This window comes from Methylovulum sp., from assembly GCF_028687615.1.
Classification (GTDB): domain Bacteria; phylum Pseudomonadota; class Gammaproteobacteria; order Methylococcales; family Methylomonadaceae; genus Methylovulum.
On record NZ_JAQTZU010000024.1, the window covers coordinates 1 to 44,195 of the forward strand.

31 protein-coding genes are annotated in these 44,195 nt (G+C 47.2%); 11 read left to right on the forward strand and 20 right to left on the reverse strand.

Translation table 11 applies throughout. The features are described 5' to 3' along the window. Positions 1-211: 211 nt before the first annotated feature. Positions 212-574, reverse strand: a complete 363-nt coding sequence (locus tag PHH59_RS13470) for a coiled-coil domain-containing protein (RefSeq protein ID WP_300017081.1) — start codon at positions 572-574, stop codon at positions 212-214. A 54-nt stretch (positions 575-628) separates the two neighbouring features. Next, complete coding sequence (locus tag PHH59_RS13475; RefSeq protein WP_300017084.1) at positions 629-1,192, reverse strand: Uma2 family endonuclease; 564 nt, start codon at positions 1,190-1,192, stop codon at positions 629-631. 69 nt (positions 1,193-1,261) lie between these two features. Between PHH59_RS13475 and msbA the strand changes: the two genes are divergently transcribed. The 6 genes from msbA to PHH59_RS13505 all read left to right on the forward strand — a co-directional run bounded on the left by msbA (position 1,262) and on the right by PHH59_RS13505 (position 8,070). After that, positions 1,262-3,022 (forward strand): lipid A export permease/ATP-binding protein MsbA, encoded by a 1,761-nt coding sequence (gene msbA / locus PHH59_RS13480; RefSeq protein ID WP_300017087.1) that lies wholly within the window; start codon positions 1,262-1,264, stop codon positions 3,020-3,022. 97 nt (positions 3,023-3,119) lie between these two features. Continuing rightward, positions 3,120-3,722 carry a Uma2 family endonuclease gene (locus tag PHH59_RS13485; RefSeq protein WP_300017090.1) on the forward strand — a complete coding sequence of 201 codons (603 nt, stop codon included), beginning with the start codon at positions 3,120-3,122 and terminating at the stop codon, positions 3,720-3,722. A 12-nt stretch (positions 3,723-3,734) separates the two neighbouring features. Then, positions 3,735-4,301 carry an SIS domain-containing protein gene (locus PHH59_RS13490; RefSeq protein WP_300017093.1) on the forward strand — a complete coding sequence of 189 codons (567 nt, stop codon included), beginning with the start codon at positions 3,735-3,737 and terminating at the stop codon, positions 4,299-4,301. A 63-nt stretch (positions 4,302-4,364) separates the two neighbouring features. Continuing rightward, the gene (gene hldE, locus PHH59_RS13495; RefSeq protein ID WP_300017096.1) at positions 4,365-5,792 is read left to right on the forward strand and encodes a bifunctional D-glycero-beta-D-manno-heptose-7-phosphate kinase/D-glycero-beta-D-manno-heptose 1-phosphate adenylyltransferase HldE; all 1,428 of its coding nucleotides are present in this window, start codon (positions 4,365-4,367) and stop codon (positions 5,790-5,792) included. Next, on the forward strand, positions 5,789-6,736 hold the full coding sequence (gene rfaD, locus PHH59_RS13500) for an ADP-glyceromanno-heptose 6-epimerase (RefSeq protein WP_300017099.1): 948 nt from the start codon (positions 5,789-5,791) through the stop codon (positions 6,734-6,736). Before hldE ends, rfaD begins: the two co-directional genes overlap by 4 nt. 665 nt (positions 6,737-7,401) lie before the next feature. Further along, complete coding sequence (locus PHH59_RS13505; protein WP_300017102.1) at positions 7,402-8,070, forward strand: hypothetical protein; 669 nt, start codon at positions 7,402-7,404, stop codon at positions 8,068-8,070. 85 nt (positions 8,071-8,155) lie between these two features. Here PHH59_RS13505 and PHH59_RS13510 read toward each other — a convergent pair whose 3' ends face one another. Next, entirely contained in the window at positions 8,156-8,851 is a 696-nt protein-coding gene (locus PHH59_RS13510) for a YggS family pyridoxal phosphate-dependent enzyme (protein WP_300017105.1), read from the reverse strand. A 115-nt stretch (positions 8,852-8,966) separates the two neighbouring features. Between PHH59_RS13510 and PHH59_RS13515 the strand changes: the two genes are divergently transcribed. The 4 genes from PHH59_RS13515 to PHH59_RS13530 all read left to right on the forward strand — a co-directional run bounded on the left by PHH59_RS13515 (position 8,967) and on the right by PHH59_RS13530 (position 13,764). Beyond that, a complete protein-coding gene (locus PHH59_RS13515; RefSeq protein ID WP_300017108.1) occupies positions 8,967-10,004 on the forward strand; it encodes a type IV pilus twitching motility protein PilT in 1,038 nt (345 codons plus the stop codon). Positions 10,005-10,012: 8 nt separating this feature from the next. Beyond that, entirely contained in the window at positions 10,013-11,152 is a 1,140-nt protein-coding gene (locus PHH59_RS13520) for a PilT/PilU family type 4a pilus ATPase (RefSeq protein ID WP_300017111.1), read from the forward strand. A 59-nt stretch (positions 11,153-11,211) separates the two neighbouring features. Next, the gene (locus PHH59_RS13525) at positions 11,212-12,105 is read left to right on the forward strand and encodes a phosphoribosylaminoimidazolesuccinocarboxamide synthase (protein ID WP_300017114.1); all 894 of its coding nucleotides are present in this window, start codon (positions 11,212-11,214) and stop codon (positions 12,103-12,105) included. Positions 12,106-12,525: 420 nt separating this feature from the next. After that, positions 12,526-13,764 carry a dicarboxylate/amino acid:cation symporter gene (locus PHH59_RS13530; protein WP_300017117.1) on the forward strand — a complete coding sequence of 413 codons (1,239 nt, stop codon included), beginning with the start codon at positions 12,526-12,528 and terminating at the stop codon, positions 13,762-13,764. A gap of 531 nt (positions 13,765-14,295) precedes the next feature. Here the strand turns inward: PHH59_RS13530 and PHH59_RS13535 are convergent. Together PHH59_RS13535 and PHH59_RS13540 are read right to left on the reverse strand one after the other, a co-directional pair. Beyond that, positions 14,296-14,424 (reverse strand): hypothetical protein, encoded by a 129-nt coding sequence (locus PHH59_RS13535; RefSeq protein ID WP_300017120.1) that lies wholly within the window; start codon positions 14,422-14,424, stop codon positions 14,296-14,298. A gap of 58 nt (positions 14,425-14,482) precedes the next feature. Continuing rightward, positions 14,483-15,748: a glycosyltransferase family 2 protein gene (locus tag PHH59_RS13540; protein WP_300017123.1), complete on the reverse strand. Its 1,266-nt coding sequence runs from the start codon at positions 15,746-15,748 to the stop codon at positions 14,483-14,485. 579 nt (positions 15,749-16,327) lie between these two features. On the opposite strand from PHH59_RS13540, the gene PHH59_RS13545 reads away from it, so the two are divergent. Beyond that, positions 16,328-17,488, forward strand: coding sequence for a glycosyltransferase family 2 protein (locus PHH59_RS13545; protein ID WP_300017126.1), 1,161 nt, complete (start codon positions 16,328-16,330; stop codon positions 17,486-17,488). A gap of 160 nt (positions 17,489-17,648) precedes the next feature. Here PHH59_RS13545 and PHH59_RS13550 read toward each other — a convergent pair whose 3' ends face one another. From PHH59_RS13550 to PHH59_RS13620, 15 genes are all read right to left on the reverse strand, one after another. Then, on the reverse strand, positions 17,649-20,306 hold the full coding sequence (locus PHH59_RS13550; RefSeq protein WP_300017128.1) for a hypothetical protein: 2,658 nt from the start codon (positions 20,304-20,306) through the stop codon (positions 17,649-17,651). A 107-nt stretch (positions 20,307-20,413) separates the two neighbouring features. Then, on the reverse strand, positions 20,414-21,100 hold the full coding sequence (locus PHH59_RS13555) for a hypothetical protein (protein WP_300017131.1): 687 nt from the start codon (positions 21,098-21,100) through the stop codon (positions 20,414-20,416). 1 nt (position 21,101) lies between these two features. Further along, positions 21,102-21,860, reverse strand: coding sequence for an aldolase/citrate lyase family protein (locus tag PHH59_RS13560; RefSeq protein ID WP_300017134.1), 759 nt, complete (start codon positions 21,858-21,860; stop codon positions 21,102-21,104). 14 nt (positions 21,861-21,874) lie between these two features. Beyond that, a complete protein-coding gene (locus tag PHH59_RS13565) occupies positions 21,875-23,476 on the reverse strand; it encodes an aldolase catalytic domain-containing protein (protein WP_300017137.1) in 1,602 nt (533 codons plus the stop codon). Between the two features lie 40 nt (positions 23,477-23,516). Then, positions 23,517-24,368 (reverse strand): class I SAM-dependent methyltransferase, encoded by an 852-nt coding sequence (locus tag PHH59_RS13570; RefSeq protein WP_300017140.1) that lies wholly within the window; start codon positions 24,366-24,368, stop codon positions 23,517-23,519. Between the two features lie 520 nt (positions 24,369-24,888). After that, positions 24,889-25,170, reverse strand: a complete 282-nt coding sequence (locus tag PHH59_RS13575) for a hypothetical protein (RefSeq protein ID WP_300017143.1) — start codon at positions 25,168-25,170, stop codon at positions 24,889-24,891. A gap of 75 nt (positions 25,171-25,245) precedes the next feature. After that, positions 25,246-25,614, reverse strand: coding sequence for a hypothetical protein (locus tag PHH59_RS13580; RefSeq protein ID WP_300017146.1), 369 nt, complete (start codon positions 25,612-25,614; stop codon positions 25,246-25,248). A 213-nt stretch (positions 25,615-25,827) separates the two neighbouring features. Beyond that, positions 25,828-26,937, reverse strand: coding sequence for a glycosyltransferase 61 family protein (locus tag PHH59_RS13585; RefSeq protein ID WP_300017149.1), 1,110 nt, complete (start codon positions 26,935-26,937; stop codon positions 25,828-25,830). Positions 26,938-27,347: 410 nt separating this feature from the next. After that, positions 27,348-28,442, reverse strand: a complete 1,095-nt coding sequence (locus tag PHH59_RS13590; protein ID WP_300017152.1) for a glycosyltransferase 61 family protein — start codon at positions 28,440-28,442, stop codon at positions 27,348-27,350. Positions 28,443-28,642: 200 nt separating this feature from the next. Next, positions 28,643-29,371: a class I SAM-dependent methyltransferase gene (locus tag PHH59_RS13595; protein ID WP_300017155.1), complete on the reverse strand. Its 729-nt coding sequence runs from the start codon at positions 29,369-29,371 to the stop codon at positions 28,643-28,645. A 70-nt stretch (positions 29,372-29,441) separates the two neighbouring features. Then, positions 29,442-30,563: a hypothetical protein gene (locus PHH59_RS13600; protein WP_300017158.1), complete on the reverse strand. Its 1,122-nt coding sequence runs from the start codon at positions 30,561-30,563 to the stop codon at positions 29,442-29,444. A 188-nt stretch (positions 30,564-30,751) separates the two neighbouring features. Continuing rightward, positions 30,752-31,624 carry a sulfotransferase domain-containing protein gene (locus PHH59_RS13605; RefSeq protein ID WP_300017161.1) on the reverse strand — a complete coding sequence of 291 codons (873 nt, stop codon included), beginning with the start codon at positions 31,622-31,624 and terminating at the stop codon, positions 30,752-30,754. Between the two features lie 207 nt (positions 31,625-31,831). After that, positions 31,832-32,596 (reverse strand): sulfotransferase, encoded by a 765-nt coding sequence (locus tag PHH59_RS13610; protein WP_300017164.1) that lies wholly within the window; start codon positions 32,594-32,596, stop codon positions 31,832-31,834. A gap of 375 nt (positions 32,597-32,971) precedes the next feature. Beyond that, complete coding sequence (locus tag PHH59_RS13615) at positions 32,972-41,098, reverse strand: glycosyltransferase (RefSeq protein ID WP_300017167.1); 8,127 nt, start codon at positions 41,096-41,098, stop codon at positions 32,972-32,974. A gap of 135 nt (positions 41,099-41,233) precedes the next feature. Further along, positions 41,234-43,873: a glycosyltransferase gene (locus PHH59_RS13620; protein ID WP_300017170.1), complete on the reverse strand. Its 2,640-nt coding sequence runs from the start codon at positions 43,871-43,873 to the stop codon at positions 41,234-41,236. Positions 43,874-44,195: the final 322 nt, after the last annotated feature.

Consider the following 44,195-nt stretch of genomic DNA (forward strand, 5'->3'; position numbering starts at 1 on the left):
GCCTTGAACATGATCAGGCAAACCCCAAAGAAACGCATGAGTGTCAAACGTATGCGTAAGGCCGCTGGCTGGGATGACTTGCTTTTAACTGAGATTTTGGCTCAGGTATTTTAATGAGGTGGCCCTGTGGTCATGGTTCTGCCTGCTTGCGTTAAGTTACGGTCATTTTAGGGGTTTGGATGGTTTTTGTGGTTAAGTCAATCTCATCACTTTAAAAAGTGCCTGCCAATTTCAACACTAAAGCCGTGATCAACACCGTTTGCAAAACGCCTACGCCGACCACCCAACGCACCAGTTCGGCTTTGGTTTCGGCAATATCCCGTTTCAATTCTGACCGCACCAGTTCTATTTTTAACTCCGTTTCCTTAATCCGTGTTTCAAGTTTGACTTCCAATTCTTTTAAATCGCGTTTGGTGCTCAAGTCATCCAGTTGATAATCATGCTTCGCTTGCTCCAACGCGCTATCAATGGCTTGGGTGATGGTTTCCACCTGGGCGGCGGCTTGCTGTTCGGGAACGCCGGCCTCTTTTAATTTGGTCACTAATGCGTAAGTGTCAATGGCTAGGGTGGTCATGGCTATACCTGTTGATGTGGGGTTTGGGCCATTATATTCCGTGTAAAGTGTGATTCAAGCCAACACCCCCGAATAAATATCCCTAACGCTGATTTCACAATCCACACAAACAAAAGGCACGCGGTCTTCTTTACCGTAATGGTCTAAGAACCATCCTTGCGAGTTTTGATGGCGGGTATATTTTTCCACACGGTATTTGTCTTGAGCGACTAGGCAGTATTCTTGTACACTGGAAATATTTTGATAAGCAATGAGTTTTTCGCGTTTATCAATGAGAGCTGTTGCGGGCGAGAGGACTTCAATAATCAGGCACGGCTCGGTCACGGCGTAAGCATCGGTTTCATTTTGGCTACACCCTAGCATCACATCGGGGTAATAATAGGTTTTTTTGTGGGCTATTTTTAATTTGACATCGCTCATGTACACGCGGCAACGGGTATCTTTAACTTGGGTGTGCAGGAAACTCACCAAATTAATGCCAATTTGATTATGCGCCCGGCTTGCCCCGGTCATGGCAAAAATTGCCCCATCGACATATTCATGGCGTTCTTGGCTGGTCATTTCCATAGCCAAATAATCTGCTTCGCTAAGATAGGATATTAACGTATGGGCTAGCATGCAACCTCCAATAAAAATGCTTTAAATACCATCAAAAGGCGCGACTGCCATCATATTACCTTAAAAAATATGCATAAAACATCCAAAACCAATGGCGAAATTTATAAACGCCTGCTCACTTATGTCAAACCTCACCGTAAGCTGTTCATCATCAGCATTTTCGGCTTTCTGATTTATTCCAGTACCCAGCCTTTATTTGCCACGTTGATTCAACAAATTATCGATACCTTGCAAGCCAAATCGCGCGAGCAGATGTACTATTTGCCTTTATATTTTAGTGGCTTGGTGGTGGTGCGTGGAATTGGCAACTATTTGGGCAACTATTTTCTCGCCAAGGTATCCTTGAATGTGATCCATGCCTTGCGCTGCGAACTATTTGATAAGTATACACAATTACCGACTGTGTATTTTGATGACAACAACAGCGGCTACATGATTTCCCGTATCACCCACAATGTCGGGCAAGTCGCGCAGGCGACCACCGATGCGGTGCGTAAGGTCGTGCAGGAAGGTTTGACGGCATTGGGCCTGCTCGTTTATCTGTTTTACACCAATTGGCAATTGTCCCTGGTGTTTTTGGTGGTCGCGCCGGTGATTGCGTTGCTGGTCAACTATGTCAGCAAACGCCTACGGATGCTCAGCAAACGCATCCAGGATTCGATTGGTGACATGACCCATATCACCTCGGAATTGGTCAACGGGCATCGCATCGTCCGCAGTTACGGCGGCGAAGCGTATGAGAAACGCCGCTTTGTGGAAAGCAGCCTGTACAACCGCCGTCAATCCCTGAAAGCGACCACCACCAGCGGCATACATAATCAATCCATGCAGTTGGTGATTGCCATCGCACTGGCATTTTTAATGTATATGGCTTTGTTTTTTATGGAACAAGCCAGTGTCGGCGTGTTTGTCGGCTATTTGACGGCGGCGTTTTTGCTGCCGCGTCCGTTCCGGCAATTGAGCGATGCCAATAGCGACATCCAGCGCGGCATCGTCGCAGCGGAATCTTTATTCGAGGTGCTGGATACGGAAAGCGAACCGGACAACGGAACTTGCCGGCTTGATTCTTGCCAAGGCGCGTTGGAATTTAGGAATCTGACGTTCCAATATGGTAGTGCCAATGAGCCGGCGTTGATCGATATTAGTTTCAAAGCCGAACCTGGGCAAACCATTGCTTTGGTTGGCGCATCGGGTGGCGGCAAAAGTACGCTGGTCAATTTGGTGTCACGTTTTTATCCGCACAGCCAAGGACAAATCTTGTTGGATGGGGTGGAGATCAACGGCTATCAACTGGCAAACCTGCGCCGGCATATCGCGCTAGTCAACCAACAAGTGATTTTGTTCAATGACACCATTGCCAATAACATCGCTTACGGGGCATTGGCGGGCGCCAGCCGCGCCGCTATCGAACAGGCGGCGACCGATGCTTATGCGATGGAATTTGTCAGCAAACTGGAGCACGGTCTGGATACGGAAATTGGTGAAAACGGCGTAAAATTATCGGGAGGTCAGCGGCAACGCCTGGCCTTGGCAAGGGCGTTGCTCAAAGACGCACCGATTTTAATTTTGGATGAAGCCACCTCCGCCCTGGATACCGAATCCGAGCGGTATATCCAAGCGGCTTTGCAAAAAGTCTTATGCAACCGTACCACGCTGGTCATCGCGCACCGCTTATCGACGATAGAAAATGCCGATGTCATTTTGGTCATGGAGCAGGGGCGCATTGTCGAGCGTGGTTCGCATCAGCAATTGCTGGCGAAAGGTGGGGTCTATGCGCGGTTACATGCGATGCAATTTAAAGAAGACAAGAATACGCTCGATGCCGTTTAAGGCATGGTCATGAAATAGTTTCGACAATTACCAGACAGACCTTTCAGGTTTTAAAAACCTGAAAGCAACTGAAACTAAAAATGTGGAGAATTTCGATATGGTAGCGAATCTTAAACAAGAACCGGCATGGATGAGTGAAGAAGAGTATTTACGCACGGAAGTGGAGCGCGAAATCAAGCATGAATATATTGATGGTTATATTTATGCGATGGCGGGCGTTAAGAAAAATCATCAGCGCATTACGGTCAATCTTTCCAGCGCGTTCAGGATTTTTTTACATGGTAAGCCTTGTGAACCCTTTGCCTCTGATGTAAAGGTCAAAGTCGGCAGCAAATTTTTCTACCCCGATGTCATGGTGGTCTGCGAAGACAACAACCAAGACTACTACACCGAAACGCCAGTGATCATCGTCGAAGTGCTGTCCAAATCGACCCGGCGCCTAGATGAAACCATTAAAAAATTGGCTTACCAAAATATACCGTCACTGCAAGAATATGTGCTGATCGAGCAAGATTTTGTCGATGTCGAAGTCTGTCGGCGCAGCCAAGCTTGGGTGTCCAGCCATTATTTCTTGGGCGATAGCGTCCTCTTTGAAGCCATCGGCCTGGAGATGACTGTGGCGGACATTTATGAACGGGTCGAAAATGAAGACATGCAGACGTTTTTAGCCCAAGCCGAAACCGAAACTATCATCCCGTAACCAGGAGTTTTTTTGAAAACCTTTATTTCCGTACTGGAAGACCACCGCGAGATGGTCAATAACTTGGCGAGCTGTAACGGCGAAATCGAAGCGGCGGGCGAGTTGCTGGTCAGCACCTTAAACCACGGCGGCAAAATTCTGCTGTGCGGCAACGGTGGCAGTGCCGCCGATTGCCAACATATCGCCGCCGAATTGGTCGTGCGTTATGAAAAAAACCGTGCCGCGATGCCCGCTTTGGCTTTGACCACCGACTCGTCCATCCTGACCGCGCACAGTAACGATGTGGGATTTGAGAGCGTGTTTTCCCGTCAAGTCGAAGCGTTCGGCCAGCCGGGCGATTGCCTGGTCGCCATTTCCACATCCGGCAAAAGCCCGAACATCATCAAAGCCGCGCAAGTGGCCCGGCAAAAAGGCTTATCAGTGATTGCGATGACCGGCGGTGACGGCGGGCAGTTGCTGCCTCATGCCAGCATTGCGATTGTCGTTCCGTCCAGCGTGACCGCCCGCATCCAGGAAGCGCATATCCTGATCGGGCATTGGTGGTGCGGCTGGATTGAAGGGCATTGCTCAACATCATAGTGACTAAAAACCTGTTGGCCTTCCAAACGCTGGCACGTTTATGCAAATTATTAAGGAACACCCATGTTAGCCACCCTACCTGATTTTACCCAGGCCAAAATTATCGTCATCGGCGATGTCATGCTGGATCGCTACTGGTCCGGGCAAGCCTCGCGGATTTCCCCCGAAGCCCCTGTGCCCGTGGTGCGGGTCAACAACCACGAAGACCGCGTTGGCGGGGCGGCGAATGTCGCGCTCAACATCGCCCGCTTGGGGGGGCGCGTCACGTTGTTGGGCGTGGTCGGCGACGATGCCGAAGGTGATATTTTAAAACACATGCTGGAAGCCGAAGGTGTGCATTGCGCGTTTGTTTTCCAACCGTCAATACGGACGATATGTAAGTTACGCATCATGGCGCAGCATCAGCAATTGATCCGTGTGGATTTTGAACAGGTGCCATTGCAATTTGACTTTGCCGCTTTGCAAAGCCTGTTGCAGGAACAATTGCTTGACCACGATGTCTTGGTGCTCTCGGATTACGGCAAAGGCACTTTGACGGATGTCGCAGCCTGCATCCGAAGCGCGAAACAAGTCGGCCTTAACGTGCTGGTCGACCCCAAAGGCACAGATTTCCACCGTTATGCCAATGCCGATGTCATTACGCCGAATTTAGCTGAATTGCAGGCGGTGGTCGGAGCTTGTGCCGATGAACTGGCCTTGCAGGCGAAAGGCCGTAAGCTGATTGCCGACCAGCAAATTGCCGCCTTATTGTTGACCCGTGGCGAAGCGGGCATGACGCTGGTTTTGCCAGAGTCCAGCCATTCTCTGCCGGCCCGGGCCAAAGACGTGTTTGATGTGACGGGTGCGGGCGACACGGTCATTGCCGTCATGTCTTTAGGCATGGCGGTCAAATTACCGTTGCAGGAAGCGATGTATCTGGCAAATCTGGCGGGCGGGATTGTCGTGGGCAAACTGGGTACGTCCACCGTGTCACATGAAGAATTAACCCGCGCCTTGCATGGTGACCGTGATGCGGCTGTTTACGGCATCGTCTCCGAAGATGAACTGGCCTGCCTGATCAGCCATGCCCAAGCAGGTGGCGAACGCGTGATTATGACCAACGGCTGTTTCGATTTGCTGCATGCAGGCCATGTCACTTATCTGCAACAGGCCAGGGCCTTGGGTGACCGCTTGATAGTCGCGGTCAATTCCGATGCGTCCGTGAAAATCCTCAAGGGCGAAACCCGCCCGATCAACGGCTTGCAGCAACGCATGACCGTATTGGCGGCTTTGGCCTGTGTTGATTGGGTGGTGGCGTTTGAGGAAGAAACGCCGGAACGTTTGTACTGCAAGCTGTTGCCCGATGTCATCGTCAAAGGCGGCGACTATACGCAGGGCCAAGTCGCAGGGGGTGATTGCGTCATCAAAGCGGGCGGTGAGGTGAAAATTTTGTCCTTTGTCGAAGGACAATCGACAACCCACATGATCAACAAAGCTCGGGGTGAAGAATGATTATTGTCACAGGCGGCGCGGGATTTATCGGCAGCAACTTGATCCGCGCCCTGAACGAAAGGGGCGAGCGCAATATTTTATTGGTTGATAATCTGAGCAATGGTCATAAGATGCTCAATATCGCCGATTTGGACATTGCCGATTATTGCGATAAAAACGACTTGTTTGCCAAACTTGCCGTGCCGGAAACCTTGCAAAAAATCCGCGCCGTTTTCCATCAAGGCGCCTGTTCGTCGACCACCGAATGGGACGGGCGGTATGTCATGAAGAATAACTATGAGTATTCCAAACAACTGCTGCATATTTGCCGGGTTGACAGGATTCCGTTCATCTATGCTTCATCAGCGTCGGTTTACGGCAACGGGCAGAATGGTTTTAGCGTTGACCGGGCCTGCGAACAGCCGATCAACATGTACGCCTATTCCAAGTTCCTGTTCGACCAGCACGTCCGCCATATCCTGCCGACCACCAGCAGCCAGGTCGTTGGCTTCCGCTATTTCAACGTCTATGGCCCCCGCGAACAGCACAAGGGTTCAATGAGCAGCACCGCCTTCCATTTCAACCAACAAATCATCAACGATCAAGTCGCCCGCTTATTTGCAGGTTGCGACGGTTACGGTGACGGGCAGCAGCAACGTGATTTTGTTTATGTCGGCGATGTCGTGGATGTCAACCTCTGGTTTCTCGACCACGCGCTATCGGGTATTTTCAATGTGGGTACAGGCAAAGCCGCAACGTTCAACGCCGTTGCCGAAGCGGTGGTCGATTGGCATGGAAAAGGCCGCATCGAATACATCCCGTTTCCTGAGCATCTGAAAGGCGCGTACCAAAGCTACACCCAAGCGGATATTTCCGGCTTAAGGCAAGCGGGCTACAGTAAAGAGTTTTTGACGGTCAAAGAAGGCGTGGCTTGCTATCTGGACTGGTTGAATAAGAAGGGCTAAATTTTATTGCGGCACGGCGTAGCATCGGGCCACGAGGTAAACGCATCATTCATCATTCATTGGTTACGGAATGATGCGTATCTGGAATCGCGCTATTTTCAGGGCCGATGCAATTTCGAGGTTATTGCCAGATGCTTGGCTGTCGGTCGAGCACGGTCAACTGATTTTTATAGTTAGACTGTTGGGCTTTTTTAACATCCTAGTAAACCCCGCCTTTAAGGATTTGGCCATTAATAACTTCCCGATATTAAGACCTGACAGGTTTTTGAAACCTGTCAGGTCTAGGGTTTCAAGAATGGTTCAGGGAAGTTATTTTTAGCCAAATCCTAAATTACCTCATTGCACCGTCAAAATTAAGACCCGCCGTGTGATATGACTCAGGCAACTGCGTGATATGACTTATAGAATATAGTAAAAATCAGGTTTTGATACGCCGAAGGCCCTGATTTACCTAGACACCATCAATCAAACCAATAATATTAGGCGAATTTCGTGCCAAAATCAGCGTCATTTTGTCGCGCGGCAATATGCCACATTTTCAATTGTTTATCTGATCTTTAAACTCCGCCCTGACTGTTGGTGAATCTCGGCAGTCAGTATCCTTCCTCTCGACAATGCGGACAGTGGTTTAGTCCGCATTTTTTTTCACACAGGGGTGTATCTCAATGAATCGTAGCTATCTCGCCAAACAGTCTTTTAGATCAACGGATATGAAAGAGCTCGGCATGAAAACCGCCATCCATGAAGCGGGTCATGCTGCGGCGATTTATTTTGGTAATAAGCAAAAGCAACTGCCGCCAGTCTGTTTTCAAATCGCCATCACCGGCTTATGCCAGAATACGGCATCAGGAATTGTATGGCTTGCCAAAGTGGACGGCGGGCGTTTAATCCACACCCTGCCTTCGTCTGTACCCGAAGCGACACGGGAATTTTCCGCAGTGCAAAAGCAGGCCTATATCAATGCGTTTGAAGCGGACATCATCAATTTATTGGTCGGCCCTCTCGCCGAGGCCAATTATATCGCCTTGCGTGACGATGAAATTTTTAATTCCCGCCTGGTGAATATCAGCTCCCTGCATCACTACGGCGGCGCGACTGATTTGCAACTGGTCAACGATTATCTTGATTGCTTTAATTTTGATCCTATGGCACGCGAGCAAAAAATAGCTGAATTATTCGCCGTAGCGTTTACTTTTATTCATGACAGGGACAATTGGCGGGCGATTATAGGCTTGGCGAATTTTATCCTGGCGAACAGCCAACAAGTCATAGAATGCGAAGAAATTATTGCCGTGCTTGATGCACACAGCGGGGCAAGAAGAAAAGCCGCTTGAATAACGCCCAAGACCGGATAATTATGAGTTTTATCGGGCATACTGGACACTGCAAGCTTTCCAGCAGGGCGGATGTTTAAACATTTTAAACATTGGCCTTATTGCCATGCCTACCCCGCGCCCCAAACAACGCCGTCCCAATCCTGACCATTGTCGAGCCTTCGGCAATCGCCGCCACCCAATCGCCGCTCATCCCGAACGAAAACGTATCCAAACCCGCCTCATCCAGTCCGGCAACCACTTGCATCAGTGTTTTGTAGGGCACGCGTTGCTTGGCAAAATCTTCTTCAGGAGCCGGAACCGCCATAACACCGCGCACTATTAAATTAGGCAATGTAGAAATTTGGCTATAAATATCTGGCAACTCATACAAAGCTATCCCGGATTTGCTTTCTTCACCGCTGATATTGACTTGCAGGCAAATATTCAGCGGCGGCAAATGGTGCGGACGCTGCCCGCTTAGCCGATGGGCAATTTTGACGCTATCGACACTATGCACCCAGGCAAAATGCCGGGCGATGAGCTTGGTCTTGTTGGATTGGATAGGGCCAATGAAATGCCAGCTTATATCAAAAGCACCGAGCAACTGCTGTTTGTTGATGGCTTCCTGCACATAGTTTTCGCCAAAATGCCGCTGTCCGGCTTGATAAGCGGCGGCAATATCCTGGGCGGGTTTGGTTTTGCTGACCGCCAACAATGACACGGCGCCTGCTTTACGGGCGTAGGCTTGTTCGGCATGGCGGATTTGGTCTTGAATCTCTTTAAGTCGGTTGGCTATCATGAATTTTTACAAACGTGGAAGAATAAGGTATTAAACTATGCCGCTTGAAAAAAGCAAAGCGCTAAACTATGGTATAAAGCAACGGTATTTTTACTTTTCATAACAAGAGGAAATTATGGATATTAGCGAATTACTTGCGTTTTCGGTTAAAAACAAAGCATCGGATTTACATTTGTCAGCAGGTTTGCCACCGATGATCAGGGTCGATGGTGATATTCGGCGCATCAATATCCCCTCATTAGATCATAAAGAAGTCCATGCTTTGATTTATGACATCATGAACGATAAGCAACGTCGTGATTATGAAGAGTTTTTGGAAACCGACTTTTCTTTTGAATTACCCGGGATCGCCCGCTTCCGGGTCAACGCCTTCAACCAAAACCGCGGGGCGGGCGGCGTGTTCAGGACGATTCCATCCAAAGTGTTAAGCCTTGAAGACTTGAATGCGCCGAAATTTTTTGAAGAGTTATGTAAAAAACCGCGCGGCTTGGTTTTGGTGACCGGGCCTACCGGTTCCGGCAAATCAACAACGCTGGCGGCGATGATTAATTTCATCAACCAGAACGATTACGCGCATATCCTGACCGTTGAAGACCCTATCGAATTTGTCCACGAAAGCCAGAAATGCCTGATCAACCAGCGCGAAGTCCACCGCGACACCCACGGTTTTAATGAAGCCTTGCGCTCGGCCCTGCGGGAAGATCCCGACATTATTATGGTTGGCGAGATGCGGGATTTGGAAACCATCCGTTTGGCCTTGACCGCCGCCGAAACGGGCCATTTGGTGTTCGGCACCCTGCATACGACCTCGGCGGCGAAAACCATAGACCGTATCATCGACGTGTTCCCATCCGCAGAAAAGGACATGATCCGCGCCATGTTGTCGGAATCTTTGCAGGCTGTCATTTCGCAAACCTTGATGAAAAAAATTGGCGGAGGCCGGATTGCCGCGCATGAAATCATGGTCGGCACGTCGGCGATCAGGAACTTGATCCGTGAAGCGAAAGTCGCGCAAATGTACTCGGCGATACAAACGGGGCGCAAGGACGGTATGCAGACGCTAGATCAAAACCTGCGTGAACTGGTGGATAGAGGGTTGGTGAATGCCAAAATTGCGATGGTGAAAGCCGTCAACAAAGACATGTTCCTGTGAGGTGATGTATGGATTTTAACGCGCTACTTGCGCTAATGGTGCAAAAAAAAGCGTCGGATTTGTTTATTACCGCTGGTTGCGCACCGACAATAAAAGTCGATGGCCAACTCATTGAGGTGTCCAAAACAAAACTGACCCACGAGCAATCGTTGGCTATCGTGCTGAGTGTCATGGGGCAACGGCAAAAAGACGAGTTTTTACAAACGATGGAATGCCAGTTCGCCATTAGCTTTCCGGGGCTTGGACGGTTCCGGGTCAGTGCGTTTACCCAGCGCACGTCCGCGGGCATGGTGTTGCGGCGCATTGAGCATAATATCCCTGATGCCGAGGCCCTGCATTTACCGCCCGTTTTAAAGGACTTGATCATGGAAAAACGCGGCTTGTTGATTTTTGTCGGGGCCACCGGCACCGGCAAGTCCACATCTTTAGCCTCCTTGATCAAATACCGCAATGAAAACAGCAGCGGCCATATCATCACGATTGAAGACCCGATAGAATTCCAGCATCAGCATTTGGGCTGTATCGTCACCCAACGGGAAATCGGCATTGATACGGAATCTTATGAAGTGGCGTTAAAAAACACCTTGCGGCAAGCCCCCGATGTGATCCTGATTGGCGAGGTCAGGACCCGCGAAACCATGCAAAACGCCATTACTTTTGCCGAAACTGGACATTTATGCCTGACCACGCTACACGCCAACAATGCCAACCAGGCCTTAGACCGGATCTTGCATTTTTTCCCCGAAGAAATGCACGACCAAGTGTTGATGGATTTATCCCTGAATTTACGCGGTATTGTCGCGCAACAATTGATCCGGCGTTCTGATGACAAAGGCCGCTATCCTGCCGTTGAAGTGTTGATCAACACCCCCTTGGCCAAAGATTACATCCGCAAGGGTGAAATCCATAAGCTCAAGGAATTGATGAAAGATTCCCGCGAGCAAGGTATGCAGACTTTTGACCAGGCCCTGTATGATTTGTATGCCGACGGCAAAATCAGCTACGAAGACGCCTTGAATTATGCCGATTCCAGAAACGAAGTGCGCCTGATGATTAAGCTGGGTACGGAAAATAGCGGCACTATCATCAATGCCGGCATGGCCTTGACAGATTCCGACGAAGATAACGGTGTATTCAAAACCTTTTAACTGTCCATGACCGCCTGCAAAATAACAAAAACCAGCACCGCAACAACACAAGAGACACTATGACAGCCCCACACGCTTTACACCAATCCACACTGGCTACACTCAAACTGCTGGCGCGTGGCAAAGTGCGCGATATTTATGATATTGACGACCACACGATGCTGATTGTCACTACCGACCGCCTATCGGCCTTCGATGTCATATTGCCAGACCCGATTCCAGGCAAGGGCCGCGTGTTGACCCAGGTGTCCAATTTCTGGTTTAACAAACTGCAAGCCATTATCCCCAACCATCTGACCGACATACCACTGGAACAGGTTGTGCCAGACCCAACAGAACGGGAGCAAATCGAAGGCCGCGCCATCGTCGTAAAAAAATTGCGCCCATTGCCTGTAGAAGCCATCGTGCGTGGTTATTTGATCGGTTCAGGCTGGAAAGATTATCAAAAAACCGGCGCAGTGTGCGGCATCAGCTTGCCGGAAGGCCTGCAACAAGCCCAACAACTGCCTGAGCCGATTTACACGCCATCCACCAAAGCGGGCGTAGATCAACACGATGAAAATGTCACGTTTGCCCACACCGTTGAATTAATCGGGCGAAATTTGGCTGGGCAAGTCCGTGATGCCAGCCTGTTGCTGTACAAAACCGCCGCCGATTATGCCAAAGGGCGAGGCATCATCATCGCCGACACCAAATTTGAATTCGGCGTGGATGATAAAGGCACGCTGTATTGGATCGATGAAGCCCTAACCCCTGACTCCTCCCGCTTCTGGCCCGCCGACCAATACCAGGTCGGCATCAGCCCACCGAGTTTCGATAAACAATATGTGCGCGATTATCTGGAAACCTTGGCTTGGGACAAAACCTACCCCGCCCCGGCCTTGCCAGCCGAAGTCGCCGAATTTTGCGCCGCGAAATACCGTGAGGCGGAAGTCAGGTTGACGCAAGCTTAAGTGGTTTGGGAGATTGGGCGAGTGGGTTTGTAAGGCGCGGATGGACGGATGTTGTAGGCAGGGATGAAGCGATAGCGTAATCCCAGCAATAGGCCATAAGATGCTGGGAGTTCTTTAGTCATTCCGGGCTTGAAAGAAGAGCCAATTTCCCATTAACAAAATTGATGCTCCATTCCTTTGAATTTTTCATTGACCTGGATTGGTCAGGCTATCTACAAACGGAAAGCTTGATTGATATAGACGGCAGTTGTTTTTTTGCTGGATGAACAAAAAGAACGTCTGTAGCGACCATGACGCAGTGACGCCTACTGTTGGCACAAACCCATTCCGGCTTTTATTATTGTGAAAAATGTTAAAAGAATTATGGGGACCAGCCTATATACTTGCTTTTTGCAATTAATCACTTAAGAGCGGGTTGTTATGCGATTGCCTTTAAATACACAGATTTTTCTCGGCGTGTTCATCGGGGTGTCGATTGGTTTGCTTTTTGCCGTACTCGGCACGGATTCCGCGCTGACCAGGCAAGGGCTTTATCTCAGCGGCTTAATCGGTAACCTGTTTATTGATTTGCTGAAAATGGTCTTGGTGCCTCTGGTGTTTACCTCTATCGCGGTAGGTGTCGCCAATTTGCGCCAGCACCAACAAATGCACCGGGTCTGGATTTCCACCGTGGGCTTTTTTATGTTGTCGATGACGGTGGCAATTATCCTAGGCTTGACCGCCAGCAATGTGTTTGAACCCGGCAAAGACTTAAGCCTGGATTTGTTCCATAACGCCATGAACCACTTCGAAGCCAAGCAAATGACCTTGGCTGATTTTATCGTCAAGTTTTTCCACGGCCTGTTTATTAATCCCTTCGCCGCGCTGGCGCAAGGCAATGTCCTGGCGATAGTCATTTTCGCGCTGTTCCTCGGTATCGCGCTGGTGATGGGCGGCGAGCGTTACCGCAATATTTTGGTGTTGTTGCAGGAAGGGCTGGAAATCATCTTGCGCATGGTCGGCTGGATTATGCGCTTGGCCCCATTCGGCATTATGGCCTTGCTGGCGCAATTGGTCGCCACGCAAAATGTAGAATTGCTGGCGAGCCTCGCCAAGTTTGTCGCGGTGGTGTTTGGAACGACGCTGCTGCACGCCGTAGTGGTATTGCCGCTGATGCTCTACATAGTCACCCAGATCAAACCGCTGCACTTTTTTCGCGGGGCGAGGGAAGCCCTGATCACCGCCTTCGCCACCAGTTCCAGCTCCGCCACCCTGCCCGTCACCTTGCGCTGTACCGAACAACACCTGCACGTCAAGCCGGAAATCGCCAGATTTGTCGTACCGCTAGGCGCGACGGTCAATATGGACGGAACGGCGTTATACGAAGCGGCCGCCGCACTGTTCATCGCGAATCTTGCAGGGGTCGAATTAAATTTTGTCCAACAGCTTATCGTATTTTTCACCGCGATGATCGCGGCTATCGGTGCGCCGAGCATTCCTAGCGCAGGTATGGTGACGATGGTTATGGTGTTGCAATCGGTGGGCTTACCCGCCGAAGCCATCGCCATTTTATTGCCGATAGACCGTTTTCTGGACACCTTCCGTACTGCCGTGAATGTGCAGGGGGACATGGTTGGGAGTTTGATCGTGCAGAAGTTGGTTAAAGGAGACAGGCAATAAGCTCTCTTGGTTTTTTAAGGCTATGTAACCGTTAATTGTTGAAAAAATTTTATTTTCTGCGAAAAGCCTTATTTCATGCGGATTGTAGTTTTCTCTCAAAGCCGCGTCGTTTAAGGATTCCATAATTAACGGTGACATAGCCTTTTCAATAGGGATAAGCGGTTTGAGGTCTGGATAACCGGCAACGGCAAAGCGGCTGCCGCGCCCTGCCATAGGGATTACGATATTTAGCATATTAGTTTCCGTCAACGAGGTATTTGTCATTCGCCACGCAAGGCAGTTTAACCACCGTGGTCACGGTGTCTTCCAAGGCTTCAAAAATGCCTGCAAGGCTTACGAATCAAACGTTTAATGTTACACCATACCCAAGAGCATAAAGGGAAAGCGGCGTCTAATTGGCATCCTTGGCTTATATTCATAAGCCGCACACGGCTCTATAATGGTGCAAAATGCAAGCCACTAAAATTAGATATTATTTTTTAAAATAACATCTAGCATCCTAGGCTAGGTTGACGTTTCATCAAAATAAAATCAACGGGTTATCGTCATGCCGCCAAGGAATGGCAGCATCCAGACGGCATGGAAGCCGTTCCTGGATTCGCTATCGCGGTCTAGCGACTCTGATAGTCCATGTCGGAATGACGTGATAAAAACAAACATAAATATTTAACTGAATGAAAAATAAAAGATTAATTTTCAGACAAAATGTCAACAGAACCTAATCTTTACCAATCAGAAAACTTATTTTTTTGCTAGCATCCATCTTTTCTATGACCTTATCCAAGGGTAGCGGATCGTATATAGATGTCTGGCGGCTACTGTTATTAATACAATTTTGTAAGTGCCTGCGAAGACCGACATCTCCTTCTTTTAAGTATAAATTATATACCGCTTCCCAATGCTCGCCTCCAACTTGCATAAAACCCTGTTGTTTTGCCGCCGCAATGGCTACCCCACCGTTCATCACTTTTTTCTTATGATGTGGATAAGAACGCATACGAAATTCCCGATAAGTTAAATCCAAGCTAGACGTGTAATTGCTTATTTCTTTGCCATCCTGGGCAAAAATATGATGATTGCCTTGGCTAACATTAAATTGCAAATTTGCCCGCATGATGACTTTACTGGAAGTGTGTGTTACTGGCGTGCGATGGCCAATACGACGAAAAAACAAGTCGTCCTCTTCAACGGAATCACCGTCAACTAGATTATAAAAGCTTTTGGACGCCACTATGGCATCTATGGTTTTAGGAATACCGTCAAATATTTTATGAAGCGGTTGCTTCGGGCATAAAAACTCGTCGGCATCCGTTAAAACCAACCATTCGAGGTTATCCCATAATGACATCGCAAACCGACAAGCGCCGGTTACTTTTTTACCTTGATAATGGGCAACGACCGGATCATGCAATATAAAGACTTGCGAGTCCTCAAAAAGCCTTTCGAACAGCTTAATATATTCAAGAGTTCGGTCCGTAGACAGGTTATCAATAAGAAAAAACTTACGCAGACCTAATGCGTAATGCCAAAGCAAATTATAAAAAATAATATCTTCCTCATCCTTGACCATCGATATAAACGCCACATTGTCTAAAACTTGGTGTCCTTCCAGGCAGATTGGGTCTTCACTACTTAGGTTTCCATCCAAAAAACCTTTAGCAATGACATAGCTAGCGGCATCGTATTTTTGGGCATGGGGAAGCTCGGCAACTCGTTTATAGTTCAACGTATCCATCAAAAACCAGATAAGCACACGGATAACACTATCGTGCTCGACGTTAAGATTTACTTCTTCAAGAAGGGCAATAGCTTCTTCTATTTTGTTGTTTCTTTTTAACTCATGTGCCCGATTAAGCGTTTCAGGGATATTAAAAATAGTTTTGGTCATAAAAGAGATGCTTTTGGCGATAAATAGTTGGCTGGCATTCCGCACGCCCTTTAAAATTTTTTGATATTTTATCAATCCGTTGCTGAAATTTTGCATCTTTAAAAAGTATTTAAAAACAATAAGTTAAATTCTACTATATCGTTTGCAAAGATAATATCAATAGGATGAGGCCAGACATTTTAAATGCGGTAAGAAAACGTTTTCAAGCCCAATTCGATCTTTGGTCAAGCTTAAGCGGGAATTGGTGGATGTAACTGGCAAAGGTATAAAAGGTAAATCCCATAATCTGCTTAAAATATAAGTAGATTTCAAAAATTTTGAATTAGTTACCATAGGTTTTGATTATATCATTTCGTCGTTAGCTTATTTTTTTAGTTGTCTTTAAAATTTACAGAGGACTCTAGGCCAACCACGCATAAATATTAATTGTTTCATAAGCGCTAGCCTTAATTGATCACCTAGAAAACGCCCAATATCTTCCAGTCAATAGTTAAAATATGAAAATCTAGCAGCAATGCAGAGACCAAAGATTATTGCTGGAACTGCCTCGAAAGTAACCCGTCCGCATATCATTGGTTTTCACGATGATGAAGACATGGTTTTTAAAAAGAAAACAATAATTTCATATTTTTAACAATGCTATACTTAGGAATTTAAACTCAAAATCATCTTTTTATGGACGTTAATATTTCAGAAATACTTAATCAAGCCCACGATTTGAAAAAAAATCATAGAATTGAAGAAGCCATTGAGTTGCTCGAAAAAACCAATAACGAAGTGGAGCATATTGATGTTGTGCGTGTGCTTGCGTGGTTTTTAATGGATACGTTGAACTACAAAAAAATTGTTGAGCTTCAGCACATTCAAAAATACGATCCCAGAAATTATGTTATTGCCAAAAATTTTCTGGATGGAAATATTTATGGCACTGACCCTATCTGCTTGGAAGGACAACAAGTTTTAGAAAATGTGGCGTATATATCGATGATCAAGGACGAGGAAGATATTATTTTTTATAATTTGCTTTGGCATTATGAACTAGGTCTACGCAAGTTTTTTCTTATCGATAACTTGTCTACGGACAAGACCTTACAACGTATCAAACTATTTGAAAAATTATTTGATGATGCAGAAATATTTATACTGCATGATCCGGTAATTGCTCATTATCAAGGCAAAAAGATAACAGGGGCCTGTCGTTTCGCAATGACGCTATGGGATAACCTTGAATGGTTTCTTTTAATCGATGCCGATGAATTTTTATGTCCTCTAAAGCCACTTCATAACCTCCTTGATTCCACACCCAAATCAATAGACGCCATTGTAGCCCCCAAAAGTTTTTATAATCTTGTGCCTGGAGAATCTACTGAGGACAATGAGTTATTCTTTCGCCGCATAGTACATCGCACACCCATAACCAGTATATCCAGTAAGGTTATCATACGAGCTGATTTGCAGTTTACCGTAAGCCAAGGCAACCACCTTATCATTGACCAAAGTGGTAGCGAAATAAAGAACTATGGATGTAGCTTAGATTTAACGTACCGGGAATTTCGTATGCGTTCTTATACCCACCATAAGAAAAAAGTGCTCAACGGCGGCATAGCAATTGCCGCAGCAAAACAGCAAGGTTTCACGCAAGTCGGTGGCGGGCATTGGGAGGCTGTTTACAATCTCTATTTGAAGGAAGGTGATATAGGGCTTCGCAGACATTTAAATGATTGCATCAATATTTATGGCCCTCAGACATCATTATTGGATCCACTACCTTTAGAAAAAGCCCTTGAAAAAATGAATGCCAACAAATCAATCAGCGATCTAATCAGTAAAATTTAAAATCTTGGTCGAATAACAATATCATGAGCCGCAGAAATGCGGCGAGTCGAGTGGTTATGGAAACCTAAAAACATTACACATCTTAGTAGCATGGATTCCGGCAACTCCGACAGGTCAGTTTAGACGTGATTCAAGAAATACACGCATAAGATCATTAGGATCACATAAATTTAAGTTTCCCGTGTTTGTCATCAAAAATTGCCATAGCCGCTTGGTATAAGCGTACGTCATAGCCAATCATTGCCTTAGCCACCATCTGAACCTCGTCAGACAATCTATCTTGATCTATTATTGTAAAGCTGTTAGTTATCTCATTGGGAAACAGGTCTCTACCCCAATCCATGGTAGAGCATAACAAATCAAAAGATTCGCTTTGCCTTTCATCAAAACCTATAAAAATAAATTCATTTTCTAAATTGGCAATGGCTTTTTCCAGCATCGTTTCGGAGCATTTACCAAAAGCCGCATCATCATCCGAAACCATGCGGGTAAGATAATTATCGAGCGTTTTATGGCCTTTGTTTAAAACATCAAGCAAACCTTCAGAAGGCTCTTTGTTATTTTCTGCAAGTTTTGCCAAATGGTCTGCAAATTGGATTGCATGGCAATAAAGCCGCTGTAAAGGATCCCGTAACCAGATCATATAACGTGCTGAATCAATAATTTTCTTATGGTATCCATAAGTAAAGGTGTCATAAATAATATTCTTTTTAAGATACGCCTCGCTATAATTCGATAGGTCTTCAATTTTATTCGGTGTTTTTTTACCTGGAAAAACTGGGATTATATTACCGTGGGTTGCCATTTTTAAATACTGCCGTAGCGCAATATTAACGCTATGCGGTGGTTCAATAAAAATCTTTACACTGGAAATATCGTTTTTAGCCAGCACATTTTCCAACTTTAACTCAATAAACCTATAAAAATCGTTTTTATCAATCGAATAGCTTACCCAATCGTGGCCAATATCCTTATCTTCATCGATTACATATCTGCTTGGCAATAGATAGACTTTATTATTGGGATGAATGTGCATAGCAATACGCAATGCAATTTCAGAAAACCGTTTGCTTAAATGCCCAAACCCTGGTTTGCCCAATATGCGGGAAATATGCATCGATCCCGTGGCAAAATTACTAATAAAAAAATCGGTTACGTTGCCAACGGCAAGTTTTGTCAGGCTAGTTTCACCAACAACTGAAGCAAATTTTATTTCGGGATTTATTTTCTTGACTATTTTGTCTACGACTTGTTTATCTTTTTCGGCTTCCTTCACGGAGCCTGGCGATGGTGTGACAGGTAGCGTCCAACCATCAAAGACGACTCCAAGTGCCGGGTATTTTTCATGTAATTGATTTAAGATGTAAGCATAGCCATCGCTTTGCTCTAACCAACAACGTTTTTGCCCTTCCACGCCAATCCACACTATCGGATAGCAAGCTTCCAGGTGCTCAATTTTTTCCAATGCAATTTGACCAGGTGAATTAATGGCACTATCCACTAACGCATGGTCTACCCGTTCATAAAGGAAACGGTTGCGTAGCGAGTAAAGCGTACCGACGTGGATAAACCATTTGTTTTCATGCAAAGACAAGGCATTAATGCCTTCCGGGTCGAGAACGAGACATTTGCTTCTGCCCAACAGCGATTCAGTATGATTAAAATCGCGGTCAATACGCATGACCACATTAGGCAAGTTGGCGACAACTTCAGGTTTTTCACTTAATTCAAAGAGTACCGGCCAAATGTCATAATAAAAATGATAAGGTCGGTTGTGGGAGGCTAAAATTCCAAAAAAACCATTATCCGCTTTGGCATAACTGATAATATTGGCAAAGTCGGCCAAAAGTTTTTTCTTCAAATTTTGTACATGAGTTTCGTTGACGACGGCAAAGGAAATAAATACGTTCTCGCCAGGAAAATAAAGCCCATCTGCTGACGTTAGCCCCTGCATAAGAAAAAAACAGTGCCGATCATCAGTAAAACGTAAACAATTAAAATCACCATCCACTTCATAGCTTTCCTGACAGGAAGCTCGATCTGTTGAAAAAGGGCTAGCCAAGTTTAAATTATTGGCGACCCCCCCTTCAACTAAACTGACTGCGAAGTTCTCGCTTTTACATTCTTCAATCAATTGGACAATATTGCCTTCAAAGATCGCCCCATTAATAGCCTCCAGATAGCTTATTTTTTTTGCTTCACTCCAAATCGTAACGACTTCTGAAACAAGTCGATTGACCGCATCCACATGCTTAGATGAGATTTCTTTGTATTGATTGCTAAAAAAATAAAAAAGTGCTTCTGTAGCTAATGAAATAGAATCATTTAACTGGTTTTGCCTAGCCTTAATTTCGTTGATGAGCCACGTTTGGGATAACAAAAAATTGCTATTTTTAAATTGTTGCAAAGCCAATTCCGTTTGTTGATCAGCTTCCGCCGCTACCGGTGTTGTTATGATTTTTACTTTTTTCCACGGAATCAAAGAATGATCCACTTCAAGGTATAAATCAAAATCTTCAGTCGCTTCCAGTTTGAAAGAAAATCCACAACGCTCATTAATTGTTGTGCCTAATTTTTCACTCATGCGTAAAGCAGCAGCATTTTGTATGACATTTAATTCATGAAAAACTTTGATTCCTTGGGCCACAACGACGATATTTACTGGCCGTTGTTTTTTATCAATAACCCAGCCAAATAATTTGAAGCAACATTGTCCGGTATTCTTCCGGGATTTTGTTATCTTGATCGAGTGCCGTAACCTTTCTTTAATGACTGGATTATCCTTTTCGTTAAAGTTGATGATTTCAAATTCAGTCATTACAAAAATCCAAGTGCTGTTTTCTGCGTATTTTATTAGTCAATGGCGTGTGCATCAGAATGCGACGGAGAGAGTTGTATGAGGGAAACCACTATTGGCTTAGGATATTAATCGACATAAAATTGCTTTAACGCCAACGCCATTTGGTAATCTTCATTTTCATCAATATCAACACCTGCTATTTTTCCGACTATGTGGCGATAAGGATTTTTACCTAAAAAATAGCCTTCATCTAGCGTGGCTTGTTTGCTTCGCATGTACAAGCCGTTGGTCACCCGATAAATATTGGGCAACTCTTGGCTAATGGTGTGGTTTTTATCGGCTTGGTAGTTTATTGGGCCGTTATCATCCCAAAAATATTCTTTCAAGAGATTGACCGACACCAAGCTGTCGTGATTGGTGTTGTTGACGACATTTTCAATATAAAGCTCAAATCCTCTTTTATAATCACTAGGGGCCATCAACGGGACAACCACGGTGACCCAGGCAAAATGATCGGTTGGCAACTCAGACACCACTCCGGTAATGACTTCGCTAAAAGATGCCTGATGCCCTACACTTAAATATTCATTACGCGGCAGAAACTCAACACCCATTGCCTGGGCTATTTGCGCAACTTTATTTGAATTTGAACTTAAAAAAATCCTGTCTGCTGTCTGTACTTTTTTGATTTGGTCAATTTTCCATTCAAGCAAGGTCAATTGTTCATGGAAGGGCAAGAATATTTTGTCTTTTATACGACTGCTGCCCTCGCGTACTGGAATAACGATTGAAATGTCGGAAAAGTTCTGCATATTAAAAATCCCTTATGGCGGCACAGGCTGTGGCAAAAATGGCAATATCGACAGAATAGGCTATATAAGAAAAACCTTCGTTACATAAGCTTACATTTCTTGCCGGACTGTCGGAAAAAGCACCTAACAGGACTCCTTTAGCCTTGGCTTTGTCGGCAATTTCGCGCATTAGTGCGATGACTTCGGGCGCATCGACTTGTCCTGTTTTACCGACAGACTGGGACAAATCATAAGGGCCTATAAACAGGACATCAAAACCCTTGACATCCAAAATGGCGTCCAAATTACGAATGCCTTCCAATCCTTCTATCTGGAGAATAAGCAATTTTTCATTTGCCGTTTTAAAATAGCTACTTTTTTCTTGTTCGCCAAATTGTGCGGCGCGAACAAAACGGCAAACACCACGATTTCCATCTGGATGGAAGCGGGCGGCCTTAACAGCTAAACCGGCTTCTTCGGCGGTACTGATATTAGGCACCTGGACACCGGCCGCCCCTGTGTCAAACGCACTGCCGATGCTGTGTGCATCCACGCCTTTGACACGGATAATTGGCACCATTGTGGTCAGACTGGCGGCACGGACATGATGATGCAATGTTTCCCAGCTTGCCGGTCCATGTTCGCTATCTAAAATGATAAAATCCAGCCCTGCAATACCGGCGGCTTCGACAAAAGCACTGTCGGTTGTTTTGCTAAACAGGCCGGTACAGGTGCTGTGGCGTAACTTATCTTTAAAATTGGCAAGATGTATGTCAGTCATCACAAATCTCTACTTTATATAAGCGCGTAAACACTGCTTTCAGGAATTTGATAGCGTGTCGGGGTGATGCTGGCAATCGCGATGCTTTTTGGTTGATCCATATAGCATTTGAAAAGCCTGTTCATTTCGTGATTGCGAGGATCATCCTCGCCGTAGCCATCAAAGCCCGCAAGGTAAATGCAGCGGGCCTTGCCACTGGTGGCAATGGCTAAAGCGTAGGCAATGACCAGCGAGTTTGGCAATATGGCATAGTGCTCATGAAATTCGAAAGTGTCAGTCCGTACAGTGAGGCCAAAATCCAATAACGGTTTATCCCCTAATGCCGTAATGACATCTTCGGGCAACATGGATACAGGTGTTGCCAAGGGATGTGGCAAACGTGCGTGTTCTTCGCAATCGGCAAGCAAACGCACGGGATGACAGGCGGCGCGGATGTCGATCAGCTTGTCATCCACCGCTTTTTGGGTGTTTAACGCGATAACAAACGGCTTTTTCTGCTGGATAAAATTTTCCAAGGCCAAACCATGCGCTTTTGCACCCTGCCCCGTGCCCAGAATCAACACGTCCCTCTGTTGGATTAATGACTGTGGTTGCCAGCTTCCCTTGGGTTCGGTATTGTAAAAATGACGGGCCGTGTTCAAGGTCTGAAGGTTAAATTGCTTGCTGTTTTCGATTTTTAAATGCTCGATAACCGCCAATATGTCTTCGTCACTGTAACGGCTATCGGCAAGCATCTCCTGAATGTAGGAAGGATGGATCGAATATTTACCGGCCAGATAATAGTAGGGATTGCTGCCCCAACCATAATGTGCTTGCAGGGGTTTGAAATGTTTACGTATGACTTTCAAGAGCGTAGTGATATTACAATTCGCTTTCCTCGAAGATTCCAGCTCCAACACCAGGTATTCGGTTTTCACATTGCCTGGCCCGCGTCCCATGCCAGTTAAGGTGCCATCCACCCAAGCCACCCCGGATTGCACGGCAGCGACTGAATTGGCAAGTGCCAAGCCCATATTGTCATGGGTATGGATGCCCAAATCACCCGTCCAGGCTGTTCTGAACGCATCAACCACAGCCTGGGTTTTCTGTGGATTCATGCTGCCCATAGAGTCGGCAAAATACAACACATCCAGCGGATAACGGGCGGCTAACACAGCCAAGTCGCGGATTTCTTGCAATGAACGGTCAGCCACTTGCATCAGGTTGAAGCCAACTTCATAGCCTTGCTCTTTCAACCACAAGCAGGCAGGTAACGCTTTTTCAAATTCATGTACATGGCAAGCGATTCGTACCAATGTAACCGGTGATGCTGATGCCGCCCTGAACAGCCGCTCCAATAGAGCGGTTACACCTTGTTCGTATTGTACTAATTCACTGGCATTTATCATCACGCCCAACTTTAGTTCAGCAGGCACATTGAGCGATTTTATAAAGCTGTCAGTTGTATACGCGCAACCGCCTTTAAATCCATCGATTTTGAGCGAACGGAAGCCTAGTTCAACATAATCGGCACTAATGGCTTGCATGGCTTGCAGATAATCTTCAATGAGTTCGATTGAAAAATCCCAGGCGTTGTAATAGCCACCATCACGAAGGGTGCAATCGAGAAACTTCATGCGCAATTCCTTGTTAATCGGTGTGGAATGAACAATTTCATTATTTGCTGATGACCAATTGGATTTCATTAGTCCTTAAATCATATTCGGAATAGTTATTCAGCAATACAGGAGGGATGGCAAGCTGGTTCACTTGCGTAGTGCGCATTTCCATAACATGGAATCCGGCTTTAAGAATCTGGGCCAGCAATTGATTGACGGTTAGCTTATTCAGCGTTTTGTATTCGCCTATCAAATAATTTTTCACATTTTCAAATTCGTTTTCCCTGTACATGATGTCTTTCTCGGTATCAGGAACCGTGTCTTTTGATGCTTTTACCCGCCGCAAATAAGACGCTTCATCAGTCAGCAAATGCGCCCAAGGTTCATCGATCAACCTTTGCAGATGCGAGCCGAAAGGTGACGCATAGAAAGGCTCGATTTGCAGGAAAAACACCCCCTTGGGTTTTAAAATTCGATAAACCTCCGCCAAGGTTCCATCAATCATTGCCACATGTTCAAACACGGACCACGAATAGCCACCGTCAAAATGATTGTCTGGAAAGGGCAACGGCTTGGACGGGTCGACCTGCACAAAACCAAGGGTGCTAGGATAATCAGCGAGATGCAACGTTTCCAATGCTTTTTGCGGCAGATCCTTGAATGCTTCGGTGACGTCAAATCCAGTGACACCCCCGACCACACTACGGCTGACACCCAAGGCCATAATGCCATCGCCACAACCAAAATCAAACAACTGGCTATATCCCAAATCAATATATTTACTGAGTTTGGACGTGACGACGTTAGCGGCATACACATAGTGTGAATAAAACCACGGATCATTCTGTTGGAGCTTTTCGGCATCATTTTGGCTGATTTGTAAAAACGACGACATTAACTTTTTAATCATAATTTTTTTGTGTTTTAAGTGTGGGACGATTCATTTTCCAATTACCATTTTATGCCATTACCAAAAGCCAAAAATCAATACACTAATTTTATCGCGGCACTTGCCAACCACTTCATAAACCAAAACGGCCTAAACAAGATATAGATTTAGACAACAGCCAACGATGATAACTTTAACAATAACCCCGATTGGCTCGCTTATATAAGCGGCTAACAGTCGAATGCTTTTCTGACAATTATTTAACCCATAATAATTTTGGAACATATAAATAGGGTCAGGCAACCAAATTTAAAACCCAAGCCCTAGCGTTCTTCATAAAAATCGACTTTATTGTTTGGCAATCTAAGAGCCATCGGTATGACGCGCTATTTAAGCTTGTAGCCCAAACAACCGTATCAAGGCAATGCTTGTGCAAACTGGCCGCCGATATTTAAGCACCCATTCCGGTCGACAGGCAACAAATTCAATTTCCAAGGATGCTTTGCAACCTTGGATGAGTCAAAACCACCCGACGAACCAATTACTCTTGACCTTCTGCCTTGATCTTATCCCGTGCTTTTGCGACACCAAAAGAAATCTTTTTAACCGTCTCTTTGTGGCCATCTTTTTCGCGCTCAACTTGGCGTATCTTAAAGGTACCCAGTCTGGCAAATTTAACTGTACCTTCGTCCACTGAACTCAATTGCTTGCCAATTTCCAATAAAACGGCGGCTACGATTTTTTCTGCTTTTGAATCAGGCAATTTACTTAAGGTCTTAGGATTTGCTTGTTTTATCAATTCTACAATTTCAATCGATTTCATTTGTTCCTCTCTGTTATTTATTAAATAACATTAATATACTATCAATAACCACGATCAGTACCCGCAAAAACTTCTTCACTCAAGCAAACCTTTCTTGACAAAAACTTTACGCAGTGATTGCCAATGAAAAATAATATCTTGGGCAGTTGAATGCGTAGCACTAGATTGGTTTTCACGATCAAACCATTTTTCCGCCAAAACCATTGCATCCGCCAAAGTTAATGCGGCGATTTCTTCACGCAACATAACCGTCCGATGTTGCGTATCCAACCACCCCTGAAACGCCGAAATTTCAGCTTCGGTCATTTTTTTCTGCAAATCTTCGGAAAGCTCAGGCGTTGATAATTTTACCGTACCAATTATCACGTTATTGCCTTTCTTTTTAGTTTCATCATAGGTGATTCGGATAAGCTGAATGACGTTCTTACGGACACGAAAATGCATGATTTTATATTTTTAGCCGGAATAATGGGCAATATATTGCCCTATTTAATACACTAAAGCAATCTAAATGGTTTAAGCCACAATTTATTTAAGAAGTGGAAACACAGCGGGACAATCAAATTTGCGCATTTTAACGTAGACAGTCAGAAGTACGCTTCATAAACCTGCACACCGTATCGCCAGCACCCATTCAAAAACGGGATCAATGCTTGCTTAGCTTGCTTTAAACAATCTCGGCGCACGGTTTTTTAAAGCTGAATCCAAGATTTCTAAATCTTTTGTTAGTTCTGGATCGGAGTAGCCTTTAGTTTTGACCAATCCTTGGTCAAACAGCACGTTCCAAATGGCATTCAAATCTTGCAGGACATTTGCGTTCGCGCCTTTGATCTCGCCGCCGAAGCGAAGAAAAAAGTTATAAAACTCTGATTCAAATCCATTTGCTTTAGAACATAATGAAAAATTTTCATTGAAACGTTTAACCCGCGAAAAATGCAATAATTTTACACCCTTATTTTTAGCAAATATTAAGGTATGAAATGCGGAACCCGTAAAGCCAGCGACAACCGAAGCATTTTCAAATAGCCCGATTTGTTCGGTTAAAGAAAGTTTTTCAGGATGGACAATGGTAAAACCTTCATTATGCAATGCTTGTTCAAATTTTTTCTCCCCGGCAATAGCCCCTTTTTTTTGCAAAGACCGACTTAGCCAAACTTTATCGTACTTTAATGCCGGGGTTTTATTTCCAGTCAGTTTTTCACCTAATTGAATTAATGCAGCCGCTTGTTCTTGCGCGAAAAACGTTTCGATAATATAGCCGAAGCCAGGTATGATCAGTTCCTCAAAAATGAGCGGTTTATCAATAATTTTAAACCGGTCAATATCTATCACTAAATGACTTAAAATCTCTTTTTGCCAGGCCATTAACCCGTCATTAGAACCATTTTTTTCTTTTGCACCCGCACGGTAAAAGTAAATATCTTCCGAACTTTTGATGAGATACCAAGCACGGGAAAGGGTTTCAAGCAAAAAATGCCCATAATGATTGGATATAATCCCACCATATACCGCTTTTCCGGTTATTGTTTGGACTGTACTGCGATCTATCGTATAGTTTTTTTCGTGTTCTTGTATTTGTCCATACCCTCTTTTTAATAAGGATCCAGTGTGAGGCCTGTCCATAGCATCATAGATGCCACCGATAAAATTGACACTACCTGGATAACTTCCCTTATCATTTGGTCGAACGCCTCTCAATTGACTTATAAAACAATTTTTAAGCGAAACAACCGTCAAATCGTGTTTAAAATTAGGTGGTAGATTCATGGCCATAGTTAATTTTGAAATTTAAAACCCAAATATAAACAATTTTTTATCATTGTCGCTTATAAACAACTCTCATTTTATCCGTTAGTATTTTTGATTCTCTTTTTTCCATTAAACACCACTAGATATTTTTGTTTTTCGCAGTTCATCCGATAATTGTATTGGACTGTAACGGTTTGTTTTGTAAAAACCAGCTAAATCAGTTAAAAAATTTTTTATAGCTTTGCCGCCACCAAGTTAATCTGTAAGTGGCAAATCGCCTAAAATCACTTCCTAGTGCCGATGAGAAAACTGGTTTCCTGCTTACAATTGGGATCGATTTATGTAATCTACAATAATTTCGCGTTTATTATTAAAAAGGCATTAAGAAATTTGACTGGAAACACTGGTTAATTTTGAAAAAAGTATATTTATGACCATGTACGCGGATTTCTTATTGTTTCATCCAAACGTTTTAAATCTTCTTTCATGGTCGGATCTTTGTATATGCGGGTTCTTACCAGGCCTTTTCTATGAAGCAGCCTCCAAATACCCGTTAAATCTTGCAATACACTGCCACCTATACCCTTTGATTCCCCTGATTTAAGGTAATAATTATAATATTCTGCATCAAATCCAGCCGCCTTGGCACATAGATGATAATTATTATTCATATGCGAGAGCCGCGAAAAATGTATTAATTTTGCCCCCTTGTTTTTAGCGAGCAACAGGGTATGGAATGCTGAACCCGTGAAACCACAAACTACAGAGGCATTTTCAAATAATTTAATTTGTTCTGCAATAGAAAGCGTTTCTGGGTGGACAACAAGAAAACCCTCCCCACTTAACGCGGTTTCAAATTTTGTTTCACCTGCAATAGCCCCTTTATTTAATAAAGACCGGCTTAGCCATATCTTGTCTGCAACAATATCCTTACTGCAATTTGCCGTTATTTTTGACCCCAACAACACCAGTGCATCCCTATGGATTGGCGCACAAAAATTTTTACCTACAAGGCCCGCCTCAGGTACGATCAATTCATCAAATATTAATGGTTTATTAATAAGTTTTATACGGCTGGGATCGGTGACTAAATGACTTAATATGACCTGTTGCCAACCAGACAAATCATCATATGTACTGTCTTTTTTATTGTGTTGAAGGTGATAAAAATAGACATCTCCAGTACTATCAAGAAGATACCAAGTCCGCGCAAGGCTTTCCAATAAAATATGCCCATAATGGTTGGTAAGGATACCGCCGTAAATAGACTTATCCGTTATTCTCGTAGCCGCATCACGTTTAATTTCAATTGCATTTTCGTGCGCCTGCATCAGCAGCGTAGGTGCGCCCCTTATGAGCAGAGAGTCGATATGCGGTTGATCTGAACTATCATAAATACCGCCAATTGAGCCGACCCCTTTTGGATAATTAACCTTCTCATCTGCACGGATAGGCCTAATTGCACTAACATAACTCGATGTCAGTAATGGAGCTTTTAAATCAGGGGCATTATTCTTAGTCATTATTAATAATGTTTATTTATACAATACCTTCGCAAACCCTATAAAGCCAGTTAGAATTCCGGCCCATATAGCTAACCCAGCGACTTGAAACCAATCAATAGATTACATTTTAGTTAAATAAAATTCAAATTAGCGAAGACAGTGTTTGTTTAAAGAATGGTCAATATAAAAATTCACGGTTTTGATAAAAGTTTCGCCGCTTATTTGCTTGCTAATTCGTTTAAGCATAAATTAATGGCTTCTTCCTCTTCACAAATTCTAAGAATATCCATGTGGTCAAGAAGGTCAAAGTAGCTTAAGCGTGAAATAGTTTCTAGCGAGTTGAAAAGGGGCTTGCGCCATCCGTTGTTAGAACGCCACACCAGTGTCTGCGGATTTCCAGAACTAACAATAGTCCGGTAATTCATCCCCAGATGGAAATCATGCAAAGCAAAAATCACTTTGTAAACATCTCCATGCCAACGTCCTCCTTTACCACCCGCCTGTCTACGATAATTAACCGCCTTTTTTTGATGGGGAACTGCGGAATACACATCGTTAGGAATTGTGTCATCAATCAAAAAAATTGTCTGTTCATGGGAATGGACAAGGCTGTTACAAAAATCACGGTAAGTTTGCTCAAAAGTATGTAGGCCATCAAGAAAGATGACGTCATATTTAGTCGCTATGGGCAAGGTAGAAAAAAAGTTGTCCGATGTGGTCTCATTCAAGCTGGCATTTTTATCAGTCACGGCTGCCACATCAAAGAGAAATTTTGGATCGACGGCGGTTCTTTGAGGAATAGAAACATCAAAAAAAGTCCTTCCCTTATTGACGCCTATCTCGAGATAAGTCCTGGCATTTATGCCCTCAGCAAGAGTCTTAATCCGGCGTGGTGAATGGCTCATTGCTAATGCGGCGGCAGACTCTTGATCTACGATTTTATTCATTTTAAATCCTCTTTCTAACGATTATGAAAATTCTAGTTTGCTGTTTTTACAAAGTTTTGTAACATCAATATTAAATCAGTTCATAGGTTTTTTTTGCGTCCCCGTTTTGCACCAGCTTTTCATCCTCATCCAAAAGTTTATTATGCAGCGCATACATCCAGTCGGCCACAACTTGGGGTGGCATTTGTGGATTCCAGCGTTTAAGGTAATCGGACCCCAACTGCTCCGCCAACCATTGCAAATCCTGAGGACGGTAGCTTAATAAATCACTCTCCGAGGCAATTACGGGGCCTGCGTCTTTATGTGGCTCATCCATTGATACGCCTAGCCGTTTTTCTATCCAAGCAATATCGGCTTTTCGTTCTTCCAGCATAGGCGTGATCGCCGTATCCCAAGAGAAACGGGTTTTGTTGCCGGGAAGTGTCGCCAAACGGTTAAACATCAACAAATCTTTCCTTCTATGCCCCCTCTTCCCTCGGACACTATTCGAACCCGTGCTATAAGCGGCATTGTATTTATGGTAGGTGTATAAAAATGCCAGTGCTTCCCGCGACAGCCCAATATTAGAACTTTTGATTAATTCAACTGGAAAATTAATATCGAGCTTCGTACAAAAATCCTGTACTACGCAGCCGTTAGTAAATGTGGACGGGTCGAACTTCCACAACAAAACATTTGTTTTGCCAAAGACCTTATAAAATTTTGAAAATTGTCTCCGATAGTCTGGATATAAACGTTCGTTATTAAAATTTAGCTCAAAGTAACTACGTTTAGTCCTTTCCATAAAAGCACTTTCTATTAAACTTTTAGGTGGCCTCACATAACCCACCGCTAAAATTTTATCTACGCGGCTGGACAGCAAATCACGCAATATGATCAACTCATCCACACCGATAGCCGACGAACAAAAAACTTCGGCTGAAATAAGAAAATTTCTGGCATTGGAATCCAATTGCTCCAAAAGTATATTTTTGACTTTATCCCTGCGCCTTACAGACCTTTCTTGATCGCGTTCATTTTTTTGATGGTGCATCGAGTCGTCTACAAGTAGGGTGCCCATAGGCCCGCAATGATTTGGTAGCATTAAATCAACATATTTCCATTCAGGATTGTCCAACTGCTTCCAAAATGTCTGTTGAATGGATGATGTACCAGTTTTGTGCATACCAACATGTATCACACATCTTTTCATTTTCTTTTCTCCCGAAACGATTCGTTTATGGCTTTTATAGAAGTTTGCAATATGATGCCCTTACGCACCATGACACTTGTTGATGGCTCCGACAACAAGGAGCTAAAAGCCATAGAATAAATATAAATCAAACAGATAAATTCAATCCACTGTGGCTTGCCACAATTATTTAAGTGCTGCCATGAGGTTTAGCGACGAAATGTGGACAAATCTTTTTGCCACGATTGCGGCAATTTTGCACCGAATTCAGATTCAGCCCAATCATATACATGGCTAAATTTGTTATAAATTCGCTCCCGCATTGATTCACTTAAGGGTTTGGGAATGCCTTCCAGGACACGTTTTTCTGTGTCTGGTGCAATAAAGTCGATATCACAAAAACGGCATAATTGTGCAATCACATCGGGGTTAAACAAATGCTCATAAAACTGGACAAACACCCGCTCTTTCGGAAAAACCTCATAAACTGTCGACAATGTTTTGCCGTAATCAGTGCATTGAAAAAAATGCGGTTTTTCTAGAAATTTTTCGTATTCTGTAAGAATGTTGATTTCTGGATTCATTTTTGAACGCATGCGTAGGGCTGACCAAAAACGGTCTATGGGATTTCGCATCAAAAAAATAAGCCTGACATCATCCGCTAAACTTTTAATGGCTTCATAGCCTTGCGTATCGAGTAAAGCATATTCCGGGGTCACTTCACAGAACACTGATTCGTTTGTAGCATAGAGGGCAAAATAATTGCGGTAACGCTGTATATCCCCTTGTATCCTAACGCGATCCGATAATCTTTTGAATCGCTTGAAAACGGGCGTATCTTTTATTACATCCGCCATTTCTAACTTGTGTGCTATTTCTATGAATGTCCTTATTTGCCGGCGTTCAAGTCCAGCACACAAATCAGCCCGGTAACGGGCATCAAAAAAATGCAGCTCTTTAAAAGGGGGCACCAATACCTGGGGACTTCCCGAAAGATAATCCGCTAGCCAACTTGTCCCGGCTTTCTGCGCCCCAATACCAATAACATATCTGATATTACCCACGTCTTTTTCGCCCATCATATTTATGCCTTAATTAGTTTTTTGTTGTGGGGTTGTTATTTTGACCAGCTTGCCAATTCCAAATTTTTTCTCCATCCCAAAGCAAACAATACCCATCCGCAGAATGCGCCCATAATTATTTTTCATTATTTTACTAAATTTAAACAATAGCTTACTTACAAACTAACTCAATAACGAAGGGATGCCATCCTCTATATTTTTTGCCGCTTAGCGATAAAAGAACAATTCAAATTCCTCAAATCGCTTTTCTATTTGCCTTATCTGGGCTTTATTAAAAACTTCCAGATACTGAAAAGGAATATTGGACGAAATATAAGGCAACTTGGTATGGTGGTAACGGAGATTTTTTAAAAGCAGATAAGAAAGGTCGAATTCTTGACCAGCATGGGCAAACAATTTCTCAAGTGTCTGGCGGGTGTCCAAGCAAACGGATTCTAAGGAAACAGCGATTGCATTAGGAATATGTCCTTGGACGGTCTGTTCCAACTGGGCGTGTATGATACGCAAATATTTCTTTTTCCGAGGTGCGTAAGAGTCGAACCAGACAGAAAAATTATCGGTTTTGGCACGGCGGAAATCAGAGGCGACTATCGCACGGGGATCTTTATAGGCGGCAATAAAAGGACAATCGATTTTTTGTGTGCAACTGTTTAATGCGGAAAAGTATCGTGGCGTCTTATCAAACATAAGGGTTTTTTCATGATTGACCACGGTGGAGTGTTGCCAAAGCCTGTCATAAAACTCATCGAAAGTGTCGCAATCACAAATCATGTCAAGTTCGGAATCCTTGACCCCCCAACCAGAAACGATATTAGAAATAAAAGGTTCTAAAGAACGAAATTCCCGTGGGGAATTGACCAACAAAACACCGGTTTCAAATCCTGAATCAATAGTTGGGACTTGTCGAAAAATATCAGACAAAAGTGTTGTGCCACTATGCTCGATTCCACAAATAACAAAAGAAGGTTTCAAGATTATTCCTTATGGTTAATTAATTACGAAACTGTTATATAAATTTTCTGCGTAGATACAGCTTGCTTTAGAAAAATTACTGGGTGGTGCTTTATTTTCACTTACCGTGTATTTGTTTAGTGCTGCAACACCCGATCATTACCAAGCGATTGTAACCAAAGCAACTTGAAATTAGCAACGTTACTTAGGAATGGGCATGGAATAGTTTTGGCAATTACCCGCTAGACCTGTCAGGTTTTAAAAACCTGACAGGTCTCAATCCTCGAACTTATTCCATGCCCATTCCTTAGCTTTTTCATCTGTATCAAAAAAGAAACCATCATTCGGGTTCGGCTTCATTTCAGTAATTGGCGACAAATTCCGACACTAGCCCCTTTAACTGGTTTTAATCAATTTGGCCGCCTCTACATAAATTTCAGCCAACTCCCTGACCTGTTCGGAGACGCGCCTGGACTTAGGCGGGCGGGCGTTGCCCTTGAAGATGGCGGGGGTCTGGTCGATCTGCGCGAGGCAGCCGGCGAGGGCTTCCAGGGTCGGCTCGATGACGAAGCCGGACTTGTCCTCGACCACGTCCTCGCCGATGCCGCCCATGCCGCTGGCGACCACCCAGCAGCCACAGGCGGCGGCCTCGCGGGTGACCAGGCCGTAGCTTTCCGGCCAGGTGGAGGGGGCGAACAGGACGTCGATCTGCCGGTACAGGTCGACGACGCGGGTCTGCGCCGTGCGCCCGATGACGGTGACCGGCACTTGCCCCCAGTGGGTTTCCAGGCGGTAGCCTTCGTCCTGGGAGTGGTCGACCACGAGCATTTCCAGATGCCCGGGCTGCACGGACTCGACGGCGGCCTTCAGCAGGAAGTAGCCTTTGTGTTCGGCCATGCCGCCGACGTGTCCGCAGACGACTTTGTCGGTGTGGCGGGTGTCCTTGGCTTTCCATTCCAGGGTCTCGGAGATGCCGTTTTTGTTGACGCGGATCTGCGGGATGTCGTTTTTCCGGTAGATGTTGGCGAAGCAGTTGGAGACGGTCAGCACGGCCTGGGCGCCGTGCAGCAGGTCTTTCAGGTAAATGAGGCGTTCGACCGAGTCGAGCAGGCTGACGTTGCTGGGCAGGGGGCGCGGCAGGTACGGGTCGGGATGGCCGTCGGGGTAGACGGCGTGGTTGGCGTCGACGAGGAACTGGTAGTCGGAGATCCACCAGGCGTCGTGGACGGTGACGATATAGGGGATGCCTGCGGTGCGGGCGGCCTCGACCACGGAGCCGGTCAGGCGCTGGACGCAGTGGAAGTGCACGAGGTCGGGCTGTTCGGCTTCCAGGTAGTCGCTGAACAATTCGCCCATTGGCTCGTCGGTGGGGTGCCAGTCCATGTTTTCCCGCCACAGGATGCTGGCGCGGTAGACGCGCGCGCCCTGGTGGTTGTAGGTGGTCATCTGGTACGGTGTTTTCAGGTCGGCGTCGGTGGTGAAGACGCTGATTTCGAAGCGGTCCTGGTAGTCGCGCTGCAGCAGGTCGAAGTTGTCGGCGATGACGCGGGTGGCGCCGCCGATGGACTGCGGCGGGAAGAAGACGTTGACCAGGGCGATTTTTTTGCGCGGCCGGCCGCCGGGCCGTCCGGCGGCGTCCACGGCGTCGGCCAGCAGCGAGGCGAGGTTGTCGGCCAGGGCCTCGACGCTGTATTCGGCGCGGACGCGGGCCTGGGCGTTTGCGGCGACGGTTTGCCGCAGTCCGGGGTCGTCGACCAGCCGCTTGAGGTGCCGGTACCAGTCGTCGCCGGTGGCGGCGATGAAGCCGTCTTCGCCGTCGTTGATGATGTCGCGGTAGTTGGCGGTGGTGCTGACCACGGACGGTATCCCTAGGCAGGCGGCCTCGAACCATTTCAGTTCGCTCTTGCAGCCGTTGACCTCGTCGTCGTGCAGGACGGCGAGGTTGATGTCGGCCCTCTCCAGCATCGACCAGTAGGCCTTGACGCTTTTGACGGGCGGCATTTGTTTGACGCGCCCGCCATAGTCGGCGAGGAACGCTTCCGGCAGTTTCAGGTAGCCGGCGATTTTCAGGCTGACTTTGGGGTTTTCGTCGAGCAGGCGGCTGACCGCAGGCAGGGCCAGGTCGGCAAAGTCGCTGTTGTGCGCCATGGTGCCGCTGCCGTAGAAGATGTCGATGGTGGCTTTGTCGGGGTCGGGGCTTTTGTGCTTGAATTGGTTCAGGGCGTCGATGCCGTTGCGGTGGAGGTAGCAGCGCCCGCCAAACACCAGGGGCTGGAGCTTGTCGGCCAGGGCTTGGGTGGAGGCCAGCCCGAAACGGCAGTAGTGCGCGGCGGCGTTGAACGAGGCCATGCCTTTCATGAGCTGGAGGTAGGTCTCCAGGCCCAGGTAGCCGCCGTAGGTTTCGATGGGCGGCGGGTAGGCTGCGTCGAACAGCAGGTCGTCGATCTCGTAGAGGGACAGGCGGCCGGTGGCGTTGACTTGCGCCATCGCCTTGAGCACCGCCGGTTCGGCGGGGACGCGGTAGAAGATGACGAGGTCGTGGAAGGCCAGGGCGTTCTGCTGGGCGGCCAGCTCGGTCCAGGACACGGCGGTGACGGCCTTGCCGAGGGACTCCAGTTGCTCGATTTTCTGGTCGATGCGGTAGCGCACGCACTGCGGGATGTGGAAGTCGCCGACGATGAGGACGCGCCCCAGGTTGCAGCCGCCGACCTGGGCGGGGTTTGCCGCCGCCCCGTAAAAGCGCAGGTAGGCGCCGTAGATGAACGCGGCGGCGGCGGCCGTCCTGTCCGCCAGCCCGGCGCGGTCGCCGACCACGGCCAGGGCCTCGAAGCGGCCTTGCTGTTTCAGCCAGTACTCGTGGAGCAGCCCGTCCAGGCGTTCGCGGAAAGCGCCGGACTCGGGGTTTTTGTCGATGCCCTCCAGCAGCACCTCCACCATCGCGCGCGGGTGCGCCGCGAGCTTTTTGCAGTGCATCAGGTTGGATATGAGCCATTTGCTAGGCTCGCCTTCGCTGTCGATGGCGGCCTCGTAATGGGCGGCGGCGGCCTCGTAGTCCTGTTGCTCAAAATAGGTGTTGCCCAACAGCTCCAGCACTTCGGCCCGGCGCCCGAAGGCGAGGCTGATCTTCAGCAGGGTGCGGGCGGTGTCGGTGTCGGTGTCGATGTCGGTGTTCTCTTGGACGACCAGCTTTGGTTTCGCCAGCTCCAGGTAATAGCGGGCGTTGAGGGCGTTGTTGCGGCTGACCCGCAGAGGGGAACCAACCTGGCCAGAAAGCAATTTGCTGAAGTCTTCTATGTTGATTTCAACACCGTATTTAGCGTTGATTTTAAAGACTGTCTTAAAGTCGATTTGCTTTATATTTCTATGGCTGTCTTGTTGTATTTCCGCATGTTGTCCAAAGACTAGGCCCACCCTTAATAAATTCATGGCATGCTTGATATTACCTGACGCCAAATTGTGCTTGGCAAGTTCGAAGTGGTAATTGGCATTGATGCCGTCATTTTCGCTGATTCTAAGCGGATACGCCGTTTCACCGTCCATGAGGCGGCTAAAGTCCTCCACGGTGACCGGATCAACCAATTCCGGCAACGCTTCGATATTTCCGGTATTTTCTTCCGTCTCTTCAAAGCCTAGGGCGAACCGTAACAACTCAACCGCCTTTTCAATGTCATGGCTGTCCAAAGCAGACTTGGCAAGCTCCAAATAAAAAGCCATGTTAAGGGTTTCATCGAAGCTGATACGCAACGGGAAGGTAATGAGTCCGTTCTTCAAATGATCAAAATCTTGTGCTGAAATTTCTTGGCCAAATTCGGCATTAATTTCAAAAATAGTTTCAAAATCAAAATCTCGGGTTTGATCCTGGGTATCAACATCTGCTTCATTTAAATAAATGCTTGCCAACTCCCTGACCTGTTCGGAGACGCGCCTGGACTTAGGCGGGCGGGCGTTGCCCTTGAAGATGGCGGGGGTCTGGTCGATCTGCGCGAGGCAGCCGGCGAGGGCTTCCAGGGTCGGCTCGATGACGAAGCCGGACTTGTCCTCGACCACGTCCTCGCCGATGCCGCCCATGCCGCTGGCGACCACCCAGCAGCCACAGGCGGCGGCCTCGCGGGTGACCAGGCCGTAGCTTTCCGGCCAGGTGGAGGGGGCGAACAGGACGTCGATCTGCCGGTACAGGTCGACGACGCGGGTCTGCGCCGTGCGCCCGATGACGGTGACCGGCACTTGCCCCCAGTGGGTTTCCAGGCGGTAGCCTTCGTCCTGGGAGTGGTCGACCACGAGCATTTCCAGATGCCCGGGCTGCACGGACTCGACGGCGGCCTTCAGCAGGAAGTAGCCTTTGTGTTCGGCCATGCCGCCGACGTGTCCGCAGACGACTTTGTCGGTGTGGCGGGTGTCCTTGGCTTTCCATTCCAGGGTCTCGGAGATGCCGTTTTTGTTGACGCGGATCTGCGGGATGTCGTTTTTCCGGTAGATGTTGGCGAAGCAGTTGGAGACGGTCAGCACGGCCTGGGCGCCGTGCAGCAGGTCTTTCAGGTAAATGAGGCGTTCGACCGAGTCGAGCAGGCTGACGTTGCTGGGCAGGGGGCGCGGCAGGTACGGGTCGGGATGGCCGTCGGGGTAGACGGCGTGGTTGGCGTCGACGAGGAACTGGTAGTCGGAGATCCACCAGGCGTCGTGGACGGTGACGATATAGGGGATGCCTGCGGTGCGGGCGGCCTCGACCACGGAGCCGGTCAGGCGCTGGACGCAGTGGAAGTGCACGAGGTCGGGCTGTTCGGCTTCCAGGTAGTCGCTGAACAATTCGCCCATTGGCTCGTCGGTGGGGTGCCAGTCCATGTTTTCCCGCCACAGGATGCTGGCGCGGTAGACGCGCGCGCCCTGGTGGTTGTAGGTGGTCATCTGGTACGGTGTTTTCAGGTCGGCGTCGGTGGTGAAGACGCTGATTTCGAAGCGGTCCTGGTAGTCGCGCTGCAGCAGGTCGAAGTTGTCGGCGATGACGCGGGTGGCGCCGCCGATGGACTGCGGCGGGAAGAAGACGTTGACCAGGGCGATTTTTTTGCGCGGCCGGCCGCCGGGCCGTCCGGCGGCGTCCACGGCGTCGGCCAGCAGCGAGGCGAGGTTGTCGGCCAGGGCCTCGACGCTGTATTCGGCGCGGACGCGGGCCTGGGCGTTTGCGGCGACGGTTTGCCGCAGTCCGGGGTCGTCGACCAGCCGCTTGAGGTGCCGGTACCAGTCGTCGCCGGTGGCGGCGATGAAGCCGTCTTCGCCGTCGTTGATGATGTCGCGGTAGTTGGCGGTGGTGCTGACCACGGACGGTATCCCTAGGCAGGCGGCCTCGAACCATTTCAGTTCGCTCTTGCAGCCGTTGACCTCGTCGTCGTGCAGGACGGCGAGGTTGATGTCGGCCCTCTCCAGCATCGACCAGTAGGCCTTGACGCTTTTGACGGGCGGCATTTGTTTGACGCGCCCGCCATAGTCGGCGAGGAACGCTTCCGGCAGTTTCAGGTAGCCGGCGATTTTCAGGCTGACTTTGGGGTTTTCGTCGAGCAGGCGGCTGACCGCAGGCAGGGCCAGGTCGGCAAAGTCGCTGTTGTGCGCCATGGTGCCGCTGCCGTAGAAGATGTCGATGGTGGCTTTGTCGGGGTCGGGGCTTTTGTGCTTGAATTGGTTCAGGGCGTCGATGCCGTTGCGGTGGAGGTAGCAGCGCCCGCCAAACACCAGGGGCTGGAGCTTGTCGGCCAGGGCTTGGGTGGAGGCCAGCCCGAAACGGCAGTAGTGCGCGGCGGCGTTGAACGAGGCCATGCCTTTCATGAGCTGGAGGTAGGTCTCCAGGCCCAGGTAGCCGCCGTAGGTTTCGATGGGCGGCGGGTAGGCTGCGTCGAACAGCAGGTCGTCGATCTCGTAGAGGGACAGGCGGCCGGTGGCGTTGACTTGCGCCATCGCCTTGAGCACCGCCGGTTCGGCGGGGACGCGGTAGAAGATGACGAGGTCGTGGAAGGCCAGGGCGTTCTGCTGGGCGGCCAGCTCGGTCCAGGACACGGCGGTGACGGCCTTGCCGAGGGACTCCAGTTGCTCGATTTTCTGGTCGATGCGGTAGCGCACGCACTGCGGGATGTGGAAGTCGCCGACGATGAGGACGCGCCCCAGGTTGCAGCCGCCGACCTGGGCGGGGTTTGCCGCCGCCCCGTAAAAGCGCAGGTAGGCGCCGTAGATGAACGCGGCGGCGGCGGACAGGTCGGCGGACAGCCCGGCGCGGTCGCCGACCACGGCCAGCGCCTCGAAGCGGCCTTGCTGTTTCAGCCAGTACTCGTGGAGCAGCCCGTCCAGGTGCTCGCGGAAAGCGCCGGACTCGGGGTTTTTGTCGATGCCCTCCAGCAGCACCTCCACCATCGCGCGCGGGTGCGCCGCGAGCTTTTTGCAGTGCATCAGGTTGGGCACCAGCAACGCGCCGGATTTACCCTCACTGTGCATGGCGGCCTCGTAATGGGCGGCGGCGGCTTCGTAGTCCTGTTGCTCAAAATAGGTGTTGCCCAACAGCTCCAGCACTTCGGCCCGGCGCCCGAAGGCGAGGCTGATCTTCAGCAGGGTGCGGGCGGTGTCGGTGTCGTTCTCTTGGGCGACCAGCTTTTGTTTCGCCAGCTCCAGGTAATAGCGGGCGTTGAGGGCGTTGTTGCGGCTGACCCGCAGAGGGAAAGCGATTTCTGCTGAAAGCAGTTTATCAAAATCTTCCGCCCCCACTTCAAAGCCTGCTTCGGCATTAATCTCATAAATGGTTTGAAATTTATTGGGATCCGATGCCAACTCCGAACCCAGTGAATACGGATCAAATACTACTTTTTGGGAATTATTTACCAGAATTACATCGTTAGCGACAACATCAATGGAGCCTGCGTGTTCACAAACTTGTAAATATTTATCGATCAACTCTTTTGGTACCAGAATCCTAAAACCAGATTGCAGAAATTTTTCGCCAAACTGCCCCGCAATATCGAATCGGTCATACCATTCGGGTACCACAGAATAAGAAACATCGCCGATGCGTAAAAAGAGTTTTAACGGTGTCTGTTCTTGGTTAAAGACCCAACCATGAATTTTGAGATTATCAATGCTTTCAACATAGCCTTTGATGCTTATTGTTTTTTTACTGGCTTTTTTCTGTAAGGCTTTGCTGCTGGCAAAATCAGCCTTTAAATTCAATGGCTCCGCTTTATTTTGCAAGGTGGCGTTATTAGCGACCACATCAATTGTTTTAGCATTTTGGCGGGCAAGCAAAAATGTTTCGACCAGATCCTGCGGTATTTCAATTTTAAAGCCTGATTGCAAAAATTCGTCCCCAAACGCCTCGGCAATATCAATACGCATTAGCCATAAAGGGGATACTTGATAAACCAGGTCACCAATATGCACAGCCAGCTTCAACGGTCTTTCGTATTTATCAATCACCCAGCCATAGATATGGATGCTTTCGATGCGTTCGACATGGCCGATAATGGCGGCAGCCCCGTCAATCGCCGTTCCATCGGATTTATGGCCCGTGTCCGTTGGATTACCGTTTTTATCCAGGCTTGGATCATTAAGCGATGTTGCTACAGGTGTTGCATTTTCTTGTAGGCTTGAAGCAATGGCTGTTTCAACTACAGCGGCTTCGCCCGAATCCAAAGCCGCCACATCCGTTTCAACTATTTGCGTATCGGAAGCCGCTTGACCGCCAATATCTGCATTACTATTTTCAAAAACCGACGGTAGCCCATCGCCGGATGGATTTATTGACCTGTTGGTGTCATCTGTAATTGGCGCGTCGGAATTTATATCGTCTTTAATTTCAACATCTTGCGTATTTTTTTGGATTTGGTGTCCGTCTTCGCCTTCTGCGTCTTTTAAGACAACCGTGTCCTGGATGCTTTCCAGGCCCTTGCCATCTTGGCCGATGCCGAAACTTTCATCATTGCGTGTTTGTACATCCTTGGAAATATCTTTTTCATCGGCAACTTGGAAAACGCTTTGTGGGACTGTTGCTTCGTTTGCCGCCGCTTTCCGCACAACTTTGTTATGCAGGATAATTCCGTTAGCTATAACATCAATATGCTTGCCATCTTGGTGCGCCAATTCAAAAACCTCTGTCAAGCCTTGCGGTATTTCAATCCTAAAACCTGAGCGTAAGAATTCTTCACCAAGCTGCCCGGCAATATCTGTGCGCTCCAACCAGGTGTAAGATATTTGGTAAGAATCGTTACCAATCCGTAACGACAGGTTTAACGGGTTGTTATCGTAATCAATCACCCAGCCGTGTATTTGCAAATTATCGATATGCTCTATGTAGCCTAAAATACTGACGCCATCATCTTCATCAGCCCCTTGGTAAGCCGATCCGGTTTCAGTATCAGACGGCCCAACACGGGCTTCCAAATCGGAAATCGCTGGAGTTTTCTCCGCAGACGAAGATTCAATAGCGTTATCCGCCGCAGCTTCTTCAACGCTCTTTTCAGAAATCTCGCGGGTGACTGAAATTATTTTTTTCATATCTTGTTCCGTATTATTTTTTCGTAGATGCAATTTAGATGGCTCTGCCAGCGAATGACGGCTTACCGGGCTAAAACAAAGCGCGTTACCTCAGCCTATTTTTAGTTTTCGAATCGCAGGGGCTGCAATTTTTTGTCAAGACCCGGCTTGCAGGCAATCATCCCTGAATGTTTCAAACTGCTGGATAATTTTTTCAGGCGTATCTATCCATGATAAAGGCATTAGCCTATCTTCCATACCTGATTCCCTGGCACGTCTGGCAATGGCGCCAATATCAAAGGAAAATACCGGCAAACCGGCTTGTAAAGCCAGTGATAATGTGTAGCTATAAGTTTCCGGCCATATTGACGGCAGCCACACAATATGTGGATTTAAGCTTTCGAGCTTGGTAAACGCTTCAAATTCATGATATTTGCCAGCAACCAAAACGCCCGCATCTTTTATTAACGGATCATTCATCGTATAACCCATCACAATAAATTCTATGGGCAGATTATATTGTTGCGCCCGTTTGGCGCAGGCCATGATGACATTAAAGCCTTTAATTTTTCCGATGGCGCCGATAATGACCACACGTAATTTTTCTTCTGCCGCAAGCACCGGCATTTTTACTTGGACAGTTTTTAAATCAATGGCTTCATGCGGCAACACTTCAAAAGTGATGTCCGGGAAATAATTTGCCAGCCGATCCGCCACATCTTGGTCAGGGACAACAATACGGTCTGCCAAAGCCATCGCGTTTTCATGCAAAGACCGCCATTCACGGATATTCTTGGTACCAAAATCCGAACCGCGTTCAAGCAGGCAGCGGTTGCATCCGGCTTCATCAGGCTCTCCACAATAACGCCCGTCCTCATCAACCAAATTGATGCGCGGACAAATCACTTTATAGTCATGCAAATTGATTTTCCAGTATGCACCTATTTCCTTGATGATTTTTTGCAAATGCAAAGACGCATCGGTCATAAAATCGACCAGGCTATGGGTATGCACCTCGGTAATCCCCAAATCTTTTAGAACGGCGGCGAGTGCGGATATTTCCGCCAATTCAAAAGGGTTGATATTAGGCAAGGCATGGACGGACGCATGGCCAATATTGACAAGGGCCGGGCGTTTGGGCACGGGGCGTAAGGTGAACACCCCATAACCTTGTTGTGACAAGTTTGCAATGTCTTCTTGTAGCCGCCGCTCAGAACCGCCACCGCGATTATGGCAAACCAACAGGACATTTTTTTCCCGGCTCATGCGCTTTAACCTGACTTCATCAAGACGTGAGCGGTCTGCTTTCAAAGGATCATCCTGTATGAAAACATCAATATCTTTCCGGTAGCGCGGGTATTTTTTATCCAAGGTCTTAAGCGCGGCTTGTACGCGCATGGCCTTTTCACCCTGGAAAGAAGTTGAACCCAAATGGCGGACGAAAATGTCGCTGGCAATAATATTGCGCCAACCTTTACGGATCGCCCGCTGGCAAAAATCGTTTTCTTCGCCATAACCTTTGCCGAAGGCCTTTTCATCAAACAGTCCTACGGCTTTTAAACAGTCCCGTCTGATATACATGCAAAAACCGACGCCAGTGGGCACTTCTATTTCCCTATCGGCATTGGCCTTCGCCGTGAGCGCATCCATTTCAGCGTAAGCCACTTCTAAAGGATAAGGGTTGTCATGCAGGAAATTTGGATAACTACAAATTGTCGCGTTATTGGATAGCGGGGTCACCGTACCCGTTTTGGGATTGCGGTGCGCCGCTTTATGCAAGCGGTCCAGCCAACCGTCATAAACTTCGGTATCGGAATTCAGCAGGACAACATGCCGATCTTTATGCAATTTCATACCGCGGTTTACGGTTTGCACAAAACCCAAGTTCTTTTCATTGGCCAATAGCGTAAACAAACCCATGCCGGCTAATTTTTGTAATTCCTGGCTCAGTTCCTCATCAGGACTGGCATCATTAATGACAACAAGCTCGAAAGGTAATTGATAAGACACTTTCAATGCGCTGTGCAAACAGCGTAGCGTTTCTATCCGCCCTTTGTATACCGGCACGACCACGTCAATAACGGCGTTTTCAACTTTGGCCCGTGGTTCGAAAGCCGCCCAGGCATCATCATCCGGTAAAGCCAAACTAGGCATTTCAGTCATTTCAGTCCCTTGAAAATCCACATGTTCTTGATCAGGCAACGTGGTGCGCCCTTCCAAACGGCCAAAAAACAAATAATGCAGCAGAGGGTTCATTCGTGTGCCGAGTATATCGGGCGATATACGCAGATAATGGGCACCATCAAACTGATGACAAGGTGAGCGGCCCTCAATCCCTCCCCATTTTAGGTAATGGAGCAACGGATCATTACCTGAACGCAACACGTCTTTATTGTTAGTCAGATAATAATCCACGTCAAACCAAGCACTGGGGGAAGTCCTCCGGTAACGCCCCACATATTTATAATGAAGGACGGAGTTGACATATAAGCGCTTGGTAAGCCCCGATGCTTTTGACCGGTAATACGCCGGTTCAAAAAGGGCCATAGGTAAGCGGCCTTCCTTGTCACCATGCTTGGCATAATGCTGTAAACCATTTATTTCTTTCTCGGCGACATCACTATTGTTTCTTAGGTAATAAGAATTATCGTAAATGTCCGCACCTTTAAGGAGTCGTATCAACAGGGCGTAATAGAAAAAACGTAACTTCAATACCTTACAAATAATTTTAATAGCCCATAGCGACGCCATTATGGCTTCACCCCGCCATGCCCTTGTTGTTTCCCGAATTGTCATGTAGTTACCTGAGTTTAATCTGAAATTTTAACTGGCAGAATCGATAGCCTGTGGGAAGCTTTATCATGCTTTATGATTTAACAGAGCTTTATGATTTAACAGGGTTTAGCGATTGTTTGATCCGTTCATATTGAAATCGGGGTGCCATCAAGTCCAAGGCTCCCGCAAACTGCATTTTTATCGTCCTATTTCAAGAACACCCGTGCGCCCAATCCCATCTGGTACATCATCGTCGCGATTTCCTTGAAGAGCTGGCGGTACTTGGGGTCGACGGCGGGGAGCACCATGATCTCGTCGCCGGGGCGGATGCCGGGGCTGCTGA

Coding starts and splice junctions, on each gene's coding strand:
- PHH59_RS13535 (WP_300017120.1), bottom strand. CDS start 14,424: ATGTTTGTTTTTATCACGTCATTCCGACATGGACTATCAGAGTCGCTA.
- msbA (WP_300017087.1), top strand. CDS start 1,262: ATGCATAAAACATCCAAAACCAATGGCGAAATTTATAAACGCCTGCTC.
- PHH59_RS13555 (WP_300017131.1), bottom strand. CDS start 21,100: ATGCAGAACTTTTCCGACATTTCAATCGTTATTCCAGTACGCGAGGGC.
- PHH59_RS13515 (WP_300017108.1), top strand. CDS start 8,967: ATGGATATTAGCGAATTACTTGCGTTTTCGGTTAAAAACAAAGCATCG.
- PHH59_RS13565 (WP_300017137.1), bottom strand. CDS start 23,476: ATGAAGTTTCTCGATTGCACCCTTCGTGATGGTGGCTATTACAACGCC.
- PHH59_RS13485 (WP_300017090.1), top strand. CDS start 3,120: ATGGTAGCGAATCTTAAACAAGAACCGGCATGGATGAGTGAAGAAGAG.
- PHH59_RS13575 (WP_300017143.1), bottom strand. CDS start 25,170: ATGAAATCGATTGAAATTGTAGAATTGATAAAACAAGCAAATCCTAAG.
- rfaD (WP_300017099.1), top strand. CDS start 5,789: ATGATTATTGTCACAGGCGGCGCGGGATTTATCGGCAGCAACTTGATC.
- PHH59_RS13600 (WP_300017158.1), bottom strand. CDS start 30,563: ATGAAAAGATGTGTGATACATGTTGGTATGCACAAAACTGGTACATCA.
- PHH59_RS13605 (WP_300017161.1), bottom strand. CDS start 31,624: ATGATGGGCGAAAAAGACGTGGGTAATATCAGATATGTTATTGGTATT.
- PHH59_RS13470 (WP_300017081.1), bottom strand. CDS start 574: ATGACCACCCTAGCCATTGACACTTACGCATTAGTGACCAAATTAAAA.
- PHH59_RS13550 (WP_300017128.1), bottom strand. CDS start 20,306: ATGACTGAATTTGAAATCATCAACTTTAACGAAAAGGATAATCCAGTC.
- PHH59_RS13505 (WP_300017102.1), top strand. CDS start 7,402: ATGAATCGTAGCTATCTCGCCAAACAGTCTTTTAGATCAACGGATATG.
- PHH59_RS13620 (WP_300017170.1), bottom strand. CDS start 43,873: ATGACAATTCGGGAAACAACAAGGGCATGGCGGGGTGAAGCCATAATG.
- PHH59_RS13580 (WP_300017146.1), bottom strand. CDS start 25,614: ATGCATTTTCGTGTCCGTAAGAACGTCATTCAGCTTATCCGAATCACC.
- PHH59_RS13585 (WP_300017149.1), bottom strand. CDS start 26,937: ATGAATCTACCACCTAATTTTAAACACGATTTGACGGTTGTTTCGCTT.
- PHH59_RS13570 (WP_300017140.1), bottom strand. CDS start 24,368: ATGATTAAAAAGTTAATGTCGTCGTTTTTACAAATCAGCCAAAATGAT.
- PHH59_RS13510 (WP_300017105.1), bottom strand. CDS start 8,851: ATGATAGCCAACCGACTTAAAGAGATTCAAGACCAAATCCGCCATGCC.
- PHH59_RS13595 (WP_300017155.1), bottom strand. CDS start 29,371: ATGAATAAAATCGTAGATCAAGAGTCTGCCGCCGCATTAGCAATGAGC.
- PHH59_RS13560 (WP_300017134.1), bottom strand. CDS start 21,860: ATGACTGACATACATCTTGCCAATTTTAAAGATAAGTTACGCCACAGC.
- PHH59_RS13615 (WP_300017167.1), bottom strand. CDS start 41,098: ATGAAAAAAATAATTTCAGTCACCCGCGAGATTTCTGAAAAGAGCGTT.
- PHH59_RS13530 (WP_300017117.1), top strand. CDS start 12,526: ATGCGATTGCCTTTAAATACACAGATTTTTCTCGGCGTGTTCATCGGG.
- PHH59_RS13545 (WP_300017126.1), top strand. CDS start 16,328: ATGGACGTTAATATTTCAGAAATACTTAATCAAGCCCACGATTTGAAA.
- PHH59_RS13475 (WP_300017084.1), bottom strand. CDS start 1,192: ATGCTAGCCCATACGTTAATATCCTATCTTAGCGAAGCAGATTATTTG.
- PHH59_RS13540 (WP_300017123.1), bottom strand. CDS start 15,748: ATGCAAAATTTCAGCAACGGATTGATAAAATATCAAAAAATTTTAAAG.
- hldE (WP_300017096.1), top strand. CDS start 4,365: ATGTTAGCCACCCTACCTGATTTTACCCAGGCCAAAATTATCGTCATC.
- PHH59_RS13520 (WP_300017111.1), top strand. CDS start 10,013: ATGGATTTTAACGCGCTACTTGCGCTAATGGTGCAAAAAAAAGCGTCG.
- PHH59_RS13525 (WP_300017114.1), top strand. CDS start 11,212: ATGACAGCCCCACACGCTTTACACCAATCCACACTGGCTACACTCAAA.
- PHH59_RS13590 (WP_300017152.1), bottom strand. CDS start 28,442: ATGACTAAGAATAATGCCCCTGATTTAAAAGCTCCATTACTGACATCG.